Origin of the sequence: Saccharicrinis sp. GN24d3, assembly GCF_052400645.1 — a bacterium.
Taxonomy (GTDB): Bacteria; Bacteroidota; Bacteroidia; order Bacteroidales; family Marinilabiliaceae; genus Saccharicrinis.
Map to the genome: position 1 here is coordinate 115,343 of NZ_JBQTGI010000008.1, position 57,671 is coordinate 173,013.

At 38.8% G+C, this 57,671-nt stretch carries 47 protein-coding genes (2 of these 47 running past the window's edge); 44 read left to right on the plus strand and 3 right to left on the minus strand.

The window, feature by feature from the left end:
* The 31 genes from ACT29I_RS11245 to ACT29I_RS11395 form a co-directional block, all read left to right on the plus strand.
* A protein-coding gene (locus ACT29I_RS11245; RefSeq protein ID WP_444793467.1) for a glycosyltransferase family 2 protein crosses the window boundary here: on the plus strand, positions 1-115 show its final stretch. It extends 914 nt beyond the left edge of the window; the window shows 115 of its 1,029 coding nt (coding positions 915-1,029); its start codon lies beyond the left edge, outside the window; the stop codon is at positions 113-115.
* 37 nt (positions 116-152) lie between these two features.
* Complete coding sequence (locus tag ACT29I_RS11250) at positions 153-1,286, plus strand: ATP-grasp domain-containing protein (RefSeq protein ID WP_444793468.1); 1,134 nt, start codon at positions 153-155, stop codon at positions 1,284-1,286.
* Positions 1,287-1,406: 120 nt separating this feature from the next.
* Entirely contained in the window at positions 1,407-2,132 is a 726-nt protein-coding gene (locus ACT29I_RS11255) for a GNAT family N-acetyltransferase (protein ID WP_444793469.1), read from the plus strand.
* Positions 2,133-2,319: 187 nt separating this feature from the next.
* Entirely contained in the window at positions 2,320-3,438 is a 1,119-nt protein-coding gene (rffA, locus tag ACT29I_RS11260) for a dTDP-4-amino-4,6-dideoxygalactose transaminase (RefSeq protein WP_444793470.1), read from the plus strand.
* Complete coding sequence (locus ACT29I_RS11265) at positions 3,439-4,611, plus strand: TDP-N-acetylfucosamine:lipid II N-acetylfucosaminyltransferase (RefSeq protein ID WP_444793471.1); 1,173 nt, start codon at positions 3,439-3,441, stop codon at positions 4,609-4,611.
* 19 nt (positions 4,612-4,630) lie between these two features.
* Complete coding sequence (locus tag ACT29I_RS11270) at positions 4,631-5,749, plus strand: hypothetical protein (protein ID WP_444793472.1); 1,119 nt, start codon at positions 4,631-4,633, stop codon at positions 5,747-5,749.
* A gap of 11 nt (positions 5,750-5,760) precedes the next feature.
* Positions 5,761-7,032: an EpsG family protein gene (locus ACT29I_RS11275; protein ID WP_444793473.1), complete on the plus strand. Its 1,272-nt coding sequence runs from the start codon at positions 5,761-5,763 to the stop codon at positions 7,030-7,032.
* Between the two features lie 90 nt (positions 7,033-7,122).
* Positions 7,123-8,247 (plus strand): hypothetical protein, encoded by a 1,125-nt coding sequence (locus ACT29I_RS11280; RefSeq protein ID WP_444793474.1) that lies wholly within the window; start codon positions 7,123-7,125, stop codon positions 8,245-8,247.
* A 62-nt stretch (positions 8,248-8,309) separates the two neighbouring features.
* Positions 8,310-8,684, plus strand: coding sequence for a four helix bundle protein (locus tag ACT29I_RS11285; protein ID WP_444793475.1), 375 nt, complete (start codon positions 8,310-8,312; stop codon positions 8,682-8,684).
* An 87-nt stretch (positions 8,685-8,771) separates the two neighbouring features.
* The gene (locus ACT29I_RS11290) at positions 8,772-9,905 is read left to right on the plus strand and encodes a CapA family protein (RefSeq protein WP_444793476.1); all 1,134 of its coding nucleotides are present in this window, start codon (positions 8,772-8,774) and stop codon (positions 9,903-9,905) included.
* Positions 9,906-10,128: 223 nt separating this feature from the next.
* Positions 10,129-12,042 (plus strand): asparagine synthase (glutamine-hydrolyzing), encoded by a 1,914-nt coding sequence (asnB, locus tag ACT29I_RS11295; RefSeq protein ID WP_444793477.1) that lies wholly within the window; start codon positions 10,129-10,131, stop codon positions 12,040-12,042.
* Positions 12,043-12,241: 199 nt separating this feature from the next.
* Positions 12,242-13,261, plus strand: coding sequence for an ATP-grasp domain-containing protein (locus ACT29I_RS11300; RefSeq protein ID WP_444793478.1), 1,020 nt, complete (start codon positions 12,242-12,244; stop codon positions 13,259-13,261).
* Positions 13,261-14,313, plus strand: a complete 1,053-nt coding sequence (locus tag ACT29I_RS11305) for a glycosyltransferase family 4 protein (RefSeq protein ID WP_444793479.1) — start codon at positions 13,261-13,263, stop codon at positions 14,311-14,313. Before ACT29I_RS11300 ends, ACT29I_RS11305 begins: the two co-directional genes overlap by 1 nt.
* A 56-nt stretch (positions 14,314-14,369) precedes the next feature.
* Complete coding sequence (locus tag ACT29I_RS11310) at positions 14,370-15,512, plus strand: glycosyltransferase (protein WP_444793480.1); 1,143 nt, start codon at positions 14,370-14,372, stop codon at positions 15,510-15,512.
* A 43-nt stretch (positions 15,513-15,555) separates the two neighbouring features.
* The gene (locus ACT29I_RS11315) at positions 15,556-16,449 is read left to right on the plus strand and encodes an NAD-dependent epimerase/dehydratase family protein (protein ID WP_444793481.1); all 894 of its coding nucleotides are present in this window, start codon (positions 15,556-15,558) and stop codon (positions 16,447-16,449) included.
* Positions 16,450-16,673: 224 nt separating this feature from the next.
* Entirely contained in the window at positions 16,674-17,831 is a 1,158-nt protein-coding gene (locus ACT29I_RS11320; protein WP_444793482.1) for a glycosyltransferase family 4 protein, read from the plus strand.
* 103 nt (positions 17,832-17,934) lie between these two features.
* On the plus strand, positions 17,935-18,903 hold the full coding sequence (locus tag ACT29I_RS11325) for a hypothetical protein (RefSeq protein WP_444793483.1): 969 nt from the start codon (positions 17,935-17,937) through the stop codon (positions 18,901-18,903).
* Positions 18,860-20,041 (plus strand): glycosyltransferase family 4 protein, encoded by a 1,182-nt coding sequence (locus ACT29I_RS11330; protein ID WP_444793484.1) that lies wholly within the window; start codon positions 18,860-18,862, stop codon positions 20,039-20,041. The genes ACT29I_RS11325 and ACT29I_RS11330 overlap by 44 nt, the downstream gene beginning before the upstream one ends.
* A 13-nt stretch (positions 20,042-20,054) precedes the next feature.
* Positions 20,055-21,167, plus strand: coding sequence for a hypothetical protein (locus ACT29I_RS11335; protein WP_444793485.1), 1,113 nt, complete (start codon positions 20,055-20,057; stop codon positions 21,165-21,167).
* Between the two features lie 210 nt (positions 21,168-21,377).
* Complete coding sequence (locus tag ACT29I_RS11340; RefSeq protein WP_444793486.1) at positions 21,378-22,271, plus strand: sugar-transfer associated ATP-grasp domain-containing protein; 894 nt, start codon at positions 21,378-21,380, stop codon at positions 22,269-22,271.
* A complete protein-coding gene (locus tag ACT29I_RS11345) occupies positions 22,271-22,873 on the plus strand; it encodes a hypothetical protein (RefSeq protein ID WP_444793487.1) in 603 nt (200 codons plus the stop codon). The genes ACT29I_RS11340 and ACT29I_RS11345 overlap by 1 nt, the downstream gene beginning before the upstream one ends.
* A 63-nt stretch (positions 22,874-22,936) precedes the next feature.
* On the plus strand, positions 22,937-24,430 hold the full coding sequence (locus ACT29I_RS11350; protein WP_444793488.1) for an AMP-binding protein: 1,494 nt from the start codon (positions 22,937-22,939) through the stop codon (positions 24,428-24,430).
* A 9-nt stretch (positions 24,431-24,439) separates the two neighbouring features.
* On the plus strand, positions 24,440-24,679 hold the full coding sequence (locus tag ACT29I_RS11355; RefSeq protein WP_444793489.1) for an acyl carrier protein: 240 nt from the start codon (positions 24,440-24,442) through the stop codon (positions 24,677-24,679).
* 203 nt (positions 24,680-24,882) lie between these two features.
* Positions 24,883-26,130, plus strand: a complete 1,248-nt coding sequence (locus ACT29I_RS11360) for an MBOAT family O-acyltransferase (RefSeq protein ID WP_444793490.1) — start codon at positions 24,883-24,885, stop codon at positions 26,128-26,130.
* 5 nt (positions 26,131-26,135) lie between these two features.
* Complete coding sequence (locus tag ACT29I_RS11365; RefSeq protein WP_444793491.1) at positions 26,136-27,026, plus strand: hypothetical protein; 891 nt, start codon at positions 26,136-26,138, stop codon at positions 27,024-27,026.
* 44 nt (positions 27,027-27,070) lie between these two features.
* The gene (locus ACT29I_RS11370; RefSeq protein ID WP_444793492.1) at positions 27,071-27,673 is read left to right on the plus strand and encodes a sugar transferase; all 603 of its coding nucleotides are present in this window, start codon (positions 27,071-27,073) and stop codon (positions 27,671-27,673) included.
* Positions 27,674-27,735: 62 nt separating this feature from the next.
* Positions 27,736-28,878: an aminotransferase class I/II-fold pyridoxal phosphate-dependent enzyme gene (locus ACT29I_RS11375; protein WP_444793493.1), complete on the plus strand. Its 1,143-nt coding sequence runs from the start codon at positions 27,736-27,738 to the stop codon at positions 28,876-28,878.
* Between the two features lie 307 nt (positions 28,879-29,185).
* The gene (locus ACT29I_RS11380; RefSeq protein ID WP_444793494.1) at positions 29,186-30,628 is read left to right on the plus strand and encodes an MBOAT family O-acyltransferase; all 1,443 of its coding nucleotides are present in this window, start codon (positions 29,186-29,188) and stop codon (positions 30,626-30,628) included.
* Between the two features lie 3 nt (positions 30,629-30,631).
* Positions 30,632-31,522 carry a hypothetical protein gene (locus ACT29I_RS11385; RefSeq protein WP_444793495.1) on the plus strand — a complete coding sequence of 297 codons (891 nt, stop codon included), beginning with the start codon at positions 30,632-30,634 and terminating at the stop codon, positions 31,520-31,522.
* A gap of 275 nt (positions 31,523-31,797) precedes the next feature.
* A complete protein-coding gene (locus tag ACT29I_RS11390; RefSeq protein ID WP_444793496.1) occupies positions 31,798-33,153 on the plus strand; it encodes an MBOAT family O-acyltransferase in 1,356 nt (451 codons plus the stop codon).
* A gap of 2 nt (positions 33,154-33,155) precedes the next feature.
* The gene (locus ACT29I_RS11395; RefSeq protein WP_444793497.1) at positions 33,156-34,109 is read left to right on the plus strand and encodes a hypothetical protein; all 954 of its coding nucleotides are present in this window, start codon (positions 33,156-33,158) and stop codon (positions 34,107-34,109) included.
* Positions 34,110-34,114: 5 nt separating this feature from the next.
* Here the strand turns inward: ACT29I_RS11395 and ACT29I_RS11400 are convergent, their stop codons facing one another.
* Together ACT29I_RS11400 and ACT29I_RS11405 are read right to left on the minus strand one after the other, a co-directional pair.
* Complete coding sequence (locus ACT29I_RS11400) at positions 34,115-34,981, minus strand: hypothetical protein (RefSeq protein WP_444793498.1); 867 nt, start codon at positions 34,979-34,981, stop codon at positions 34,115-34,117.
* Between the two features lie 466 nt (positions 34,982-35,447).
* Positions 35,448-37,475 carry a T9SS type A sorting domain-containing protein gene (locus ACT29I_RS11405; RefSeq protein WP_444793499.1) on the minus strand — a complete coding sequence of 676 codons (2,028 nt, stop codon included), beginning with the start codon at positions 37,473-37,475 and terminating at the stop codon, positions 35,448-35,450.
* Positions 37,476-37,801: 326 nt separating this feature from the next.
* Here ACT29I_RS11405 and ACT29I_RS11410 point away from each other — a divergent pair, with 326 nt between their 5' ends.
* From ACT29I_RS11410 to ACT29I_RS11440, 7 genes are all read left to right on the plus strand, one after another.
* Entirely contained in the window at positions 37,802-38,944 is a 1,143-nt protein-coding gene (locus ACT29I_RS11410; protein ID WP_444793500.1) for a T9SS type A sorting domain-containing protein, read from the plus strand.
* A gap of 246 nt (positions 38,945-39,190) precedes the next feature.
* Entirely contained in the window at positions 39,191-39,982 is a 792-nt protein-coding gene (locus ACT29I_RS11415; RefSeq protein WP_444793501.1) for a hypothetical protein, read from the plus strand.
* A 316-nt stretch (positions 39,983-40,298) separates the two neighbouring features.
* Positions 40,299-42,203: a polysaccharide biosynthesis protein gene (locus tag ACT29I_RS11420; protein ID WP_444793502.1), complete on the plus strand. Its 1,905-nt coding sequence runs from the start codon at positions 40,299-40,301 to the stop codon at positions 42,201-42,203.
* A 233-nt stretch (positions 42,204-42,436) separates the two neighbouring features.
* The gene (locus ACT29I_RS11425) at positions 42,437-42,673 is read left to right on the plus strand and encodes an acyl carrier protein (RefSeq protein WP_444793503.1); all 237 of its coding nucleotides are present in this window, start codon (positions 42,437-42,439) and stop codon (positions 42,671-42,673) included.
* Positions 42,674-42,760: 87 nt separating this feature from the next.
* Positions 42,761-44,734, plus strand: a complete 1,974-nt coding sequence (gene asnB, locus ACT29I_RS11430) for an asparagine synthase (glutamine-hydrolyzing) (RefSeq protein WP_444793504.1) — start codon at positions 42,761-42,763, stop codon at positions 44,732-44,734.
* A 10-nt stretch (positions 44,735-44,744) separates the two neighbouring features.
* Complete coding sequence (gene nadE / locus ACT29I_RS11435) at positions 44,745-45,749, plus strand: NAD(+) synthase (protein ID WP_444793505.1); 1,005 nt, start codon at positions 44,745-44,747, stop codon at positions 45,747-45,749.
* 81 nt (positions 45,750-45,830) lie between these two features.
* Complete coding sequence (locus ACT29I_RS11440; protein WP_444793506.1) at positions 45,831-47,291, plus strand: class I adenylate-forming enzyme family protein; 1,461 nt, start codon at positions 45,831-45,833, stop codon at positions 47,289-47,291.
* Between the two features lie 46 nt (positions 47,292-47,337).
* Here the strand turns inward: ACT29I_RS11440 and ACT29I_RS11445 are convergent, their stop codons facing one another.
* Positions 47,338-47,853, minus strand: coding sequence for a nitroreductase family protein (locus ACT29I_RS11445; RefSeq protein ID WP_444793507.1), 516 nt, complete (start codon positions 47,851-47,853; stop codon positions 47,338-47,340).
* Between the two features lie 197 nt (positions 47,854-48,050).
* Between ACT29I_RS11445 and ACT29I_RS11450 the strand changes: the two genes are divergently transcribed.
* The 6 genes from ACT29I_RS11450 to ACT29I_RS11475 all read left to right on the plus strand — a co-directional run.
* The gene (locus tag ACT29I_RS11450) at positions 48,051-48,737 is read left to right on the plus strand and encodes a YdcF family protein (RefSeq protein WP_444793508.1); all 687 of its coding nucleotides are present in this window, start codon (positions 48,051-48,053) and stop codon (positions 48,735-48,737) included.
* Positions 48,738-49,202: 465 nt separating this feature from the next.
* The gene (wecB, locus tag ACT29I_RS11455; RefSeq protein ID WP_444793509.1) at positions 49,203-50,354 is read left to right on the plus strand and encodes a non-hydrolyzing UDP-N-acetylglucosamine 2-epimerase; all 1,152 of its coding nucleotides are present in this window, start codon (positions 49,203-49,205) and stop codon (positions 50,352-50,354) included.
* 373 nt (positions 50,355-50,727) lie between these two features.
* On the plus strand, positions 50,728-52,707 hold the full coding sequence (locus ACT29I_RS11460; protein ID WP_444793510.1) for a peptidase U32 family protein: 1,980 nt from the start codon (positions 50,728-50,730) through the stop codon (positions 52,705-52,707).
* A 1,232-nt stretch (positions 52,708-53,939) separates the two neighbouring features.
* The gene (locus ACT29I_RS11465; protein ID WP_444793511.1) at positions 53,940-56,075 is read left to right on the plus strand and encodes a TonB-dependent receptor; all 2,136 of its coding nucleotides are present in this window, start codon (positions 53,940-53,942) and stop codon (positions 56,073-56,075) included.
* Positions 56,076-56,109: 34 nt separating this feature from the next.
* A complete protein-coding gene (locus tag ACT29I_RS11470; protein ID WP_430934290.1) occupies positions 56,110-56,754 on the plus strand; it encodes a hypothetical protein in 645 nt (214 codons plus the stop codon).
* 85 nt (positions 56,755-56,839) lie between these two features.
* Positions 56,840-57,671: the 5' portion of a sensor histidine kinase gene (locus ACT29I_RS11475; protein WP_430934291.1), read on the plus strand. 227 nt of this gene lie beyond the right edge of the window; only the first 832 of its 1,059 coding nucleotides appear in the window; its start codon is at positions 56,840-56,842; the stop codon falls past the right edge of the window.

A 57,671-nucleotide genomic window follows, 5' to 3' on the forward strand; every position in this document is an offset into this window, starting at 1 on the left:
GCCTTACAGCTACTATGTTGCAATATATAATTTTTCACTACTGATATTTGTTTTTTTATCTAAGCTTAAAAATATTAAGGGAATGTATCGGGTTTTTAGGTGGTTTAAGATATAGTTACTGAAAATCTTGTTTTATTTGATGATTATTTTAAATGAAATTTGAATATTTAAACAAAAAACTAGCCATTATTGGTGCCGGTTATTTGCAAAAGCCACTGGTGCTGAAAGCAAAAGAGCTGGGTCTTGAGGTGCATTGTTTCGCATGGGAGGAAGGAGCCGTGTGTAAACCCCTGGCCGACTGCTTTTATCCTATTTCTACCACCGACAAAAACGCCATTTTAAAAGAATGTTTAAAAATTAATATCGACGGCATCACAACTATTGCTACCGACATTGCGGTACCCAGTGTTAATTTTGTAGCACAACAAATGGGACTGATTGGGAATGGGGATTGTAACTCTTTGGTTTTGACCAATAAATATAGGATGCGCCAAGTTTTTGATCGCAATCAAATTAGGTTGCCAAAGTTTGTGAGGATAAATGAAAGCAGTCCTGTTTTTAAGGAGGATTCCTTTAGATATCCCTTGATAGTAAAACCGGTGGATAGATCGGGTAGCCGAGGGGTAAAAAAGGTGGACGAATCCAGCGGTTTGGAATTGGCCATTAAAACTGCGCAAAAAGAATCGTTTGTTAATGACTGTATTGTTGAAGAATACATCGAAGGGGACGAGGTGAGCGTTGAGGCAATATCGTGGAAAGGCAAACATTATGTACTTGCCATAACAGATAAGGAAACAACCGGAAGTCCTTATTTTGTTGAAGTAGCCCATCATCAACCGTCAAGATTACCACAAAAAATTCAATCAAATATTATTCAGGAAACAGAGAAGTGCTTAACTGCGCTGGGCGTAAAAAATGGGGCCAGCCACAGCGAGTTTAGAATCGATCCCAAGGGCGATGTTTTTGTCATAGAGGTCGGCGCACGGATGGGGGGCGATTTTATCGGATCCGATCTGGTGGAGCTGTCAACCGGTTACGATTTTTTAAAAGGTGTGATCGATGTGTCTCTCGGTTATTTTACTACCCCCAAGAAGACGTATAATAAGTGCTCCGGCGTTTATTTCTTGTCGAAGGAAAGGAGCCATCTACAACCCGAAATTACCAGTGGAACAGAAAAATATATCGTCAAGGCACAGATGACCAATCCTGAAATCCGTTGTTTAACGTGCAGTGATGATAGAAGCGGATATCTTATCTATCAGGATAGCCATAAAGTTATATTGTAAGGAACACTTTGAAATTGCGCACAAGATATTTTCGTTTTATCGTATAAGTATAAAATAAATACTTATATAGCTATTATTTATTGTTCAATAATTCTTACCCAGAATTTAATAACACAAACTATGAATGAAGTTAAGAAGAACAGATTAAAATTAAAGAAATGGGATTCCCAATTTTTCGGTTACAAGGTAGCCCAATTACATTTGACTGGCAACGAAGCAATTAAATTTGACGATTTGATCAATGAAATCGGGGAAGAAAGAATCCGATTGACCTATATATTTGTATCCCCGGAGGAAACAGAATTAAATAGTAAAATATTAAAAGCAGGGGCACATCTAGCTGATATACGCACGGTTTATTCTAAGTGTTCCGAACCACATACTATATTTAGTAATAAAATGAGGGAATTTGCCGGAATATGCGAAAACGACGATCTGATCCGGTTAGGTTTGGAAGCAGGTAAATATTCTCGGTTTCGAATGGACGGCAATTTTCAGAATAACGAGTTCGAGAGATTGTACCGGCAAATGGTGATCAATTCGTTCAACAAAGCCAGCGCAATTAAAAATATAGTAGCTATGCACGGCGATGATATTATTGGATTAATTACTGTTGTTCGAGAGCATAACCAAGCAAATGTTGGATTACTGGCTGTGAAAGAATGCTTTAGAGGTAAAGGGATTGGGATGGATTTAGTTGCATTTGCTGATAACTTGGCTTTCGAATTGAAACTGGATAAGATAAAGATTGTAACCCAACTGCATAATAGCTGCGCTTGCAAGCTTTATGAAAAATGTAATTTCAAGATCGAGGAAATTTTAAATATATATCATTATTGGCACTGAGGATGGTTTAATTGTTCGATAGGAAAATGTTGGTCAACACGATTGAAGTACTGTTAAATTATTTGGGTAAGTACCCCGGTTTCCATGGAGGCAAAATTGTTGTTGGGGTACTTAATTCTTATTTGATATTTATCTAGGCTGATCTTATCATTGTTGTTAATTTTATAACTTGCTAAAATACTAATTTATGATACCTTTTAATAAGCCATATCTAACCGGCAAAGAGATGCACTATATGTATCAGGCAGTTTATTCCGGGAAGATTTCGGGCAATGGTTTGTTTACCCGTAAATGTCAGGATTTTTTTGAGCAACGATACGGATTTAAAAAAGCACTGTTGACCACATCATGCACAGATGCGCTCGAAATGTGTGCCATCCTGGCCGATATAAAACCCGGCGATGAGGTGATTGTGCCTTCCTATACTTTTGTATCAACAGCGCTTGCTTTCGTGCGCCAGGGGGCGAAGGTGGTTTTTGTGGATAGTAGAAAGGATCATCCGGGTATTGATGAGGACATTATAGAGGAATATGTGACCCATAAAACCAAGGCTATCGTGCCTGTTCACTATGCAGGAGTAGCCTGTGATATGGACAAGATAATGAATATTGCTGCCAAATATAATTTGTTGGTCATCGAAGATGCGGCACAGGCCATAGAATCGTATTATAAAGACAGGCCTTTGGGCAGTATCGGTCATATGGCAGCTTTTTCGTTTCACGAAACAAAAAATATCAATGCGGGTGAAGGAGGGTTGCTGGCAATCAATGACGAAAGATTTATAAAACGTTCAGAAATCATTTGGGAAAAAGGAACTAACCGTGCAGAGTTTTTTAGGGGGGAAGTTAATAAATATGGCTGGTGCGATACGGGTTCCTCATTTCTACCTTCCGAAATTATTGCCGCTTATCTTTGGGCGCAGCTAGAAAATCTGGGGGACATTCAGCAAAAGAGAACAAAAATATGGCAACAGTATTATATCGGCCTGAAAGATTGGGCAAAAGCCCATGAGGTCCGGTTGCCAACTACACCTGATTACGCCGTACAAAACGGCCATATGTTCTATCTCGTTTGTAATTCAGTGAAACAACGCGAGCAGATTATCCAGGCTTTAAAGGAAAAAGATATATTGGCCGTGTTCCATTATTTGAGCCTTCATAAAAGTAAGTACTACAATGATATCCATGGTGGCAGAGAATTGCCCAACTCCGATAATTATTCTGATAAGTTGGTGCGTTTACCTTTATTTTACGAGTTGAGTCAACAGGATGTGGAAAATATTATGGATGTAATCAAAAATATTTAAATGAGCCACCAAAAAAAATCCATACTTCATATTGCGTCCGACGAAAAATTTATTAATGCGGCCAATCTAATCTTCGAAAAGGCATTTCCTGGGTCTAACAAGTTTCTCATCCCACTGTCTCGATTTCAGAAAGAAATGAAATATGTGGACCCCAAACCAAATGTGGATCGGATAAATAAAAGTAGCCATACAGTGGGGCACCTTGCCAAACAAACCCTAAACTATGATTGTATCTTTTTGCACGGATTTACCGAACTCAATTGCGAAGTGTACCTGGCATCACCGGTCAAAGATAAAATTATTGGTTTGTTATGGGGCGCTGAACTGTATGTGGATCGGTATTTACCGGGTTATCCCCTCACAGGCGATTTAACCTCAGCCTTAAACCTTAAGGAACCCCGGAAATCATTTAAAGAGCAACTCAAAGATTTAATTCGTAAAGTGGTTTATAAAAAAATAGAAACAGTAGCCGATTCACCTAAGCTGGCCGCTGCCACTATTTCGTATTTGGCTACCTTGTACCGCGAGGAATGTGATTTCTTTAAAGAAAAAAAAATTCTTTCTGAGGAATGTAAGTTTTTCCCGTTTTGTTATTATCCCCTGGAATATATAAATCAAGGCAACGAAAAAGCGACTATAAAAGGAAATGATATTCTTTTGGGTAACTCGGCATCGGATACCAACAACCATCTCGAAGCTTTTGTCATGCTCAAGAATATTGGTATCGGCAACCGGAAACTAGTGGTACCCTTGAGTTACGGCAGCAAGGTTTATGCAGATTATGTTCAGAAGATTGGAGACGAAACATTTAACGGCAACTTTAATCCATTGCGTACTTTTATGCCTTTGGAAGATTACAATAGAATATTGCAGAGTTGCGGTGTAGTAGTCATGAATCATTACCGGCAACAGGCGGTGGGCAATATTGTTATGATGCTATGGCTGGGCAGTAAGGTATATTTAAACGAATCGAGCACATTTTATTGCTATTTAAAACGGATTGGGATAATTGTGTTTTCAATTGATAAGGATTTCAGAATAGAGAATCCCGAAGTACTGGACAATCTACAGTTCGATGATGTGCATCACAACAGGCAGGTTTTAAAAAAAACCATCGGGTTACAGCAGATAGTGGATAATTTGAGGGAAGGGATGTCCGAATATTTTAAATAAAAATACTATATCCTGCAATATGATAACTAGAGCAAAAAAGAAAAAGATATTATTAGTTTCAAACGGGTTTTACCCTGAGATTTCGCCACGAAGTTTTAGGGCGACCGAGTTGGCTAAAGAATTTCATCGGCAAGGCCATCATGTAACGGTAATAAGCAAGTTCAGGGACTTCGACTACAAGGAATTCCTGGAAACATATCCTATAACCTTTAAAATGTGGAAAAAGCCGGTATTCCCCACGGTACCTGAATTTAATACAAAACTACTTTCGAAACTGGCCAAGGGAATAGCAAGGTTGCTATCCGTTTTTTTAGAGTATCCGGGAATTGAAGAAATGTTCCGGGTAAAAAGTATGCTGAAAAATGAAAGCGGATACGACCTGGTGATATCGTTTGCGGTTCCCTATCCGGTGCAATGGGGCGTTGGATTGTCCAGAACAAAGAAACATATGATCGGAAACATATGGGTTGCTGATTGTGGCGACCCTTATATGGGGGACGTTCTGGATTCTTTCCGTAAACCTTTTTATTTCGGATATCTCGAGAAACAATTTTGTAAGAAGGCCGACTTTATTTCAATCCCCGTTGAGAGTGCAAAAGAGGCTTATTATTCAGAATTCCACGATAAAATAAAAATTATCCCTCAAGGGTTCAGTTTCGACCTGAACAAGCTGAACGGAAAAACCGCCCAAAACAAAGTCCCTGAATTTGCATATGCCGGGGGCTTCCTGCAAGGAATCCGCGACCCACGGCCATTATTGGAGTTGTTGTCACAAATAGATCTGCCGTTTAGATTACACATTTTTACCAACCAGGAAGAGTTGTTAGCGGACTACAAGGAAGCGTTGAGCGGTAAGTTGCTCATATCCGATTACATTCCAAGGGACGAGTTGATGGAAAAACTTGGTGGCATGGACTTTTTATTGAACTTTGACAATAACACCCAGTTGAACGTGCCAAGTAAGCTGATTGACTATGCCATAACGGGACGTCCGGTTTTAAACATTACAAAAGGGCTTAAGATGGAAGAAGTGTTGGCTTTTCTTAATAAAGAATATGCAGGTCGTATGCCGTTGCCGCATCCTGAAAAATATCATATAACCAACGTTTCGGGGCAATTCCTGGAACTTATAAAATAAAGTAATCAAGAGTGTATAAAAATTTGTCATATCAGTTTGTGTCCTCCTCGTTTTTGCTGAATACCAGAAACTATTTGATTTTGTTTGTGATTTGGCCTTTTGCAGCATTTGTTTCGGCATTGGTTAATTATAAAGAAAAAGTAGCAAGGAGGGTGGCCTATATTTATCTGATATACTATGGTTTTACATTTGCCATTGGAGAATTGGGCGGTGAAGGGTCAGATTCGGAAAGGTATGCGATGCGGTTCATTGAAAATGCAAGACGGCCGTTTTCCGATTTTTTCAACATAGTGGGAGGCATGTACTCTAGCGATACCTCTGTAGATATTGTGGAACCGTTAATTTCTTTTGTAGTATCCAGGTTTACAAGTTATCACGGCGCACTTTTCGCGGTTTATGCAGCTTTGTTCGGATTTTTTTATTTAAAATCCATTAACTTTCTGCACGATAGTTATCAAAAAAATCCGGGGTGGAATGCCATGATTCATTTGGCTTTTTTCGTTTTTATTTTACCCATAACTTCCATTAATGGGTTCAGGATGTGGACGGCCGCATGGATTTATTTTTATGGAGCCTATCAGGTGGTGGTAAACAGGGATTTAAGGTTTATAGTGGTTGCTGTTTTTGCGTCTTTGGTTCATTTTAGTTTTTTAACGGCCAACCTTGTTTTGATTGTTTATGCACTGGCTGGCAATAAAAATTATATTTACCTGCCCATAACCCTTGCGTCGTTTGTGCTGCCCGATCTGTTGGCGCCTACTATCGAGTCTGTTTCGTATTCAATGGGAGGGTCGTTTGCGGATAGGTACGAAGGTTATTCCAATACAGAATATGGCGAAGCCATACAGGAATCGATGCAACAGGCTACATGGTTTATGAAACTGAACGCTAACTTGCTTTACTATTACCTTTTAACGGCTGTCGCAATTGTTCAACTTAAACACAGAAAAATGATGGAAGGAAGGGATCAAAGAAACCTGTTTAGCTTTTTGCTCCTCTTCTTGTCGTTTGTTAATTTCGGGAGCGTAGTGCCTTCATTGGGAGGTCGTTTCCAGATATTGTTCTATATGTTTGCCACCGCATATCTTTTTATGTACCAAGTTCAGATGCCCGGACGTAAAATTAACCCTCTGACATTGGTTGGGATATTTCCCATGCTGTTGTACGTGGCTGTAAACTTCCGCATGGCATCCGACAGCATCAATGCCTGGATTCTAACACCCGGTTTGGGTATTCCTTTGTTCGTCCCCGCGGTATCTTTGGCCGAGGCGTTGTTTGGCTAACCGGCAAATGTATATTTGATACTTGTACTAATAACAATGCTTTCATTGGTATTTAACCAATAAATATAAATATTAACATTAAATTAAAGAATGTCCCACCTACTGTCAACAATTACAAGAAATTTAATCAACATCCCGGGAGCCAGGTTAAATCGTAAAATCGTAGTTATCGAAAGCGACGATTGGGGAAGCATTCGTATGCCGTCGGCCGAGGTTTACAGTAATTTCATCGATAAGGGATTTAATATCGGCCATTCGGACTATAACCGATTGGATACGCTTGAAAGCAATGAAGACCTAACTTCGCTGTACGAAGTATTGAATTCCTATACCGATTCTGCTGGAAACCCGGCGGTAATGACGGCCAACGTTGTTGTTGGGAATCCTGATTTTAAAAAAATAAAAGCGGCCGATTTTAGGACGTATTTTGTGGAGCCAGTCACCGAAACATTGCTGAAATATCCCAACCGGGATAAGGTCCTTTCTTTATGGCGCGAAGGAAATAAAAAGGGTTTGTTTCATCCTCAGTTTCATGGACGTGAACATGTAAATGTGGTGCGTTGGATGGACGCGCTGAGAAAAAGAACACCAGAAATGGACTTTACCTTTGATCGGGAAACTACCTTTTCGGGTGATGGGGATTATAACTTTATGGAGGTGCTCGATTACAATACCCCCAGTGATCTTGCGATGATGAAAGAAAGCCTGAAGGAAGGGCTTGACCTTTTTGAGGAAATTTTTGGATATAGGTCAAAATCATTTATCCCACCATGTTATACTTGGGACAGTAATATAGAGGAAACCCTTGCCGAAAATGGAGTTAAGTATATCCAAGGACTTCTTATGCAAATGGTGCCAACGGGGTCGTTTGGGAATTACACCAAGAAATATCATTTCACAGGAAATAAAAACAAATTAGGTCAACGCTATTTGGTAAGGAATGCATTTTTTGAGCCGGCTCTTAACGGAACAAACAATTCTGTGGATGAGTGTTTGAGGCGTATTAACATCGCATTTAGATGGAAAAAACCGGCCATCATTAGTTCCCACCGTATAAACTTTATGGGAGCGCTGGATAAAAAAAATAGGGCGGATAATTTAAAATTACTGGATGAGCTCTTAAAAGGTATCACAAAACAATGGCCCGACGTGGAGTTTATGTCAACAGATCAGTTAGGGGATTTGATGAGCGGAGTGTTGAGTAATGAGTGTTGAGTGTTAGGCGGGTAACAAATAGCAAAAAAATTGCGGACATCTAAGTTTTAAATATAATATTTATGAATCACGCAAATAGTTTTAGAGATTTGCTAGTGTACCAGAAAGCTTATTCTTTGGCAATGGAGATTTTTCACTTAACAACAAAGTTTCCTCTTGAAGAAAAGTATTCGCTAACGGATCAGATTAGGCGATCCTCCCGATCTATAACTTCAAATATAGCTGAAGCATGGTCAAGAAGGAAATATTTGAAAGCATTTGTTAACAAATTGACAACTGCGTTGGGAGAAGAATATGAAACGGAAGTGTGGCTTGATTATTCCCGTGATTGTAAATATATTACGGATGAATTGCATTGTCGGTTAATATCAGGTTATGATGAAGTTAGAAAAATACTTATATCCATATCTAACAATCCAGATAAGTGGTGCTTGTAATTGAAAAATCACTCACCACTCATGACTCACCACTCATGACTCACGTCTCCCCACTCCCCACTAATTCAGACTTATTGAAATTTGAACATGCAGCAAACTATAAACATCCTCCTCACCGGCGACTTTGCCCCCATCAACCGGGTGGAAGAATTATGCCTAAAAGGTGATTTTCAGTCGGTATTCAACGACTTTATCGATGTGTTCCAAAATAACGATTTAAACGTAGTGGATTTGGAATGTCCCTTGACCCATGCCACAACAACCCGCCCCAAAACGGGTCCATATCAAAAAGCCCATCCCGATACCATCGGGGCATTGGATTATGCCAAAATATCGCTTGCGGCCATGGCCAATAACCACATTATGGACTATGATAACCAGGGCGTGGAGGATACCTTGGAGCTTTGTAAACAAAATGGGATTGCAACGGTGGGTATAGGCTCGTCCAAGGAGGAAGCGGCACAACCTTTTTCGCTTGAATTAAAGGGTAAAAAAATAGCCATTTTAAATTATGCCGACAACGAATTCCTCACTACACCGGATGGTTCCTATTCGTGTAGCCCGATTAATCCGGTAAATTGCCACTACGATATTGCCCGTGCCAAGAAGAGGCACGATTTTGTACTGGTTATTGTTCATGCCGGAAACGAGTTCTATCACTTACCTTCGCCGCGTACAAAAAAGCTCTATCGGTATCTGGCCGATCAGGGTGCCGATGCAATTATTTCGCACCACACCCACGTGTTTTCAGGGTATGAAGTATATAATGAAAAGCCTATTTTTTATGGATTGGGAAATTTTGTGTACGATTGGCCGGGAAAAACCAACTCCGATTGGAACAGGGGCTATGTCGTTAGGCTCAATATCTCCGATAAAATTGATTTTGAAATAGTACCGTTAAAACAGGGTAACAAGAAACCCGGTGTTTTTAAATTAACCGACAATGAAAAAAGTATCTTTGATGCAGATATTCAGGGGCTAAACAATATTATCGACAACGACGAACAGTTAGAGGGTGAGTTTCAAAAGTATTGCCAATCTGTATATCCCATGTATGATGCTTTTATCGAACCTTATTATGGCAGATATGTGGCGGCGCTGCAAAAGCGAGGGTGGATGCCTAAGTTGCTGTCCCGACAGAAACGACTTTTCCACCTCAACCTCTCGCGCTGCGAATCGCACAGGGACGTTTTGTTGCGATTGCTCAAAAAATATGAGTGATTCATATAATAAAGTAAGGTAGCTTATTGCAAATATTCTTTATGCTAATATCTTTAACCTGAATTATTATTAATTATTTTGAATATGCCAATGACTAACTTGAGTCAAGCGAACCCGAAGTTAGTTAAATTGAAAAAATCGGGATTTTGTTCCATTCAACGTCCCGCCGTTTATCATTTTGAAAGGTGCGAAACTAACGCCTAATAGCTATAATTTCATTACTATGTGCGGAATCACAGGATATATAAACGCTGATTTAAGACCAATAAAGGACACATCCCGAATATTACCGATGCTGAATGTGCAAAAGCACCGAGGACCTGATGATTCGGGTATTAGGGCTTTTAGTTTGGAGACAGGCCTTTCTGCAGAGCTAAATAGTAAGGAGCCAGGTAACATTAAAGGTTCCTTTGAGGGGGTGCTTGGTTTTAACCGCTTGAGCATACTCGATCTTTCCGCCAATGGGCATCAACCCATGGTGAGTCCTGATGGAAGGGTGATACTGGCTTTTAACGGTGAAATATACAATGCCTTTGATTTTAAAAAGGAGCTGGCGGAATGGGGATACCACTTCAAGAGTAGCACCGATACCGAAGTAATACTTGCGTTATATCTTAGGTATGGCCTGGAGGACATGTTAAATAAACTAAATGGCATGTTTGCCATCGTGGTTGCGGACCTGGCTAAGCGTGCGCTGTATGTGGCTCGCGACAGGTTCGGTATAAAACCGATGTACTACGTATCCGCTCACAATGTCTTTGCCTTTTCGTCGGAATTAAAAAGTTTTAAATATATAGACGGCTATAACTTTAAGTTGAACCCCTCTAAGCTCGACGAATATCTGCTTTTCCGAAATAATATTAACGACACCCTGTTTGATGGAGTTAACAGCTTAAAACCAGGTCATTATATCTCTTATAGACCCGGTGAAAGGATCCGAATAAAACAATTTTTCAATGTAAACGATTACAGTCGTACAAAAGCTAAAGCGGATGATTTAACGCAGGTACAGCATAAAATGGAATCGTGGTTAGACAAAAGCGTGCAAAGCCAGCTAATGAGTGATGTAAAACTTGGTTGTCAGTTGTCGGGTGGGGTTGATTCGTCATTGGTCACCTGGCTGGCCAACAAACAAAGCACTAACGGAAACTTTGAGTCTGTGTCCATTGTTTTTAACGACGAGCGGTTCTCGGAAGAAAAATATATCGACCAGGTAAGTCAAAGCTTGGGTATAACAGCCCATAAGTTTTTGTTGGATTCGGATTATTATCTCGACCACTTCGAAGATGCCACCTGGCATTTGGAAGCCCCCCTAAACCACCCCAATACCATAGGTATATATAAGTTGTCGCAACGGGCAAAGGAATATGTGACCGTACTACTCAGTGGCGAAGGGGCCGATGAAGTGTTTGGCGGTTACCAAAGGTTTTATGGAATTAAGTACCCATATGGCGGTAAAAATTTGCTTCGCCAGATAAAAAATAATTTGAAGCAGCCATCGGAGATATTTAATTATTTTAGCGAGGACAACAGGGCGGTGATGGCAACCGCTTTTATGAGTCCCGCGATGGCCCAAATGTTACGCCCCGGATTTAGCAGGGAAAAAGCGGTGTTCGACAGGAAATCGGTCTATGGCAATTTAACAGGTTCGCGTTTCGATCGTCAGGTTAAGTATGAAATACTATCGTACTTGCCTGATCTGTTGATACGTCAGGATAAGATGTCCATGGCCCACTCCATCGAGAACAGGGTGCCCTTTTTAGATAATCAGGTGGTGAGCGATTCGTTTTCTATTCCGGAGAATTGCCTTTTGAGCCGTAACAACGGTGATGGTACCAATACAGAAAAATACCTTCTGAAAAAAATGACCGCTAAGGTGTTTGACCACCATTTTGCTTTCCGCGACAAAATGGGCTTCGGAATACCCTTGCGCGAATTCTTTTTAAAAGATAGGTTTAACCAATACTTGAACGATAAAATATTACCCGCTAATAAGAGCCGGGGGATATTTAATAATAGGATAGTAAATAATTGGGTAAGTAATATTAAAGGCCTAAAATACCGTGAGCTGGAAGCATTGTGGGTTATTATCGCCTTCGAAACCTGGGCATCCATTTACTTAGACGAAAAATATTAATACCCCAAACCCTACGTCACGTCTCTCCCCTTTTGGGGAGTCGCTTGCCAGCCGGTAGGCAGGGTGGGGGCTTTTTATACTTTCATATGAAACGAGCCATAAGAGTTCATACTCACATGAGAGAAACAATACTGGCGAGTTGCCTGCCTACCGGCTGGCAGGCATCGAATGCCTATAAATAACAAATTATTTTAATGAGATGAAAATAGCCATACATAACGCCGAAGGTTCGTTCAGTGAACGATGGATACCCTATTGCGAATCGCATAGTATCGACTACAAGCTGGTCAACTGTTATGGAACCGATATTATGCAGCAACTGTCCGATTGTGATGCGCTAATGTGGCACTTTAACCATAAGGGCCCAAGAGAGAGCAAGTTTGCTAAGCAATTGTTGTTTGCTGTCCAAAAAACCGGGAAAAAGGTGTTTCCGAATTATGATACGGTATGGCACTTCGACGATAAGGTGGCGCAAAAATATTTGTTGGAGGGCGTAAATGCCCCGTTGGCACCTGCTTATGTTTTTTACAGTAAAAAGGACGCCAACCAATGGGCCGCTTCAACCGATTTCCCCAAGGTATTTAAACTGCGCAACGGTGCGGGTTCCGACAATGTAAAGCTGGTAAGGTCGCTGACCGAAGCTAAACACTTAATAAATAAGTCCTTTGGCAAAGGCTTTAAACAATACGATGCCTGGGCTAACCTAAAAGAACGTGTTAGAAAATATAGAAAAGGCAAAACATCATTGTGGAATGTAACCAAAGGTGTAGCTCGTATTTTTCATACCACGGAATACGACAGGGTAACGGGCAAAGAGATGGGTTACGTGTATTTTCAGAAATTTATTCCGCAAAACGATTACGACATCAGGGTGTGCGTGGTGGGCGACAAGGCGTTTGCCATAAAAAGGATGGTGCGCGAAAATGATTTCAGGGCCTCAGGAAGCGGTACCATACTCTACGATAAAAAATATTTTGACGATGAAACCATTAAGATGGCCTTCGATGTTTCGGAAAAGTTAAACGATCAATGTATGGCCTACGACTTTGTTTTTGCGGACGGTAAACCCCTGATTGTTGAGATAAGCTACGGTTTTGCCAAGGAAGGTTATGATGACTGTGTCGGATATTGGGACAGGGACATGACATGGCACGAAGGTAAGTTTAACCCCTATGGGTGGATGGTAAATGATGTTGTAAATAGCATAAATTCAAAATAATGAGTACTAAACAATTTTTATACTTATATAGAGAGGTTAACCCTTACAATATTCCTGTACTTAGGGAAATCGTAAAACAAGGGTATGAGGTAACATGTATACATGAAACAAAAAAAAAATTAGTTCCCTATAATGTGCCAGAGCTGAAAAATGTGACTTTTTACGAAAGAAAGGACTTTGATCAAGTTAGTCTTAATCAGTTGGTTTTGAGCATTGAGCCTAATGTAGCCTACGTAAGCGATATTACGATACCTATGTATAACAAGGCTGCAAAGTTGTTAAGAAAAACAAATGGTACACCCGTTATAATGGGCTTTGATACACAATGGCGAGGAGGGAGACAATGGGCCAATGTGATTACATCTTGGTTTAGACATCGATTGTATTTTTCACATGTACTTATTGCAGGAATGCGCCAATATGAATATGCCAAGAGGCTTGGGTTTAAAAATAACCAAATTTTGTGGCCGCTAAATTCGGCAGATGTGGATACTTTTTTGAAAGTTCCGTTAAGTTTTGAAAAGTTTAAGGGGCATAGGAAATTTCTTTATGTTGGAAGATTTGCGAACGTAAAAGGACTTAAATATTTACTTGAGGCTTGGTCGGGTATCAAAAATAAAAAAGGAGCAACTTTAACTCTCGTAGGAAATGGACCATTAAGAAGCAAACTTGAGTCATACGATGATGTAATAATTCGTGATTTTATGAGTCAGGAGGAGCTTGTAAAGCTGGGTGCCGAGACTAGTTGTTTTGTTTTACCTTCTACTTTTGAACCTTGGGCTTTAGTGATTCATGAATTTGCAGCAGCTGGATTACCGTTATTATTAACAAATGCCTGCGGAGCAGCTTCGCATTTCCTCATTAATAATTACAATGGTTTTCTTGTAAATTCAAATAGTCATGAGCAATTGCGTATTGCCATGGAAAAAGTAATCAATAGTTCGGATAAAAAGCTATTTGAATTTGGTGAAAGAAGCAGGGAGTTTGCTAAAAGCATAACTCCGAAAATGGTTGCGTATGCCATAACTTCGGCAGAAGTAAAAAGTATTTAATTAAATAACAGGCAATTAAATTACATAACCGACTGTTGGATATGAATTATTCTGATATGAAAATATTAATTGTATTACCTAAATTAACCTGTGGAGGTACGGAACGTAGCGCAGCAGAATTAGCCAATTTTATAGCAAGCTCTGGAGGTGATGTGTCAATTGTTTTAATGTACCATAAACCTAAGTTTTACGAGCTTCATCCAAAAGTTAAGTTGATCGAACCGGATGTTAAACAAAGTGAAATGAATAAGTATTTCTATATCTTTTTTGTACTTTACTTTCTTAGGTTACAATTTAAAAACTTAAAGCCGGATATAATTTTTGGACTGGGCTATATTGCACTATCGTTATTTTCGAGCTTGGGAATTAAAAGCAAAGTTGTTATTTCTTTTAGGTCGAGCCCCAGAAGAGTAAGATACCCGAATAACAAAGTGATTAATAAAATGTACGAAATTGCTCATCGTTTGCTGCGTTGTAGAGTAGATGGTGTCATTGCGCAGACTAATTTGGCTGCTGATATTTTTAGACAAAAATATAAATGTCCAATCGTGGTAATACCAAACTTTCTTAGAAAATTAAACGAAGTTGTGATTGAAAAAGAAAACCAAATAGTTAATGTTGGACATTGTGCGTTTGAAAAAGGACAAAAATACTTAATTCAGGCTTTTGCTAAAGTAAATGCACCTAATTGGAAATTAATCATCGTTGGTGACGGTCCGTTACGCCAAGACTTGCAGAAATTGGCAAGTGAGTTAGGAGTGGGGGAAAGAGTTGTATTTGCTGGTTATCAAAAAGACGTAGATTTATTCTTATCGAAGAGTAAGATATTTGCATTTTCTTCCATTATTGAAGGGTATCCTAATGCTTTAATAGAAGCGATGGCAACACCACTACCTTCGGTTAGTTTTGATTGTGAGGCTGGTCCTTCCGATATTATTAAAAATGGGAAAAATGGATATTTAGTTGAAGTAGGAGATGTTGATATGTTTGCGTCTAGATTACAATTGCTTATAGATGATGAAGAATTGAGAAGTTCTATTCAAAAACAAGCTATGTTAATAAAAACAGAAAATGAACTTTCAAAAGTTGCGTATAAGTATTTAGATTTCTTCAATGATATTTGTAATGATGTATTCCATAAGCAAACAACAGGGGACAAAAATAGTAAATCTAAAAATTTAATTAGACACAAAATATAAAGATAATATCGCTAGATAAATTGATTAAACTTTAATTTTAAACATGAAGATAGTTATAATTGGTTCCAAAGGGTTCATAGGACGAAATGTAGAAAAGTATTTTGATGAAAAGGGTTATGAAGTTTGGAAGGCCGATGTTGTGGTTGATTATGCCGATACCGACCGATATTTTCTGATTGATGCTTCCAACTCCGATTATAATACGGTGTTCCATTATCAACAGTACGACCTTTGCATCAACTGTTCGGGTGCTGCCAGTGTACCTGATTCCCTGAAAAATCCGATGCGCGATTACTATTTGAATTCGGTTAATGTATTTAAAATCTTGTCTGCCATCAACCAATTTCAACCCAATTGTAAGTTTATTAACCTGGGCAGTGCCGCTGTGTATGGTAACCCGAAGCAACTACCGGTTGAAGAAATCGCCCAACCCAAACCGCTTTCACCTTATGGTTTTCATAAACTACAGGCCGAACAAATTTGTCAGGAGTTTTATAGTTTCTTTAAACTCAAGACATGTTCTTTACGTATATTTTCGGTATACGGGGTCGGGTTGCAAAAACAATTGTTTTGGGATTTGAACCAGAAAGCAAAATCAGGTGACCCCTTTACATTGTACGGAACCGGAAACGAGTCCAGAGATTTTATCCATGTTTATGATTTGGCCAGGGCAATTGAACTGGTAGCGCAATCATCATCTTTTAATGCAGACATTATTAATGTAGGAAATGGGGAAGAAGTAAGCATTAAAGATGCGGTTTCTATATTCTTTGAATTCTTTGCCGGGGATATTGAATATAATTTTTCAGGCGAATCAAGAGAGGGAGATCCGCTAAACTGGAAGGCCGACATAAGTAAATTAAAATCCTTTGGTTACAGTTCAACGGTAAATATGAAACAAGGTTTACAGGAATATTACAAATGGCTGTATGAATAAAGAAGATGTCACTCTTAATAGTAGCTATCAGAAAAGGCAACAATTCTCTTTTAAAAACCCTCTAACTCTCCCGAATACGAGTTCGGGACAGGCTTTAAAGGGAGAACCAGAACCTCTAGGAGAGAGCGAATTCCCCTTTATGGGTAAGGGGTAATAACGAAGGGTATTAATAAAACAGAGAGTTTTCTTAGATGTACGAAATACTTTAAAATAACAAGAATTGGATGAATATGTCCCCTAACAAAAAACGACTTCGCATAGGTGTGTTATTCGACTTTCAACATACCTGGATGGGAGGGATAACTTATATCATCAATGTGATAAGGACTTTTGGGTTTTTACCCGACAAAGAAAAACCGGAGATCGTTCTCTTTTACAGTACAGCATTGGAAAAACATATCCATGAATTCAAGTACCCATATATTGAACTTGTCGAACGAAATCCACCACCCCTGGTAAAGGGGTTCTTTCAATCCTGGGTAAAGAGAAAGAATATATTTATTGATGATATTGTGAGCGATTATAGCCTGGATGCTGTTTATCCTAACAGAAACTACCCGGTAAAAAGTAAATCCGGAGCCAAAGTTGTTGCCTGGTACGCGGATCTTCAACATAAATATTATCCCGAGTTTTTCACAAGGGAAACCTTGGTCCACCGTGCTATTAGGTTGCATTTTATGTTGAGGAACACAGATGATTTGGTTGTCTCGAGTCAGGCAGTGCTTGATGATTTTAAGAAATTTTTTAGAATCAGGCCAAAACTAAAGTTGCATGTGTTTCACTTTACTTCGATTAACGATATTTTTCAGGATGTGAGCATCGAAAGTCTGAGGGAGAAATACAACTTACCGGAGAAGTATTTTATGGTTTCAAACCAGTTCCATAAGCATAAAAACCATAAGGTTTTGCTGCTGGCATTGACAAAACTGAACGGAATGGGCGTAAAAAAATATATGGCCATGACGGGAAGCTTTCCCGTAGCTAGTAATTCTCCCTATATTGCGGAACTTCACCAAATTATTGAGGAACATAAGCTGTCCGGTCAAATTAATTTCTTGGGTCTCATCCCGCGCAAGGATCAACTTCAACTGATGAAACATTCGCAGGCGGTGATACAACCTAGTTTATTTGAAGGATGGAGCACGGTTATTGAAGACGCGATATCCATTCAGGTACCGGTTATTGCGTCCGATTTGGCAGTAAACAAAGAGCAGTTGAAAGAAACCGGAATTTATTTTGATCCAAACAACGTAGATCAACTAACATCGATATTGAGTTCCTATCCCGACAGGGATTTTAATATACAGCCGTATGGCAATTATAACGAACGCATTGTAGAATCCGCAAAGGCACTGATTGGTGTTTTTAATAAAAAGGAATAATGTAATGTTAGTATGTGTGTAAAAGAATTTGAGCAAATTGAGGTGTTAAGATATGAGTAATTAGGAGTTTAAAAAAATACTTATTTATAAAAACAATAGGCATATGAAACAGAAATTAGCTGCTACGATTAAGGAAATGAGCAACAATGATGAGTATGATTGCTTGTTAATGTTTAGCGGGGGTAAGGACAGTTCGTATCTCCTTTATTATCTATCCGAAGTATTAAAGCTTAATGTTGCAACATTTACGCTATCTCATAAATTCCTGTGCGAAGAAACTCAACAAAATATTACCAATTTTGCTAAGAAGTACAGCAAGAAACACATTACTGTAGAAAACGAATACCTTAATTCTGCGGGAACCCATTTTCTCGAAAACTGGATAAATAAACCGGATGAGGGAAGTCTTATAACCCTTTGTACGGGATGTAGGCTGGGATTAATTAAACTGGTAATAGAAACAGCAAAGAAAGAAAATATCAACGTAATCGTTACCGGGCTAACCCCCTTTGAAGCGACAGATTACAGGATGAAGTTGGTTAACTATCCGAAAGGAAAAGAAGGTAAGCTGTTCTTTTTCTTAGGGTATCTGAGATTGGTTTTAAGGAATCCCTCACTGGTTAAGAACTTAAAAGTGTTAAAAGACCAGGTGAAAGAGTTTTATTATTTTAGTAATCAAAAGAAGTTGTATTTGAAGAATAATCTTCACTATGTAAAACCTTTCTACGATTTCCTAAAATATGATGAAGAACTTATCGTAGAAACACTTAAAAGGTTAAATTGGCAAAAAGCGCCTATTAGTGGAAATTCGTTTTGGCGCGCAGATTGCGATATGAATGCTGTAAGACAATATTTTCATAACAAAATTTCCGGATATAACGAACAAGAATATTATTACGGTCAGATGCTTGAAAATAAATTGATTAGTCAGGAATACTTCGATAAAACAGTTCAGGGCTTTAATCAAACCGAAGGAATACGCAAAATTTTAAAGATATCGGGAATATCTCCTAAAGCAATAAAAAAGTATGAAAAGTTTTTGGAAGAAGAAGTTCAAGAGGAAAAAGCCTAGAATTTCAAAAGACATAGTATTCATTAATCAGGCTACGGGCTATTTGACCATAGATATTGTTAATTCTTTCACTATGCAATTTGACCGCGTGGCTTTGATTACCGGAAGCGTCAGGATTCAGGATGTGGAACTGAACCGGAAAGTAGAGGTGTCGAAAATAATAAGGTACGACCGGGGCAATAATTTTAAAAAAGTAATTTCGTGGATGATAGGAACATTTCAGACCTATCTGTTATTGCGCACTAAATATAGGAAGTTCGAAGTGTTTTATTATACGATTCCCCCTACTGCCTATTTGCTGGCACCTTTGTTTCAAGCTCCTTTCTCCATTTTAATATATGACCTTTATCCCGATGCCTTGCAGGTAATAGGTTTTTCGGAGAATAATTTTATTTATAAGTGGTGGTCGAGAAGAAATTTGCGTATTTTTTCGAAAGCGAAAAAAGTGATTACTATAAGTGATAACTTGAGGTCGAAGGTGATTAAATATGCACCGGACGCCGATGTTGAGGTAATTCCTAATTGGTCCGCATTCTCGGGTAAACAACCCATTAGTAAGGAGCAAAACGAAATTGTGAAAAGAGAAGGGCTGGGAAATAAGTTTATTGTTCAATATTCGGGTAATATTGGCGTTACCCATAATGTAGAAACAATTGTTGAATTGGCAGTTGACTTAAAGGACGAAGCAGATATCGAATTTCTTATTATTGGTCGGGGGGAAAGGCAAAATGTTATTAAGGAATTAATTGAAAGTAAAAACCTAAGCAATTGTAAGCTTTTACCGTTCAGAAGGGATGAAGAGCTGTACGAATCTCTTTGCGTCGCTGATCTTGCCGTTGTAACATTGGACGATAAAGTCCCCGACATAAGTGTTCCGAGCAAAGTGTATAATATCCTAACTGCGGGAGTGCCCGTTATGGCTATAGCCGCCCATGATTCTTCCATAGCCACACTGGTTCATGATCATAAGGTAGGTAAGACCTTTGCAAAAGAAGATATCGACTTGATGAAAGATTACATACTGGAACTTAAAAATGATTTTGATCTGAGAAGTTACTTGGCATCCAATGCACTTGCTGCTTCGCAGCAATATACAAACCGAAACGCGGTGAAAGTCTTGGAATGTTGTGCTATCTAATCTTAATAAAAATATGAGCATCAAGGATATCGTTAAAACCAACCTGAAGAATGTGCCCGGCAGAAAAATCAAGAATAAGTACTTAATTTTTGAATGTGACGATTGGGGGGGTATCCGGATGCCCTCAAAAGAAGTGTACAAAAAACTTACTTCCGCCGGCCTGCAATTGAACGATGGCAGATATAACTTCGATACGCTGGCTACTTCAAAAGATTTGACGGCATTGTTTGATAGTCTGGAGACTGTAAGGGATGTAAACGGTAACGGTGCCGTTATAACGGCCTTTACCAATGTGACCAATCCCGATTTCGAGAAAATAAAGGCATCCCGTTTCAAGGTGTACCATCATGAGCCTTTTGTGGATACCTTAAATAAATATTACAACACCACCAATGTATTCAGGCTTTGGCAGCAAGGGATGAAACAGGGTATTTTTGTTCCCGAACTCCATGGGCGAGAGCATATCTCTACTCAGCTGTGGCTCCAGGAATTAAGAAAGGGTGATAAAGATTTGTTGATCGCTTTCGACAATGGTTTTGTTTCTTATTCCTTACCTCATATGCATCCTGAGGCCCAAGGTTTCCGTCCCGAATTTTTTTATGATTCAAAAGCGCAAATCCCGTTTCTAAAAAGATCCATTAAGGAAGGGGTACAAATTTTCCGCGATATTTTTGGAAAAGATCCTGGCGTTTTTGCGCCATCGAATTTAATTTTTCATCCCGATCTTGAGCAAGACCTGGCTCAAACGGGAATCAAGTATATGTACATAAATCGAATGATGACGGTTCCCAACGGTATTGGGGGGGTCACGAAAGTAAGGTGTAAGCCCGGTGATCGACGGGATTCGGGACTAAGCTATTATACGCGTAACTGTAAGTTTGAACCCACCGAAACAGGTTACAAAGGGATTGAATATACTTTGATGCAAATAGGGGCTTCATTTAGATGGGGTAAACCAGCGATAATAAGTACACATAGGGCTAACTTTGTAAGTGCGATTAGCCCGTTGAATGGTGCCACGGGACTGGAGGAGCTACGTAAGCTACTGAAAGCCATTGTGAAAAAATGGCCCGATGTCGAATTCGTTTCCTCCCGTAAAGCGTTGGATAGCTACTTTGCCGATTAATTTAGCAATCAGAAAACAGGAGTTATCTACTCTTGATATAAAAGTTAAAGTATAAGTGACAGTTAAAGTCAAAATAGAAACAAATCTTAAACATATATGAATATCATCAAGCGCTTTCTATATTTATTATACTATTTTAAGCAATCTGAGTTTAAAAAAGTAAAACCATTCATTAGGTACGCATCAAATTTGAGCGGGAAAAGTAAGTTTATGCTAACAATGGAGTCTATTTGCGATGTGTTTATTTTTAATATCTCAATCAAGGACTATTATCAATTTAGGTTTTTCGAACTTAGTAAAGCTGAAAAATCGCTATGGGCTGGATCCGGTTACATGTACGAATATCAGTTAAGAATGAATCCTAAGGGTAGCAGGCATCTGCTTGAGGATAAAATAGAATTTTTAAAATGCTACAAGCCTTTTATTAAACGAAGCTATGCTACTTTAAGTAACCTGAGAAAAAATCACGAAACCGCACAAGTTTTATTGAACAATAAATCGGAAAAACTGGTTGTTAAAGGTTCTATGGGTCAGGTGGGAGGTGAAGTGGAAGTGTTGTCTTGTAAAGGGTTATCGACAAAATTCTTAATAGATTACATGGAAAAAAAAAAATACGATTTAGTTGAAGAATACGTGATACAGCATAAGAGGTTGATGGATTTGTCGCCATCGGGACTAAATACGGTCAGGATTTTCACCCAATTAAATAATGGTGATGTGGATATTATCGGGGCGCGTTTAAGAATTACCGTTAACTCACCCGTGGACAATATGGCTGCAGGCAACCTGGCCGCACCTATTGATGTAATTACGGGTAAAGTAAATGGTAGTGCTGTCTATAGTGATATTGTAAAAGATCAGGTTGAGGTACACCCCGTAACTAAACGCGCTATCGTTGGATTTCAAGTTCCGTATTGGGATGAGGTTGTGGACATGGCAAAAAAAGCGGCGCTGCACAACGTAAGCAATAAGTCTATTGGTTGGGATGTTGCCATTGGTGATGCCGGACCCGAGATCATAGAAGGGAACCATAACTGGTGTAAACTATTGTGGCAATTACCCGTTAAAAAAGGGTTGAAAGATGTTTTAATACGTTACGCTTAATGGAAAAGTTGCTGATTTTTATAAAACACCGTTTAAATTTTGTGTGGGGTATTATTGAGAAGATAAACACAGCTTTTTTTACTTTTCTGTATTCAAACAAACTTAACGGAATACTACTTGGGATTTTTAAAGAATATGGCTTCGGAAAATATACCTATAAAAGGCTTGTTCCCAATGATGCAAAAGCCTTGGAATTTCTTGTTAATAAGCAGATTGTATCAGATTTGAAATACTTTAAACCCCACGGTTTCGATTTGATTTCCATAGAAAAACAGTTCGGTAAAAAGTCATTTCTAATGATGGGCACATTTGATGGGGAAAGATTGATTGGTTATTTTTTTCTTCGTTTCTTTGCTAATAAAAAATGTTTCGTTGGCCGATTGATAGATGCTGATTACAGGGGCAAAGGAATAGGACTCGTTATGAACAAAATTATGTACAATATATCTTGGAAGATGGGTTTTCGTTGTTTGTCAACTATATCAAAAAATAATAAGGCTGTTATTGGGGCACACAAAAAGAATGCTGCCATGGTGGTCTTAAAGGAACTTCAGAATGACTATTTACTTGTAGAGTTTATAAGTGAACAAAAAGACAATTAATATCTTTAACATATCAAAAGTGTGATTTTTAAATAGATTTTAAAGATCGAAATTTGTGAGGCAATGTTCGAAAAATATATACTTAAACCTATTCTAAATTCATTTGAAAAATACCCGGATTGCAACTCATTTTGTATAGGGGATGTTTTATTCTCGTATTCATGTTTGGCAAAAACAATATCAAAAATCCGCACAGAACTTCAATGCCAGTCTACTGAAAGCGGCCATATTGGGATAGTGGCTAACGACGACATTGAAACATATGCCGGTATTTTAGCCATTTGGTTGGAGGGTTATGCTTATGTTCCGATTCATCCAAATCACCCGGTAAAAAGGGGGCGTAAAATAATGGAGCAGGCCGAAATAAACTTGATAGTCGATTCTTCCGAAGAAACCTTTATTCCGGGAGTCAAGTGTATTAAAAGCAAGGAGCTTGAATTTACAGGAATGAACCTTGACCCTGTGAGGAAAAATGACGACGACCTGGCTTACATATTATTTACCTCAGGCAGTACGGGCAAACCTAAAGGGGTACCAATTACAAGAGGCAATCTAGGCGCCTTTATGAAAGCGTTTTGGGATATTGGAATCCAATTAGACAATAATGATAGGTGCCTACAGTGTTTCGATCTTACCTTTGATGTTTCCGTTCAATCTTTTGTGGCCCCTTTGATCAAAGGGGCTTGTATTTATACCATACCGCATGATCGAATAAAACCAATTTACGCCGCAAATCTTGTTGAGGAGCAGAAGTTAACTTTCGGTGCAATGGCCCCTTCGATGATAAGATCCCTACGTCCCTATTTCGATGAATTTGATTTCACGGATTTGCGGTATAATATATTAACGGCAGAAGCGTCCCCCTTGGACCTCATCGAGGAGTGGGCGCAATGTATTCCAAATGCTGAAATTATTGATTTGTACGGACCAACGGAGGCAACTATTTACTGCACATATTATAAGTTTGACAGGAATGGGGGCAATAAAGATTTAAATGGCATGTTATGTATAGGGAAACCACTACAAGGTATAACTGCTATTATTGCTGACGAAGATAGGAATATTCTGCCTGCTAATCAAAAGGGGGAGCTGTGTATCGCCGGGGACCAATTAACCAAAGGGTATTGGAATACCCAAAAAAAGAATCAGCAAGCATTTTTTATGAAGGAGATAAACGGAGTATCACTCAGGTTTTACAGAACTGGTGACTCCTGTTACATGGACAATGATGGTGATTTGATGTTAGCCGGTCGCTTGGATTATCAAGTGAAAATACAGGGATATAGAATCGAATTGGGCGAGATCGAATATCACGCCAGAGAATTTGTAAAAGGTCAAAATGCTGTGGCCATTGCATTTAATAATTCCAATGGTATTGTGGAACTTGCTCTTTTTATAGAGGGTCGCTTAGATGATTATGATGAATTGAATAATTATCTTATGGGCAAGATGCCTTACTATATGGTGCCCTCAGTTTATTATACCCAGGATGAATTTCCGTTGAATACGAACGGAAAAGTGGATCGGAAAAAATTGAAACACTTAGTAATACATTAAAATTTCAGTATGGATAAAAAAGAACTGGTAAGTAAATTGACGACGGTTTTCAGAAGGGTTTTTAATAATGAATTATTAGAACTTACCGATCACTTGAGTGCGAGCGATGTAGAGAACTGGGATTCTTTGACACATATGGCCCTTATTGCTGAAGTTGAAAATGATTTTTCTATAAAATTTAAGTTTAAGGACTTAAATAAGATGCGTAACGTAGGGGATATGATTCGTATTATTGGATCTAAGATTTAATCCATTGTAATCTTATCATGGTATTTACATCCCTTAACTTTTTAATTTTCTTGCCGGTAGTTGTGGTTTTATTCTACCTCACAACTGCAAGGTATAGATGGTTAACCTTGCTAATAGCGAGTTATTTTTTTTATGTTAATATTGAGCCCGTTTATGCCTTGTTAACGATCGGAGTAACATTATCGACTTATTTTTTTACCAGGATGATGGACAAAACCGAAGATGATGAAAAGAAAAAGAAGTTGATGATAATAAATATCATACTTATTTTGATGCCCTTGCTGTTTTATAAGTATTTTATGGTTATTAATAATGATATGATAGCTTGGTTGGATGGCCAAAATATACGATGGCCCCTGCCGGAGATGAAGTTTTTACTGCCTATCGGGATCTCCTATTATACTTTTATGTGTATCGGTTATACCATCGATATTTATAATGAAGAAATAGAAGCGGAAAAAAACATTGGTATCGTAGCCCTTTTCGTATCTTTTTTCCCCTTGATTCTTTCCGGGCCCATTGAAAGAGCCGGAAATCTTTTCCCTCAATTCCGCAACTTTAAGGCAATAGATTTTGAAGATCTGAAAGGTGGAATGAAAATGATGCTTTGGGGGTATTTTATGAAATTAGTGGTGGCGGATCGTATAGGTATCTATGTGGATGTTGTTTATGGCAATATAGCGGGAAGCAACGGAGGTTCTTTACTGGTCGCATCTATACTTTACCCTTTTCAGGTATATGCCGATCTTGGAGGTTACACCTTGCTGGCCATGGGGGTGGCCAAGATATTGGGTATAAAAGTGGTGCCCAACTTCAAACGTCCGTTCTTTGCCACCTCTATGGCCGAGTTCTGGAGAAGATGGCACATGTCGCTGATTACATGGTTGACCGATTATCTTTACACACCGTTATCCTTTTCTTATAGAAAATATGGGATTTGGGGCACCGTGCTGGCTCTTGAAATTACTTTCCTGATCAGCGGTATCTGGCATGTGGCATCATGGACGATGGTCGTTTGGGGGCTTATGCAAGGCACTTTTTTAAGTATCGAAGCTTTGCATAAAGTGAAAAGGGGGGCGTTCGAAAAAAAATATAATCTGAATTCAAAATCCTTGTATTTGCTTTTTTGTATGGTCGTAACTTTTTTCCTTTTTGCGGTATCCGAGGTCTTTGGACGGGCAGAAACGGTGAGTGATTCCTGGACGGTATTAAAAAAAATTGTGGTGGATCAAGGGACCCCATATCTCGACCTTACTACCTTAACCTATTCTGTAATTGGGATTGTTATCTTGTTACTAAAGGATTTTAAAGATGAATTTATCGAAATTAAGATCTCTATATTCAATAACAACAGTTTGCTGTTAAGATACGCTGCATATCTTGGGGTAATTTTTACCATTATCTTATTTGGGGTGTTTGATGGAAATAGTTTTATATATTTTCAATTCTAGGGTACATGAATTTCAAGATATTTATTTTTAGGGTTACGGTTTTAATGGTCGTTTTTTTTCTATTTGATTTTCTCCTTTCATTGTTCTTGGTAAAAGGTTTGGACAAATATTATGGTTTCGGTTCTACTCCGGAAATAATGATCAATGGCTCTTCGATGGCACAAACAGGTTTTAATAGAAAGGATATGGAAGATCTTACCCATACAAATGTTTCAAAGTACACCTACGAGGGGGTATCAATTGTTGAGCGTAAGGCCATGATTGAACATTTCTTCAATAAATATCCCAAAGGCGTCAAGACTGTTATTTATGAACTCAGCCCCGTAATGTTTTCAACCATAAAAGAGGCGGAGAATGTTTATACCTTGTTTTATCCCTATATGGATGATAAGAATATTGACAGTTACATTAGGGATAATGCAGAACCCAGAGAATATTATGTCCATAAGTTGATTAGGACCAAAAGGTTTGAGTCGCGCCTTGTAGTTTCAATTGTAAATGCATATGTTGGCAATTATGAGAATTTCAAAACCAATCAAATTGATAGTTCATCTGTTGCTCATCTATTAGATGAAAAAGGGACAAAAGAGGTCGCTATGGACGAATCGATGATCGCTATCTTTGAAAGCACAATGGAGTTGGTCAGGGCGCATAGTTCAAATGTGATTCTGGTGATGATGCCTATTTATAAAGCGAAACTGGAAACCTTTAAAAAAGAGGGATACGATAACATGTGCGATTATTTTATAAATTATTCAAGTAAATATGATAAGGTGAGATTTCTGGATTTGAATAAGGAGCGTATTATTCAGGAACCGGGTTATTTTTCGGATCCTCTGCATTTTAATCTTTATGGTCAGAAATATATTTCCGATACGGTAAGTTGGTATTTATAATTAATCAAGTATAACAAGGTATAACGGTAAAATATGGTTGTGTTGTGTCTAAATCTGAAAAGGAGATTCTCTCGATGAAAAGAATGTTCGATATTGTAGCATCGTTGGTTGGATTGGTGTTTTTGTGGCCACTTCTTGCGGTTATTGTAGTATTGATTAAAATTGAAATGCCCGGCCCAATATTTTTTGTTCAAAAAAGAGTCGGACGAAAGGGAAAGCTTTTTACGATATATAAATTCAGGACTATGACGCTAGGTCATGGAGGAAGCACTGTTTCGGTAAAAGGAGAAAGTAGGATTACCCCGTTAGGAGCAAAGTTGCGAAAGTATAAGCTCGACGAGTTGCCCGAACTTTGGAACGTACTAATCGGGGATATGAGTTTTGTGGGGCCCAGACCTGACATGCCCGAGTATTACGATCTATTGAAGGGTGAAGAGCAAAAGATATTGGAATTGCGTCCCGGGATTACCGGTACCGCATCTTTAAAATATGCCAACGAAGAAGAGTTGTTGTCTACGGTGCCGGATCCGGTAAAGTATAATAAGGAGATTATCTGGCCAGATAAAGTTAAAATTAACCTCGATTACTATTACAACAATACGTTTTTGGGGGATATACGTATCATTTTCCAAACTGTTTTTAGGTAAGTTTATCCATATAGGCCAAAGCCTTTGTTTTGTGCAGTATTAACAATATCAATATTTATTCGATGACTACAAATAAAAGAATATATCTATCATCGCCTCATATGTCGGGTCATGAGCAAAAATTTGTCAAGGAAGCTTTCGATCAGAATTGGGTAGCCCCTTTGGGTCCTAATGTAAATGCCTTTGAGGAAACATTGGCTGCATACTGCGGAGCGAATCATGCAGCAGCTTTAAGCGCCGGTACAGCAGCCCTTCATTTAGCATTGATAATGCTCGGCATTCAAGCTGGCGACGAGGTATTGGTATCTACCTTTACGTTCTCCGCCTCGGTTAATCCTATCGTTTACCAAGGCGCCACCCCGGTATTTGTCGATAGTGAAAATCAAACATGGAACATGGATCCGGTGCTTTTGGAGAAAGCACTGAAAGAACGGAAAGAAAACGGTGGGACAATGCCAAAAGCTATTATTGTGGTTCATTTATATGGTATGCCAGCTAATATGGACCGCATTATGGAAATAGCCGACCGTTACCATGTCCCGGTTGTAGAGGATGCTGCGGAAGCACTGGGAAGTTCTTTTAACGGTAAAAAGCTTGGTTCGTTCGGTGCCATGTCCATACTCTCGTTCAACGGCAACAAAATAATCACCACCTCGGGTGGGGGAGCATTGCTTTCCAACAGACAAGAGTGGATCGACAAAGCCCGTTTCCTCGCTACCCAGGCTAGAGACCCCGCCCCGCATTATCAGCATAGCCAAATAGGCTATAACTACAGAATGAGCAACGTGCTTGCCGGGATCGGCAGGGGGCAAATGGAAGTGATAGAACAAAGGGTGGCAAAAAGGCGGGAGATTTTCCAATATTACAAACAGAACCTGAAAGATGTATCTGGGATTAGTTTCCTGGAGGAACCGGACGAAAGATATTTTTCGAACAGATGGCTCACGACAGTCTTAATAGATGAGAGTAAGTTGGGTATATCGCCGCAAAAGTTGCAGGAAGAACTCGAAAAGGTGAACATTGAAACCAGACCGCTTTGGAAACCGATGCATCTGCAACCTGTATTTGAACATTATCCCAAATATTTAAATGGCGTGTCAGAAAAACTTTTTGAATGCGGTCTGTGTCTGCCATCGGGATCAAACATGTCGGATAGCCAACTGGCAAAGGTTTTGCTGGCGCTGACCGCTTGTTTTGGTATGTAGGGCTTGCCGAAAGCAAAAAATGTTACCCGTAGGGCTTTATACAACAGAAAAGCCAAGGCTCTTATCCGTTGTATTTCCCGCAATAAAAAGCCTGATTGCCGGAAGAGGTGGGTTGGGACTTGACTATTTTAGCCTTGTCAAGGTTAGGTCCATTATCTTTTATTGTGATATGTTTTTATATATTACGATTCAACTGCTTATTACGGTTACTTAATAAGCAATATTCCACCGCTTGTCAAAATCAGCCATATCATGCTACGAAATAATCGTTCAATTGATTAGTTTCGATATGTAAAAAATAGCACCAATGGACATTGTTTCTCTTGAGTTCGTAGTCCTGATTATTTCTACGGCTTTGATATTATACATGCTTACCCCTAAATACAAGATGCCCTATCTTGCATTGTTAAGTGCCGGGTTTGTTGCGTGGTTAAGCGTACATTTGCTAACATATGTATTGATTTATACACTGATAAATTATTACATAGGGATTAAGATGCCTGATTCCGGCAATAAAAAATTATTGTTTCGGATAGGTTTGGTAATAAATGTATCGCAATTGATAGTGATGCGATATTCATCTTTTGCCATAGATCCGATTTTACATCTGTTCAACAGTAGTTTTTATCTCAACACCCTGGCAGAGTATATCGTACCCATAGGTATTTCTTATTTTACCATTCAAGGAGTAGGATATTTATTTAATGTAAAGATGGGATGGGAGAAACCCGAGAAAAATTTTCTTCATTTCTGGGTGTACCTCAGCTTTTTCCCAAAATTCATTTCCGGACCAATAGAGCGGTCAAACCATTTTTTGCCTCAGCTAAAGCAAACAGTGCCGTTTAATATGGATAAGGTTACTGAGGGAATGATTGTGATGCTGATAGGTTTTTTTAAAAAAGTAGCCATAGCGAACCAATTGGCTCCATATGTACAAAGCACCTTTGCCAACCTAGATGGAGCAAATGGATACTCGCTTTGTATCCTTTTGTTATTGCTGCCCCTTTACTTGTATTTCGATTTTTCGGGGTATACCGACATCGCCATTGGAGGTGCCAAAATGTTCGGAATAGATCTTTTGCCAAATTTCAATAGACCTTTTTTTGCGGAAAACATGACCTCTTTTTGGAAGAGGTTCCATATTTCCCTGTCGTCGTGGTTTAACGATTATGTTTTTAAGCAAACAAGTTTCCGGCGTCGCAAATGGGGGATATATGGTGCCATTTACGCCGTTGTGCTAACATGGGTGCTGTTTGGTGTATGGCATGGTGCCGGCTGGAATTTTATGTTGCTGGGAGTATTACAAGCCATTGCGATTGTTTACGAATACTTGAGCAGACGATGGAGGATGCTTGTTTTTTCGAAAATGCCCGGGTATCTGCGTAAAGGCATCGGGCGTGTAGTCGTATATGTGTTTTATGGTACCTCCCTGGTGTTTTTCTTCTCCCCAAATCTGGAATCCACCATTTTGTTGTTCTCAAAATTGTTTACGTTCAACGGGTCTTTGTATTTTGTGTTCCTCGAGCTCATTCAACAAATATCTTTGTCCGTACTGGTTTTTATTTTTGTGATGCTATTAATAGAATGGATAAATGAAGATTTTAAACCCTTGTCGAACAGGATAGCGAGAAGCTGGCAAAGTGATAGATTAGGGAACACCCTTTTTAGGTGGACTGTATTTTCACTTATGCTAACTATTTTGTTTGTTTTAGGAAACAATGTACAACAATTTATCTATTCACAATTTTAATTTATGCGTAAACTTACCTTGAAATCCATCCTGTTTGTCGGTTATTTTATCGTTTTTTTCGCAGTGATAAACGTGGTTTATACTATGGTTATAATCAATACCGATTATAATTTTATTAAAAGGCTGGAGACACTTAATTTTCGGGAACCTGATTTTAAATTGTTGGTGCTGGGGGCAAGTACCTCATTCGACGGTATTGATACCGGGTTTTTGACCGAGAATGGGATTACATCCTACAATACAGCCATTGGAGGAGCCAATGTTAGAACAAACTACGTACAGTTGAAGGAGTACCTGGACACATACGCTGCTTTCCCCGAATATGTTATTCTTGGATTGAATTCCAATATGGTGAAATCGTTCGACGACGAAGGTATTCATCCTATTGTAGAATGTACCATGAAGGATCATGAGTACAGAATAGAGGATGTTCCCATTTTAAAGTATAGATGGCTCGGATTTGAGTTAATCAAGAAAATAGTAAGCAAAACGCACCGCGAGGCTACAATGATTCTTGGGCAGCTTAAGTTTCGAAAAACTATTCCTGATCGGAGTAAATATCGGGATATCAAGCTGGACCTACAGATGTTTCGTTCGTCGTATTGGATATCCGAGATATCCAATCTCTGTGACGCGAATGGTATCAAACTGATTGTTGTTGAGATGCCCGGATATAAAAAGACGCAAAACAATGAAGCACGGGGGCCTTATTTGCTTAATTTCCCTAATGGGCACTCTGCTGAATTGTTTAATTTAAATTCAAGGGCTTTTAGTGTTTTGTTTGATGCGGAAAAGGATTGGATAGGGAATTCCCATTTAAACGAATACGGAGCCATTAAGCTAACACGTAAGATTCTTGAAATTGTCAATATGTACGAAGATAAAAAAATATAAATAATATGAAATTGACCTATGAGATTCTGATTTCAAATGGTATTAAGAATGAACGCTTAGCAATAAAGTTCGTGTTGTTTAAGGTAAATTATCTTTTCAACTGTTGTGAATCATGATACTTTTCCGGTTCGTCCTGTTTAGGTATTTATTAACATTGAATTACAAAAACTGACTATAGCATAATGCTTTTTAATTCTATTGACTTCGCCATATTTTTACCGATAGTGTTTCTGCTTTATTGGTTCGTTTTTAACAAAAGCATCCAATTTCAGAATATGTTGATCGTTGTAGCCAGCTATCTTTTTTACGGGTGGTGGGATTGGCGGTTTTTATCGTTGATTTTCTTCAGTACTATGGTTGACTATTGGGTTGGGCGAAGATTGACTAACGAAGAAAAACCGGTCAAAAGGAAACTATTGCTATGGTCGAGTATAGTGGTCAACCTTGGTTTTTTGGGATTTTTTAAATATTATAACTTCTTTCTGGATAATTTTGTAGATGCTTTTTCTTTGTTTGGAAGTGAGTTAAAAGCGACATCCCTAAACATTATTTTACCTGTTGGAATTAGTTTTTATACTTTTCAAACCTTAAGTTATACCATAGATGTCTATAAACGAAAGCTAACTCCAACCAAAGATTTTATTGCTTTCTCGGCATTTGTGAGTTTTTTTCCACAGTTGGTTGCCGGACCAATAGAAAGAGCCACTCACTTACTACCTCAGTTCTATCGCAGTCGTTCTTTTGTGTATTCAAAAGCCGTAGATGGATTGCGACAGATATTATGGGGCTTGTTCAAGAAAATTGTGGTTGCAGATAATTGTGCTGAGCTGGCAAACCTGATTTTTAACAATTCAGCAGATTACGCGGGAAGTACCTTAGTGTTGGGGGCTTTGTTTTTCACATTTCAGATATATGGCGATTTTTCGGGTTATTCAGATATCGCTATTGGTACAGCCCGCTTGTTTGGTTTCGACTTAATGCAAAACTTTAATTTTCCTTATTTTTCGCGCGATATAGCTGAGTTTTGGCGACGCTGGCATATTTCGCTATCTACCTGGTTTAGGGATTATTTGTACATACCTTTGGGGGGCAGTCGGGGTGGGATCTGGATGAAGATTAGAAATACCTTTGTGATATTTGTGGTCAGCGGTTTTTGGCACGGGGCCAACTGGACATTTATTATTTGGGGAGCTTTAAATGCACTGTATTTTTTGCCTTTATTGTTGGCTAAAAAAAATCGCAGTAATCTTGAAATTGTGGCAAAGGGCGAATACTTCCCCAGCTTCAGGGATCTATCCTCCATGCTCTTGACTTTTTTACTGACCGTATTTGCATGGATATTTTTCAGGGCAGAAAATGTGGGTCATGCCATCAGTTACATTTCTGAAATTTTATCTCCGTCTCTATTCTCGATTCCGTATTTTCCCGGATTCAATAGAGCCTTAATAGTAGGTTTTATGGTTTTGGTTTTGGTTGTTACCGAGTGGTTGGGCAGGGAAGGAATGTATGGCATTGCTAATCTTGGGTCAAGTTGGAAGCGCCCGTATAGGTGGGCTACTTATTTTATAATTGTATCGGTAATATTTGTTTTTAGCGGCAAGGAACAGCAATTTATTTATTTTCAATTTTAGTCATGCAACGATTCCTAAAAAACATATTGCTTTTCGCAGTTATATTTTTTGTGTTAGATAAGATATTTATTTTATTCCTGTTGATCTCGCCATCCTTAGAGAAGGATAGGCGCATTGAAAAATTGGTTGAAGGGGAAATTAATAAGGATATTATTATATTGGGGTCATCGCGTGGGGCAAGGAATGTTATTGCAAGTCAAATAGAAGATTCTATCGGAATGCCAACCTATAATTTGTCGTACCCGGGGAGCGATGTAACGTTTCATGAATTTTTGTTGAAAACACTGATAAAGTATAATAGCCGGCCAAAGATTGTTTTCCTAGTTCTGGACGACCCCGAAGAACTTTTACCTAGCGTAGCCATTAAATTTAGGTTCGACAGGTTATACCCTTTGGTTAAATACAACTATATCAATGACGAAATGATACATCAGGGTGAAAAAACTATCTTGTCCAGGTTTTTTGCCTTGGCACGCGCCAATAAAAGAAATTTCGATCTAAGGGCAAGAAAATTCTCGGCATTGGATAGCTTAAAGGATTGTGGGTCGATGCCCGTTTCATTCCAAAGAACAGACAGGAGTTTTTATTATAATCCGATAAATGAGCCTTACATTGTTAGAGACGAAGTGGCCGAAAAAGTGATGGCATTTCAAAAGATACAAGATATTTGTGCCGGCCATGGCATTGAACTGGTTTTAGTGTTTTCCCCAAATTTTAAGGCCTATAATGTTGAATTCGAAGATCGATTGAAAAAAATATCTCATCCAGGAATTCAATTTTTCGTTTACGATACATTAAATCCAGTTTATAAGGATAAGTCGTATTACTACGACGAATCGCACCTGCAAACCAACGGAGCAATTGTGTTTACAAACGAATTAATAAAAGTATTGAAAGAAAAGGGGGTTGGCTTTTCTTCCGAGGAAACGTTACATGGATTATTGAGGAACAATTAATGTGATTATTGTTTTTTGCCATTAGAAGCCGTCTTTGTACCTTCGTTTTCAATAACATCAATAATTCTGTTAAACAATAATTTACCGGCTTTTTCGGCAAAAGCATTGTTGGGGTGCGAGTCTGTTGGCGAAGACGCATATTCATCTTTAAAATACAGGCCGCCTTCTGTTTGCAAGCCATACAAATCCCACAGGTAAATGTTGTCTCCGGGCAAATCCCATTCATTTCGTACCCAATTAAAAAAGTCTTGTGCAAGCCTTGCCGCATCTTCCGAGATATTGCCCTCCACTTGCGCCGCACCCGTAAATAATATAAACTTAGTATCCGTAAATTTATGTAGTTTATCTTTCAGCGCGGCGTATTGCAGTTTGTAATTTGCCATTGTTTTAACATCAGAATCAACATCAGCGATATCCACTTCGTCGTTAATGTAGCACACCGGGAAACAGTGCTTGAAAATAACTACCTGATACTTTTTAGTGAGGAGCTCTAAGGTAGGTTCTTCCATATAGGGTTCTACTCCGGCATTTTTCACCCAAATATTATAATAGTCATAAGGGAAATTGTTCCAACCATATGGCGATGACTTCGGAAATATCATTTCCTGGATATTGTAATTAGTATTGAACGCTTTGTTGTGTTCTTTTACCATTGTTGGGATTAAGCCATTTTTGTTGATTTTTTTTGCAAGTTTTGGACTTATTTTTCTAAATGCTTTGTTTAATAGTGAAGGCTGTCTTCCATTCCATAAGATATCACCTGTACTGTGATGTAAAAAAATAATATTCATGTCTGAAGGTATTTCTTTGTGACTACATGAAACCAGAATGATATTTAATGAAACTATGAGAAAAAGATATTTTAATTTCATAACGGTATAATTAAATGTATTTCCAGATAAATGTTATTCGTTGAATATTGTTATACATCCAATACAAATATAATCAAATATTGTTTAGTGTATTACACGTTGTGTTATCAACCGTATGGTTCAGTGGACAGTAACCTAAACTAAATAGATAGGGCCTAAAGTAAGATATGTTTCAGTCAGGGAGGCAAATCCCCGGGAATAGTGTTATGTGACTTATGGGTGATACCTCTCAGGCTCGCCGGGGAGCGATGCGTGTATTGTGATTATGGTTAGCGAGCATTTCAAGTTATTGAAATAAAGCCGTATATCCATTACAGAATGACCCTATATTAATTTGGGGTCAAAGGTAAGCGTAAATACGTATTAAAAAATGGAGGGTTTTCTCGCAAATACAAAAAAAGAGCTGGCAGCAAAAGTTCCCAGCTCTTATAATTTTTACCTTCTAAATTTTAAATAAATATCTGAACTATTGTTTAGTGACAGAAGTGCTAATTTTGTTTTCGCCATCATTTAAGGTCACCGTATAATTCCCGGTTTCCAGCGGTGATAGGTTAAGCACTATTTTATTCAGATCCTGTTTGGCAGAAAAAGAATCATACAAAACCGTTTCTCCTGTCTCGTCTGATACAATGACCGAGAGAATAGCCGCTTGCGGACATAAAAACTGAATAGCAAAAAGATCCTTCGTCGGATTTGGGAATTTTTTAACTATTTTATAATCAACCACTATATCGTCAGCTAGTTTTGTTACCGAACAAGAGGCCGAAGAGGTTCCATTGTTCAGCCGGACGATATAGTTGCCGGAGGATAAACCTGATAAATCAACATTTACCTGGTTGTTTTCGCCAATCGAGGCAACGTCGGTAATTGATACAAACTGCGTGCCTGCACCATTTACAACAGTAACACTTACCTCTGAGGCTTGCGGCGAATAATAAGAAATGGTTACATTCCCAACTGTTTTATCAGGGGAATAATCCGTTATCTCTAAAGGCCTGTAATTATTGGGCATATATTCCGAGTATCCGATGTCTGGTTTACCGCCATAATAAGGTAGTCCCACATCGGTTCCCGCGTCAACTAAATCGCTACTTACTGCCAATTTTATTGGACTTGGAGGAAGCGATCCATCAGAGTTACGTGGAGCTGTGAAAAGTGCATAGATCTCATTCAAATCTGTTGTCACAAAGTCGGCATCAGTAACCGTATAATCGGGATTTACCTCGAAATATGGATATCCTGCAATCCATCGCCACGTATTATTACTTTCGGTATATTGGTCGCCATGTAAATAAACATAATAAGGTTGACCATTACCTGGCTCGTTCGACTGTGGGTCAAATGAAATATTATTTCGATATTCCGATAAACGTGGATAGTTGTCGGCTGATGAGGGTGAGCTTGCAAACCCAATATTACACTTAAAAGCGGTATTGTTATAATACCTAGAGTTGTTTCGACGGTACGAATCTTCATCCACTCCGATAGCTTCTCCATTGCTGTTCGCATCCAGCTCCCCAAAACCATGTGTGGCCCCGATAGCAAGTGAATTGGTAACCCTAACATATACGGAATCTACACTATATTGAAACGGGCGAAGTGGTGACGCAAATTTAAAGCCATTTCTTTCATACCCCCAATCCCCAAGATTATCAAATTTTGTCCCGGGCATAGCCCAACAATTATCAACAATACGATAACTGCCTAGTCCGGTAGGGTCTAAACCATCATCTGTATAATTCCATAACCTACATCCCTGCCATATAGCTACATTCCCAAAATAGTTAACGGTCTTGAAGCAGTCTGCCCCGTTACCAATTGTACTAGATAGTGTATCACACAAATTAAATACATCACAATTAATGTACCGCATAGTGTCAGGATGGTTAAACCCCCATGGCGGTGGGGGTGCCACATCTCCGTAAACGAGCGCATCGCCTTCATTCCAAGACCCGCTTTGTACCCAAAACCCTCTCTGTCCAACATCATGTACAACAATATGGTCGAAAGTCAAGTTGCATACTTCATTTGCAGATATAGCCCCGTTCAATACGCTATCACATTGATAAACATTTTTGACCTCAAAATCTTTGAAAGTAATGTATTGAACTCTGTTAAGATATATACCTGAATTATAATAATTGCCATAAGGGTAATCCGCATATATCTCGCAATGGTTCTGGCAGTTTAGCACCGCCCATTCGCCGGGATAACTCATGATGGTTATCGGGTTTTCCTGCGTGCCACTTGATCCTTCCGGTTCAGGAAAAGCGACCGGGTCTATTGCTACCGGACCTATGGACATATATTCACCTCCCCTAAGATAAACGATGTCCCCCGGCCTTGCTGATGCAAACCCCTTGTTCCATGTGGCCCACGGCCTGTCAATTGTCCCCGGATTGTTGTCATTTCCGTCTACGGCAACATAATACGTACTTTGCGCAAAAACGAGCAGAGGTACAAATAATAGTAGCGTAAAAACTAACTTCTTCATAATTGTTGTATTGATTTTTGTGTTGTGTTGAATTGTATGTATTATCTTTGTGTCTTATTACTTTAACATTGAATATTTTTTTTCAAACGTAATGTTTTGAAGTTTATTTTTGATACGATTAAAAACTTTCCAAATGTACGAGCTTTAATTAAAAATGTTTCATTGTTGTATTCATTCATTCAATTTCGATTCTTAAATTAAACTTTTTGACTGTAAAGTTTTATTAAAGTTTTATTGAAGTAATTCTTTACGAGATTGTAAAAAAAAGTGTATTTTTGCCTCAAAATTAGTTTGTAAGTTCCTCATTGTTAGAAATATTATAGATTATGAAAAATATTTTATTCCTATTGGTATTAAGCCAAATTTCATTTGGCGTGTATGGTCAAATTATAGCCGACCATTCGGTAGTTGATGAATATGAGAATATACCTCAGGAGTATATTGATGCCGTGAAAAAAATGTGGGTGGTGGTAGCTGGAGAATCTCACAGTGCAGCATACAGGGATGGACTTGCAGAATTGGAAAGCCAAAATTTTAAGTATTCGGTAAGTGTTACTGAGTCGGATGAGCCCGAATCCTTTACCGAAGCAAATTTAAGAATAAGTAGGGGAACTTGGGGCGACCTTGATAACGCATCGGGATGGATATATAATTATGGAGAAGAGGATTGGTGTTGTTATGTTAACCCTCCAGTATATACCTACAATCCGGATGCGGTTGCTAGAACAAAAGCAGGCATAGCTTTTTGTAACAGTAACGAAGGTATTAAGCTTAGTGCTATTGGATTTGGCCATTGTTACGATGATGGAAAAGGATTGGCCGACAGTTATTTAAGGGCTACTCAAGAATATGTGGATTTCTGCAAAGACAATAACTATGCAACCAAAGTTTTCTTTAGTACAGGCCCAATCGATGGTTATATGGCAGAAGGGGCAAATGGCTATGAGCAATACGAAAAATGGGAAATAATCCGGGACTACATTAAAACCCACCCCAATAGTATATTTTTCGATTATGCGGATATTTTATCATACAATAACAAGGGCGAAAGAGCTACCGCATCCTGGAACGGGCATACTTTCCCGGTGTTGCACCCTGATAATGAGGATGGCGGATATACTGGACACATTGGTATGGTTGGAGCTGTTAGGATTGCAAAGGCCATGTGGTGGATGCTTGCCAAAATAGAAGGCTGGGAAGGAGTTTCTACCGATGTTGATAAGTTAAACCATAATCAAGCAGCACGATTGGTGCGAGCAGATAAAGGGTCGATTATCGTAGAACTTGGAGACAAGACTGAATTTCAAGAAGCGGTTCTTTATGATCTGCGGGGTAAAAAAATGTCGGAACAGCCAATTAAAAGCAATCGGTGTAAGTTTTACACTTCGGATCTTGTTTCTGGTGTATATCTGATTTCCCTTGTCAGTTCTGCAGATATGGAAACAATCAAGGTTGTAATTAAAAATTAAACAACAGGTAGAGAATACCATTAGGCCAGATTTCTTTCTATTTATACTGGCAGAACTATTTCACTGCGGTAATACCATAGATGAAAATTAGTGTAAACTTTTCTCAATTTACTTTCATCCAGTAATATTTTACGAACAGAGGTAGTTAATCAATAAACAATTATTATTGGTCAATTTTTTTGTGTTCTAGAGCATACAAGTTGTATATTACATTGTATATTACATTCAGAACTAATTAAAGCTTATATGATGAATAAATTATTACTTGTATTTATAACTATTTTTGCTTTGGGATTGGGGTCATGTGAAAAAGATTCCATAACGCAAGAGGTTCCTGGAGAAATTCCAGGATTGGGAGACACTTCTGGGCAATTGGAGATTACAGAAAATTTTGAATTGCCGGATGATATTCTATTAGAAGGAGTAATAACCGGATTGGACGAACAGGAAACCGCAACAAGTTTAAAATCGCTTGGAGACTTGGCTTGTTATGGAAGTGGGAGTGAAGTAAAGCTTAAAATTACCTTACAAAACAAAGGTATCCGAAGTAGAACAGTCTTTTTTCCCAAAGGGCTAATTTGGGAATGTACAGGCGGAAATTTCCAACATGGAATCCAAATTCAAACGACATGGCTTCGCTTAAATCCAGGACAAACGCGAACTGTAACGATATACCTTTATTGTGCTAATCTGGGATTGCCAAGACCTGACAATAGTGCTATATACCGTATACTTGGGGTGACTAGTTCAAAAGTATTGATGAGGTTGTTAGATCTTATTGGGTGGAGAATGGTTAATTACGAAATGGTTGTTGGTAATTCTTTGAAATCGGCTTCTATGGACATGAGTTATGAGGAAATAGTGGAAAAACTACAAACTATTGTGCATAATTTAACTGATCGAGGTATTGATTTAAGGGAGGAAGATATTGAATTTATTGAAAGTATCCCGGAACTTCCATTGGATAAAAGACCTGAAGTAGATGAAAATGGAAACTATCCTGACGATTTTGAAGAGTTTTTAGTATCAGGTGAGTAGGGAGTTAATTTTAACTATCTGTTTAAATTAAAAAATAAAAAGGTAAGTCCAACTTGGGATTTACCTTTTTTGTACTGCTTTTCTAATGATTTAACAAATCAATGTAGCCATTCATCATAAAACATCCCCATATTGTAAATTAATCCTACAATCAACGTAAAAAAATCATAAATTGAATGTCGTAGTAATGTTTTAATTGCTTTATTAATGAAGTTAGGGTTTAATACATTATCATGAGAAGTTTGAGTTGTTCGTCTTTATTGATAGTTGGGTTTGTAATATCAATTTTCTGTTTTAGTCATTAAAGTTCAAATATATGAAATCTTTATTGTTAAATATTTTTAATGGTAGGACTGTTTCACCTTGGTGGATTCTTTTAATTGATATGGGAATAGTTGTGAACGCATTTTTTCTAGCCTTTATTCTTAGAATAAATGTCCAACTTTCTTCGTATTCGGTATCAGAATTGGCAATAGGAGCTTTGTGGGTATTTGTAACTTACTTAGGATCATATTTGTTTTATGGATCTTATAGGGGTGTTATTCGTCATAGTAACTACAATGAGCTTAAATTACTGATAATAGCATGTGTGACAGCATTTGGTTTCTTATTAATTTCTAGTATATTTTTTAATCTTATTGGTTTTGAAGTATTCCATATTCCAAGATTAGCCCTTGTATTTCATTTTTTAATGACCGTAATGCTAAGTTTTGCATTCCGGATGTTTGTAAGAGAGGTTTATGCCTCTTTAACCAGGAAAAGTACCACAACCAATGTGTTTATTTATGGAGCAGGTGATATGGGTCAGATTACGCTGGAAGCTATCAGGGGTGATAAAATAAACAAGTATAATGTGGTAGGCATTATTGACGACAACGTAAACAAATGGAATATGATATTACACTCTATTCCGGTCATGAGCTGGGAAAAAGCTTTGAAAATTGGCCAGTCAAAGCAAGTAGGTGTTATAATATTAGCAATAAACGGCATTTCTGTTCAACGTAAACATCAAATTGCTGATGCTTGTTTGGATAAGGGTTGGAAACTGAAGGTGATGCCATCGGTAGGAAATTGGATTGACGGTATTTCTAACCAAAAACAAATCAGGGATATTCGAATAGAGGATATCCTTGGCCGCGACGAGATTAAATTGAACCAACTTCAAATAATGGAAGGCCTGGAAGGCAAAGTTATTGCGGTTACCGGTGCGGCAGGTTCAATAGGTTCGGAAATAGTGCGTCAACTTTTACGTTTCCCGGTTCAAAAAATTGTGATGATTGATATCGCCGAATCTGCATTGTATGATTTACAACAAGAATTGATATTGAGTCATAGTGATGCCCCGTTCGATGTTGTTTTGGCGGATGTCACAAATGAACAGCGAATGCACGAAGTATTCGGAAAATACAGGCCGCATATAGTTTTCAATGCTGCTGCATATAAGCACGTACCGTTAATGGAAGAGTTCCCTTATGAAGCCATTAGAGTTAATATTGGGGGGGTGAAAGTGCTTGCGGATTTAGCGGTTGATTATAAAGTTGAAAAGTTTGTGATGATTTCTACGGATAAAGCAGTTAATCCAACCAACGTAATGGGAGCTTCCAAGCGAATTTGTGAGATCTATATACAAGCTTTATCCCAGTCTGGAGGAATACGAACAGAATTTGTTACAACTCGCTTTGGTAATGTTTTAGGTTCTAATGGTTCTGTAGTGCCATTGTTCAAAAAACAAATAAAAAGAGGAGGCCCCATAACTGTTACCCACAAGGATATTACCCGGTTTTTTATGACTATCCCGGAAGCTTGTCAATTGGTGCTGGAAGCTGGTTTTATGGGGAATGGCGGTGAGATTTTCGTGTTCGATATGGGAGAGCCTGTTAAAATTGATGATCTGGCTAAAGAGATGATCCAACTATCGGGATTGAAGTTAGGAGAAGACATCGATATCGCTTATACCGGTTTAAGACCAGGTGAAAAGCTTTATGAGGAACTTTTGGCATCCAAAGAAAATACTTTGCCAACACATCATGATAAAATAATGATTGCGAAGGTTAGACAATATGAATATCAACAAATTAAGGATAAACTGGATGATTTGTTGTTGGCGCTAAAAATCGAGGGAAGTCATTTGCTGGTAAGTAGGATGAAAGATTTGGTGCCTGAATATAAATCTCAGAACAGCCGCTATAGTGAGTTGGATAGTCAATTGTTGCTGAAATAAGGATGTGACCGTAAACTTAAGGGTGTGTTAATATACTAATTCGATTGAAGTGCAGTATTGGGTAGGTTTGTAAAGGGTGATTCTTCAAGCTTTCATTATGGTAATAGAAAGCTTAAGATTTAGAAAACAATTACGTTTATCTAAAAAAATATGGTATTCGGCAAACTATACCATATTCTAAATTAAAAAGCTTTATATTTAATATATATATGGTAATTGTAATAGACAAAAATATGAAAGAAGAAATTAGGAATTTCATTGCAGAAACTACATTTAGTGAGCCATCGGTTATTAAAGATGAAACTTTGATATTTGATGAGGGTATTTTTGATTCAATGGGGTTGTTAGGACTCATTAATTTTTTGGAGAGCGAATTTGATATTGTAACTGAAGATACGGAGTTACAGGAAGAGAATTTTGGTAGTGTTGAAAGAATAGCTGCCTTTGTGGAGAAAAAAAAAGCGGCTTAGTTTAGTCATTAGTAAATTGGTCATTGGTTATTAGTTATGGTTTATTTTCCCATTGACTGTTGACTGTTGACTGTTGACTTAAAATAGATGTGTGGGATTGCAGGATTTGTAACGAATGACATATTAAATGACCCCAGGCAAGTCTTAAATGCCATGTTAACTCGCATTCGGCATAGGGGACCGGATGAATGCGGGGTATATTTGTCTGATGACGCATATATAGGCAGCGTTAGATTGAGCATTGTTGATTTGGCCTCAGGTCAACAACCCATGTGCACGCAGGATGGAAGGTATTGGATAGCCTATAATGGTGAGGTGTTCAATCATCCCGAACTAAAATCCTTACTAGAAAAGAAAGGTCACCAATTTCGAACAAATTGTGATACAGAGGTTGTTTTGCATATGTATCTGGAGTTTGGCGTTGAGTGTCTTAACCAATTAAACGGACAGTTTGCATTTTCCATCTGGGATTCATTTGAAAAAGAACTTTTTCTGGCACGTGACAGAATGGGTATTCGTCCCCTATTTTATTCCGAAGTGCATAATGATTTTGTGTTTGCCTCTGAAATAAAGGCTTTATTCGAATATCCGGGAATAAGGCGTCAAATGAATATTATAGGGTTAAACCAGATATTCACTTTTTGGACTACCCAAACGCCAAATACAGCATTTAAAAATGTATATGAATTGCCCCCAGGTCATTATGCTAAGATAAAGAACGGAAAACTTAGCGTAAAGCGTTACTGGTCGTTGTCATTTGATAATTGCCGTCATATATCTGTGTCTGATGCAGTTGATGATTTTCGTTATTTGTTCAAGGATGCCTTGAAATTGAGGATGAGGGCGGATGTTCCGGTTGCGGCTTATTTGAGTGGTGGTCTGGATTCCACCAGCACCACAGCTTTTATCAAGAAGATTTTTCCTGAAGCCTTGAATACGTTTTCTATTGGTTTCGAGGAAAAGGATTTTGACGAATCTGTTTTTCAAAAGGAGGTAGCCCATCATTTTGATACCAGACATCATTCTGTTTCTTTTAAAAACGAAGATGTAATTGACCTTTTTGAAAAGGTGATTTGGCATACCGAGATACCTGTTTTACGAACCGCTCCATTCCCAATGTTTAAACTTTCTAAACTTGTACGGGATAATGGCATTAAGGTGGTCATTACCGGAGAAGGAGCTGATGAGATGCTGGGTGGTTACAATATTTTTAAGGAAGCGATAATAAGACATTTTTGGGCTAAATACCCTGATTCGCATTTGCGTCCATTGTTACTTAAAAAGCTGTACCCGTATCTGCCGCAAATAAAAGATGCAGGAACAAGTGCGCTTAAACTGTTTTTTGGTTATAAGCTCTCCGAAATTGACTCTCCGGCTTATTCGCATTTGTTGAGATGGAATAATACCAGCCGAATTCGGAATTTCTTAACAAGTGACAGCCTTGAAAATTTAAATGGGACTGACCTGGTTAATGAGTACGAACGAGGGATATCGTCTAAAGTAAGTAATTATTCACCCTTGGCTAAGGCCCAGTTTATTGAATCCAATGTATTTATGTCGGGATATCTATTGTCGTCACAAGGAGACCGTGTGGCTATGGGTAATTCCGTTGAAGGTCGTTATCCTTTCTTAGACCACAGAATAATAGAGTTTTGCGCAAGTTTGCCGGATGACTTAAAAATCTCAGGATTGGATGAAAAGTATCTTTTAAAGCAGGTAGTTAAAGATGTGATTCCTAAATCTGTGTTAAAGAGACCAAAGCAAGCTTATCGGGCTCCAATTGCTCAAGCTTTGCTTAATGATAAAACAGGTTTTGTGGATGAATATTTGTCTGCAACGAAACTAAAAGAGGCAGGTGTTTTTGATGCAGCAAGAGCCGGAAAACTAATGACAAAGCTGCGAAAAAACACTACAATAAACGAAGTAGATAATATGGCGCTTATGGGAATGCTTTCTACCCAGGTGTTATATGAATTGTACATAAGAAATTATCGTCACCTGTCAACCGATGAGATCGAACCAGGAAGGGTGATGAACCCAACTTATCAAGAAAAGTTATAGCAATATGTTAATGGACCGTAAACCTTTTTCGAAAGACATTCTTCATCTTGAAAATATTGATGAAGTAATTGAAGGCATCTGCGAGCAAATGCGCGAAGATGTTTATAAAAGATTTCGCCGATATGGCGGAGTTATTGGAATAAGCGGAGGAATTGATTCTTCAGCAACACTAGCTATCGCGACCAAGGCATTCGGAGCTGATAAGCTATTGGGCATTATGCTTCCTGAAACAGATTCGAGCCCGGATAGCGAAAACCTGGCCAGAGAATTAGCTGATAAGTTTGGCGTAAAAAGCATTGTTGAGAATATTAGCGGTGCTTTGGATGGATTTGGCTGTTATACCAGAAGAGATGAAGCTGTGAAAAGTGTAATTCCTGAATATGATCCTTCGGTTGATAAGATGAAGGTGATTATCCCCAAGGAATTTGTGAATAAAAACCTGCCACCCGTACACTACGTGTCGGTTACCTTTGAAGATGGTTCCGAAAAAAGAGCTCGCCTTCCCATGAAGGAGTATTTGCAGATTGTGGCTGCCTCAAATTTTAAACAGAGGTGTAGGGCTAATATGTTGTATTACCATGCGGAAGCTTTAAATTACGCAGTGCTGGGAACGCCAAATAAACACGAAGTTCAGCAGGGGTTCTTCGTAAAGTATGGGGATGGAGCTGCGGATGTAATGCCAATCGGTAATTTATACAAAACACAGGTGTATCAAATTGCGAGACATCTCGGGGTTCCTCAAGGTATTATTGATCGGACACCTACCACGGACACCTACTCTGCAGAACAAACGCAGGAAGAATTTTTCTACCAAATGCCGTTCGAATCAATGGACTTGTTGTGGTATGGATGGGAAAATAATTATACGCCGGAAGAAGTGGCCCCTGTTATGGAAATGACTCCTGAAGAAGTTAATAAAATTTACAAAAACTTTGCACGGAAAAAGAAGACAACAGAATATTTAAGAACAGCACCTTTGCATCATTATTACATTAATCAGAATGTTATAGTGTAATAAAAAATGTCAATACAATAATGAGCACTCTATGATGAAACTGCATGGAGTGTTTTTGTTTGTTATCTAAACTAGCCAATTATGAATTGTATAGATTATTTATTGCCAGCTGATGTTAACGATAATGACTTGTTTGTCCTGGGTCAACGAGAGCCTTTGTCCTTTGTTGATTTGCGTGGGCAGGTGGCTAAAGTGGCGGCTCAACTAAAGGAAAATTACGGGTCAGGGAATAAAATGATATTATTGTCACCAAATAATAACTTTTTTATAGTTTCTTATTTGGCTATTATGAAATCAGGAAATGTTGTTATTCCTTTAAATCCTGCAACAGAGAAAGAGTCCTTAAAGTTTGTGAAGAATCAAGCAAGCGTTGAGTTGGCATTTGTGCCTAAATTATTAAGAAAACGAATAGCCGTTGATTTTAATGAAATATGGGATGAGGATATATTAAAAGGACTATGTGAACAGTCAGAAATTGGTTATAAAATTGAACAGGATTTTGCTGAAGATACCCTGGCACAGATTATTTATACATCAGGATCTACAGCTATGCCTAAAGGGGTGATGATCTCGCATAAAAATATTATCGCCAATACTTCCTCGATAATAGAATATTTAAAATTAACGTCGGACGATATCATGGAATGTGTTTTACCATTCTTTTATTGTTACGGACTATCCCTTTTGCATACGCACCTAAAAGTCAAAGGAAAAATTGTTTTGAACAACAACTTTATATTCCTAGGTTCAGTATTTAAGGATCTGGAAAAATATAAATGTACGGGTTTTGCAGGAGTCCCAAGTCATTTTCAGATTCTTTTGCGCAAGTCTGATACTTTTAAAACAGCAGTTTTTCCACATCTAAGATATGTGACACAGGCGGGGGGGAAGCTACATACAGTCTTTATCGAAGAGTTTCAAAAGGCCCAGCCCAGCACTAAATTTATTGTGATGTATGGGCAAACGGAAGCCACTGCAAGGTTGTCGTACTTGCCAACTGAGAGGTTACAGGATAAGCTTGGGTCCATTGGTAAAGGTATTCCGGGAGTGGAGTTAAAGGTGGTAGATGAAAATGGCGTTCCTACCGAACCAGGTGTTGTAGGCGAGATTGTAGCAAAAGGTGACAATGTAATGCTGGGCTATTATAAAGATAAAAAGTCAACAGAAGAGGCGCTAAAGGATGGTTGGCTATATACCGGTGATTTGGCCAAAATAGACGAGGATGGTTTTATTTATCACGCAGCACGTAAAAAAGAAATTATTAAGGCGGGAGGTAAAAGAATAAGTCCAAAAGAAATTGAAGAGGTGATTGTTTCGATGCCAGGCGTGGTAGACTGTTCTATTAATGGGGTACACGATGAAGTGCTTGGTGAAGCGATAAAAGCAACAGTCGTGAAAAATGATGCCGATAATGAATTGAATGAAAAATTTGTCAAGGAATATTGTAGTAATAATTTAGCCGCCTATAAAATTCCCCATATTATTGAGTTTACTTCAAAGATGGATGTAAATGCGGCTGGCAAGAAAGTGAAAAAATCCTAAAATAAAAGCTTGCAACTTTAAAGCTGTTGTTTTAGGATCTGTGGTTTTACCATTTGTTAAAACTTAACACCTCATCAATACCCTTGCGTTTTTTCTCGGGTGCTTTAATTTCAACCGGATATCCAATCGCTACGATGGCAATGGGTTCCCAACCTTTTTCTGGTTGCAGGGCGCCGTTGACAATTTCAGGATTGAAATGACAAACCCAACAGGTTCCCAACCCAAGTTCTGTTGCCGCCAGGGTCATATGGTCTATGGCTAGGGCTACATCTATATCGCAATGGTCTTTGCCGTCGAAAGATCTTTTCCAAGATTCTGCATGATTGCCGTAAACAACGATCAGGTTCGCAACTTTTTGAAACCATTCCCGGGGGTAAGCTCCTCGTATTTTATTGAGTAAGTCTTCATTGTCAATGGCAATAAATTTCCATGGTTGATGGTTAGCAGCCGAAGGGGCAAGTCTGCCTGCGTTGGCAACCTGCTTTATTAAAGTTTGATCTACCTTGTTTTCGTGATATGCCCTGACAGCATACCGCGACCTCATTAACTCTTTAAAATGCATACTATACTATTAAAAAATTCAATGATTTTCACATACCATAATTTACAGTACAATATATCAAATGTTCTTTGTATTTTTCAACTGTTAAAATGTTTTTAGAAGGTTTCTAAATAAATTACATGTTTTTTTTACTATCAAAATTATTGCTTTTTTTCCTTTCCCCTATTTGGTGGGTCTTAATGTTATTATTGTCCTTTATGGTTTTTAATAATTTAAAAAAACGACGTCTCTTACTGGTATTGGCTATTGGCATACTGATTGTTTTTTCGAACCAACTTATCTATTATCAGGTAAGCGGTTGGTGGGAAGGTGAGTTGGAAAAGTCAGAAAGTTTGCAACAGTACGAAGGAATAATATTGTTGGGGGGATTTTCAAATTACCGTTCAAAGTCCCGGCGAATTCAATTTACAAGAAGCAGTGACCGCTTATTGCAAGCTGTTCGATTATACAAAGAAGGAAAAGCCAACCGTTTTATATTTACGGGAGGTTCAAGCAGGATTATTATACGGGAAAAAAGCAGTGGTGAATTTTTAAAGGAATACCTGGTGTTATTAGGAATACCCGAGGACAGTATTTTAACCGAATGGCAGGCCAGAAATACCTACGAAAATGCGGTAGAAACATGGAAGTTGCTGAAAGCCGAAGGGATATCAGACAAAAAGTTTTTGTTGGTTACATCGGGCTTTCATATGAAACGGGCATTAGGTTGCTTTAAGAAAGTGGGAATAGATGTTACCCCTTTTAAAACAGATGCATTGCAAGGCAATGTGCCGCCAGAAATTTGGGAATGTTTTATGCCATCAGCATCCGTTTTGGCCACCTGGGAACTGTTGTTTAAAGAATGGGTTGGATATGCCGTGTATAGCGTAAAAGGGTATGTGTAGTTGATTTAAGTTTTTTAATGGCTATAAGAAAAGGTAACAATTCTCTTTTAAAAACCCTCTAACTCTCCCGATTACGAGTTTGGGACAGGCTCTAAAGGGAGAACTCTCCGTAGAGAGCTAATTCCCCTTTAGGGGTTAAGGGTAATCACCAAGGAGAATTTATCAAATAGAGAGTTTTCTTAGATGCACTATTTAATCAAGCAAGATAGACGGTTGGTTTGTATGCTAATTGCTTGCAATGCAGATATTTTATTGCACTTAGTGACTGGTTTGCTTTGCTCCTGCGTCTTTATTTAAGATAATTAGAAAATAGGTATTCTACGCATCTAAAGAGAAGCGTGATATTCGTCCTAAGATTGTGTATAATAATCATAAGATCTCCATCATTCACAAGTAATTTAGTTGCCCAATCAGAAAAAAGTGTATTTTTAAATGATTATTTAATGCTTCAAAATAAAAGCCAATATGAAAATTATATCAGTTGTAGGAGCTCGTCCTAATTTTATGAAAATTGCTCCATTCATAAAAGCCATTAATGATTATAACCGAACTGATCATGGAGAAATTCACCATATTTTAGTTCACACTGGTCAGCATTACGACGATAGAATGAGTAAGTCATTTTTTGAGAGCCTTGAGATTCCTGAAGCTGATATCAATCTGGGTATTGGAAGTGGTTCTCATGCTGAGCAAGTGGGGAAAACCATGATTGCCTTTGAGCAAGTTTTAATAAAAGAAAAGCCGGATTGGGTTGTGGTAGTAGGAGATGTAAATGCCACCTTAGCATGTTCTGTAACGGCGAAAAAAGAACATATAAAAGTGGCTCATATTGAAGCAGGTTTGCGTTCTGGTGATATTTCAATGCCTGAAGAAATTAATCGTTTGGTTACGGATCGGTTATCGGATTTATTACTTACGCCTGATCTGATTTCAAATCAGAATTTATTAGCAGAAGGGGTGGATAGTGGGAAAGTTGAGTTTGTAGGGAACATTATGATTGATACGCTTGAGTCTAATCGAAACAAAGCTACGGAACTAAATATACGTGATATTATAGCCAATAACCTTGTTAAAGCAAACCACGTTCCCCAAATGGATATTCAAGATTATGCCGTGATAACAATGCATAGGCCCTCGAATGTAGATCAAAGAAAAATTCTCGAACCAATCATTCGGTTTCTTGTGAGTACCGTAGCCTCTGAACGATTATTACTTTGGCCTATACACCCAAGAACCTATAAACAACTCGTGGCATTCGACCTATTAGATATGATCGAAGAACATCCTAATATTGTTTTATTGCAACCACTGGGTTATCATGATATGCTTCGTATCAACATGGATGCGAAAATAATGCTAACTGATAGTGGAGGACTTCAAGAAGAGTGCTGTGTATTGGGTACGCCATGTTTAACATTAAGGTGGAATACAGAGCGCCCTGTTACTTTGCAGGAGCATGGAGGAGCTTCAGTGTTGGTAGGTAATGATATTGATAAAATAAAGCATGCCTATCAACAGTTGCTGTCGGTTGACAGAGTACCTTCTAGACCTCAATTATGGGATGGAAAGACAGCAGAAAGAATTGTGGATGCCATTGTCAAAAGGTGTAATCTTTAACCTTTTTAATACTGGCATTATATCGTTCTTCTACCAATCCAATTTATTTTATATTTCCTTTTAGCTTGAGACAAGAGAGCTTTAGGTTTTGAGGAACGTGTTTTTGTCGGACACTAGTGATAATTTATTGTATTTATTGATGTTATAGATTTACGCTGAAAATATTTTTATAAGTGAAATTGATGGGGCGCAACGATAGGCGTAAGTGAAATGACTATGCCAGTTTAAAGAATTAGGGGGTATGCGTTGCCCCCAATGGCAGTTGTTAGTCAATAGATTTTATTATGGGAAAATGACTACCAACTGCCTAATGTGGACTGAAAACTATTTTTACTACTTTTGCAAAATCATTTACCACACAGAAAAATTTTAGATGGATTTTAAACCGGAGTTGTTGATCCCGGCAGGGAATATTGAGTCGTTTCATGCGGCATTAGAGGGAGGGGCAGATGCCATTTTTTTGGGATTGAAACAGTTTAATGCGCGGGGACGTGCGGTTAATTTCTCCAATCCGCAATTGATTACCATGCTGGATATGGCGGGGAAGAAAAACGTTAAAATCTACGTTACGCTAAATACCGTAATCAAGAACCACGAGATCCCGGAATTATTGGATGTGTTGAATTTTCTGTCGCAAACATCTGTTAGTGCTGTAATTATTCAGGATTGGGGCGTTTGGTATCTGGCAAAGAAGTTTTTCCCGAAATTAGTAATTCATGCCAGCACACAAATGGCCAATCATAATTCCATTGGTGCCAACTTCTCCAAAAAAACAGGCATTGATCGGGTGATATTAGCCCGTGAATTAACCCATCGGGAACTGGAATTGATCATGCATAAAGCACAATGCGAGATTGAGATATTTGTTCATGGTGCTTTGTGTTATTCGTTTTCTGGATTGTGTCTGTTTAGTAGTTATCTGGGAGGAAAAGGGGCTAATCGTGGTCAGTGCACCCAACCTTGCCGAAGGGTTTTTAAGGACAATGGAAAAGACCATGCCATATTCTCGCTAAAAGACAATCAGCAGATTAAATTGATTCCTGACTTCGCGAAGATGAAAGTGGCTTCTTTAAAGATTGAAGGACGGATGAAGTCGGCAGCTTATGTGTATCGGGTTGCACAGGCGTATCGCATGGTCATCGATCATCCCGGAAAATTGCCTGAGGCAGAGGAAATGCTGAAGTGGGATTTTGGACGCGAAAAGACCGATTATTTTATGGGCGGTAATGTGCGGGGCGCTATCTCTGATAATACCAATAACGGAATATTTCTGGGAACGGTGAAAAAGTTAAGTGACGATGGCTTTTTCGTTCAATCGGAACTAAATATTGAGAGAGGGCAACAGTTACGCGTGGTGAACAAGCTAGGGGAGTCAGTATCTGTAAAGGTAAAAGAGGTGACTGCGGAGTCCGGGAACTATCAGGTTTTTACTGAGAAAGCAATCAGGAGAGGGGACGATGTGTATCTAATAGGATTGCCATCCAAAAATTTCTCCAATAAGTTTGAGGAGTTAAAACACAAAAATATAAAACCTGTAAGTGGGGCCTACAAAAGAAAAATAAGGCAGGATATCCAGATTAAAAACCAACAAAGCAGTAAACCGGAATTTTTTGTGCGCATCGACAATGTGGAGTGGTTACGTAAATTGCGTGTTGATGATTTTAAAGGAATATTCCTGGATCTTTCAAAAAAAGATTGGCGTAAGATACCATTTGACAGTCCTTTCTTTAAAAAGAATTTGTTCCGTTTTTATATGGAGCTGCCGGGTTTTGTGGCGGAAACGCATTTGCAGGAATGGCTGCAAGACATCAAGTGGCTTACCCGCAAAGGGATGAAAAACTTTGTGGTCAGCCATCTTTCGCAATTGGACATGCTGCCCAAAGGTTGTAAGGTAATTACCAACGAAAGAGTATATGTGTACAATGATGCTGCCATAAGGGGAATAAAGACCTTTGGCGTGCAGCATGTGACTTATCCCGTTGAAAACGACTTCGAAAACCTGCAGAAAGGAACTTCAAGGGATGGAATCGTACCTGTTTATGCCAACCCGGAGTTGTTTTTTGCCCGTATGCCAGTGGAGGTATACCATCCGGAAAACGAATTTATGGACAATACCGATAAGGAATTTAAACGTTATGTGCACAACGGAATGACATCGGTTTATTCTAATACACCGGTGGCGTTAATGCAATATGCCCATACATTAAAGAAAGAAGGTTTCTTTAGGTTTATGTTCGATTTGCGCACCGAGGCCCCATCGAAGCACTTACCGGTTAAGTTGTTTAAAAAGTTCAATGCCTCGGAACAGCTGCAGCCTTCTACAACCTTTAATTTTAAAAGAGGGCTGAGTTAGCTGAGCGCAGGATTGCAAGCGTTGCCCTGAGGTGGTTAAGCAAGCCTATGGCAGTGGTTTATCCGGGATCTGTGATTGATGGGTAATGTGAAGAATCCGTTTTATATGGGCTGGCAGTCGTTTTAGATATAGCCTAAGGGCAGTTTTGGGATTGGTATATTGTAGTAAACCAACTTGAGGATTTCAGTTTTTAATTTTGCATGGTGGGTGCGCCCTTGGTTAATTACCCATGGCTTCCTTTTTTGCCTGGGAGCCAATGGTTGTTTACCCATGGCCTCCTTTTTAGCCCGGGAGCCAATGGTTGTTTACCCATGGCTTCCTTTTTAGCCCGGGAGCCAATGGTTGTTTACCCATGGCTTCCTTTTTTGCCCGGGAGCCAATGGTTGTTTAACCATGGCCTCCTTTTTTGCCCGGGAGCCAATGGTTGTTTACCCATGGCCTCCTTTTTTGCCCGGGAGCCTATGGTTGTTTAACCATGGCTTCCTTTTTAGCCCGGGAGCCAATGGTTGTTTACCCATGGCCTCCTTTTTTGCCCGGGAGCCAATGGTTGTTTACCCATGGCCTCCTTTTTAGCCCGGGAGCCAATGGTTGTTTACCCATGGCCTCCTTTTTTGCCCGGGAGCCTATGGTTGTTTACCCATGGCTTCCTTTTTAGCCCGGGAGCCAATGGTTGTTTAACCATGGCCTCCTTTTTTGCCCGGGAGCCAATGGTTATTTACCCATGGCCTCCTTTTTTGCCCGGGAGCCAATGGTTATTTACCCATGGCCTCCTTTTTTGCCTGGGAGCCTATGGTTGTTTAACCATGGCCTTCTTTTAGCACCGGGAGCTAATGGTTGTTTAACCATGGCTTCCTTTTTTGCTTAGGCAAGCTTTGGATGTTTCCCGGGTGATGCTTTAGAGGTGTGTAATGCGCCTTTGAAATACCATAAAACAAGGCGTTGCTGAAACGAGGTGTAGCACCGCTCTGTTGAGTTGAAGCACTGAGTAAAACGTTTTGTTTTGAAATAGCTTAATCGCGTAACAGGATTTCTAATGCATGTTGTGGATTTAATAACCACGGCTTTTTACAGCCTTAATTTTTAAATGGGAATTGAGCAAACCATGGCCAATGACTAATCAGACAATGACCAAATACGACTTATCCTAAAAAAACAACCGTTCGGTCATCTCTTTTTCGTCTTTCGGGTGTTTGTTGGCAATTTTGAACTGTCATTAAAAATAACACTGAATCATGAAGGCAGTCCTTTTTGCAATCCTATTCGTTATTTCCGTCCATTTGGTTGCGCAAACTCGTGTTATAGGCCATGTAACCAATAAAAAAGGGGAGCCTATTGTAGGCGTTAATATCTTTTTTAAAGATACTTATGATGGAGGTATCAGTGATATAAACGGGTATTTTGAAGTGCTAACACCAACGCTGGGAGAATTAATATTGGTTGCGAGTTTTATCGGATATAAACCATTTGAACAAGAAATTTCGACAGGAGATCATCATATTGACATCCTTTTGAAAGAAAGCACGCAGAGTATTGAGGCGGTTACAGTAACTGCAGGAAATTTTGCGGCAGGAGACAAACATAAGGCTTCCGTCATGAAGTCGCGCGATATCTACACAACCGCGGGATCGTTGGGAAGTATAACAGGCGCTTTAAATACCTTGCCCGGCACACAGCAGGCCAATGACGACGGTAGATTGTTGGTAAGAGGTGGTGAGGCATATGAAACAAAAACAGTGATTGATGGCGTTCTTGCCGGAAAACCTTATTACTCCAAAGTTCCGGATGTGCCAACCCGCGGACGGTTTTCTCCGTCATTGTTTTCAGGTGTGATGTTTAATACGGGGGGATACTCAGCGGAATATGGCCAGGCTTTGTCATCGGTATTGGTATTGGAAAGTAACGATTTGTTTACCGAAGATGTTTTGTCGCTGTCGTTGATGAGTCTAGGAGCGGAAGCCAATATAACCGAAACGTGGAAGAATAATTCCATTTCGATATTAGGAAGTTATATCAATATGGCTGCTTATTACGGAATGGTAAAAACCAAATTTGATTGGGAAAAGCCTACGGAAGCGGGGAGCGCAAGTATTATCTATCGGCATAAAACCAAAACGAATGGAATGCTGAAAGCTTATTTTACGGCAGATGTTGGGGAAACCCGTTTTAAAACAAATGGTGGAGTTGATGATATTTGGTATACCACCGAATCGAAAAACAACAATTATTACGGGAATATTACCTATCGTCAGCCCTTGAACGATAATACATCCATTAAGGCAGGCGTTTCGATAACTATCGACAATCCCGATATAACATACGCATCGCAGCATATCCGAAACAGGGAAACAAATTCGGAGTCACGAGCGATGTTGATTCATGAATTGGGCGATGGAATCAAGCTGAGGTACGGCGTGAGCAATACATTAACCGATTATTCTCAGACGTACAGAGCGCATCCCGATTCATCCGATTTTAATCCTCAGTTTCAGGATTTTTTATCGGGCGCTTTTGCAGAATCACAGTTGCAGCTCTCTGGAAATATGGCCTTGTCAACTGGTGTCAGGTACGAATATTCGTCTTTGTTAAAACGCAGCAGTCTGGCACCGCGACTTGGAATGGCCGTCGCAACAGGAAAACGGAGTCAGATATCAGCATCCTACGGGCATTTTTATCAGAACCCGCATCCCGATGAATTAAAATTTTCATCCGACCTGAATTTTGAAAGAGCGACACACTATATTTTGGGATATCAAACAGGAAGCATGGACGAGCGTTTTTTTAGGATAGAGTCCTATTACAAAAAATATTCACAACTGGTGAAATATGATGGGCAGGAACTCTATGATGCGGAATATTATAACAATACAGGGAGCGGAGAGGCGATTGGACTGGATTTGTTTTGGCGGGATAACGAATCCATCAAATTCCTGGAATATTGGCTTTCGTACTCCTATATCGATACACACAGAAAATATAAGAGTTTTGACTTTAGGGCGCAGCCAGGTTTTGTATCTAACCATAACTTCTCGGCGGTGGGGAAATATTGGATCTCGGCTGTTCGGTGTCTGTTGGGAGGGACATATTGGATAGCGAGTGGAAGAAACTGGTACGAGAATACGTCCAACGGAAAAATCACCCACCCAGGTGATGTAACGCACGAACTTAATTTGAATCTGAGTCATATTACGCAAGTTTTCGGCAATCAAACCATTATTCACTTGTCTTTATCCAATGCGTTGGGATCAAAAAATGTATACGGATATCAACAAAGTCCCGTCCGCAAATCAGATGGAGCTTCTGTTTACCTACCTATAACAAATGACATTCAGCAGTTTGCTTTTATAGGAATATTTATAACTTTAAAATAACAGCCAGGTACGATTGGCATAAATTATTATCATCATGAAAAAGCTAACAGTTATATTAACAGTGTTCATTCTTGTTTTTGTATTTAAGATGGATATTAATGCGGAAAATTATGAAGAAGTAATGCAGCAAAACATTGAAAAAATGTATCAATCAAAAACGGCCCAAGAATTAACGGCTGTTTCAGCCGCTTTTTACCGGGTGGCTGAAAAAGAAAAGGAGGATTGGTTGCCATTATATTACGCTACGTATTCGTTGGTGCGAATCGCCTTTTTTATAAAAGACGAAGACGAAATTGACAAACATTTAGATTTGGCTCAAAGCTATATGGACAGGCTTTTGGAATCGAAACCTAAGGAATCGGAAATACACGTCTTACAGGCTTTGCTCTATTCCATGCGGATTACAGGTCCGGCCAGGGGAATGAAATATTCCATGCTTTCGAATGGTGAATTGGATAAAGCAGAGGCCCTGGACAATAAAAATCCCAGACTGTATTATTGCAGGGGTAACAATATATATCATACGCCGGCGATGTTTGGTGGAGGAAAGAAAAAAGCGAAAGTGCTGTTTGAAAAGGCCGATACGCTTTTTAATAACAATAGCGCAAGGGGGGATTTGTGGCCTTCGTGGGGACAATGGCACAATCATAAAATGTTGGAACAGTGCAAAGAGGAGTAGGGTATTCGAAAACTTGCCTTTCCCAAAGTTTTAAACTTTGGAAAAGTTTTTAAAATATGGATGGAATAAGCAAAAGTAAAAAGGAATGGGAAAGTTGAATAAAAAACAGAATAGATGGAACCTCAAAAAGTTCTTAATCATTGGTGGAATCTGTATCCTGATCGGAACAGTGTCGGCACTTGTGTTGGGCGGACGTCTGCCTTCCAGTTTTAAAAATTTCCTTTATAATGCGGGTTATTCCTTGATGATCGGATATGGTCTTTTTGCCAACGGTTTTGTTTTTTGTTTGGTAGATAAGCGATGGCTTTCCTGGATCAAACGCCCTGTCAGCAGTTTTTTTATCGCATTTTTGGTAACCACGGCGTATTCATCCATAGTAATACTTTTTACCAATTGGTTTTGGTATGGATTTTTAATGGATTTAAGCTGGGATGAGTTTTGGCCATTTGGGAAAAAAATATTGCTTTTGGAGTATGCGGTTCTGTATTTTATCACTCAGTTTTTTTATGCCAGGGCATTCTTTTTTGAATGGCAGGAATCGCTGTTGGCGAAAGAAAAACTTAAACAAGAAGCTATATCGTTGCAATATAAGGTGCTGAGAAATCAGGTTAATCCGCATTTCTTGTTCAACAGCTTAAATGTATTAAGTTCCTTGATTAAGTTAGATGCAGAAAGGGCAGGGGTGTTTGTGGACAAACTATCCGGTTTTTATAGGGATCTCCTGGGATTTAGAGGTAAGGAAATAGTTTCGGTGAAAGAAGAAATGCAATTTGTAAACCAATATATTAACCTACAAAAGGAACGTTTTGGCGATAATATTATTGTCGAAACACAAATAGATAATTTAGATGATTTTCAACTTATCCCGATGACTTTGCAAATGTTGGTAGAAAACGCCATCAAGCATAATCAGGTCA

Coding starts and splice junctions, on each gene's coding strand:
- ACT29I_RS11360 (WP_444793490.1), top strand. CDS start 24,883: ATGATGGACAAAACCGAAGATGATGAAAAGAAAAAGAAGTTGATGATA.
- ACT29I_RS11405 (WP_444793499.1), bottom strand. CDS start 37,475: ATGAAGAAGTTAGTTTTTACGCTACTATTATTTGTACCTCTGCTCGTT.
- ACT29I_RS11400 (WP_444793498.1), bottom strand. CDS start 34,981: ATGAAATTAAAATATCTTTTTCTCATAGTTTCATTAAATATCATTCTG.
- ACT29I_RS11385 (WP_444793495.1), top strand. CDS start 30,632: ATGCGTAAACTTACCTTGAAATCCATCCTGTTTGTCGGTTATTTTATC.
- ACT29I_RS11290 (WP_444793476.1), top strand. CDS start 8,772: ATGCAGCAAACTATAAACATCCTCCTCACCGGCGACTTTGCCCCCATC.
- ACT29I_RS11365 (WP_444793491.1), top strand. CDS start 26,136: ATGAATTTCAAGATATTTATTTTTAGGGTTACGGTTTTAATGGTCGTT.
- ACT29I_RS11315 (WP_444793481.1), top strand. CDS start 15,556: ATGAAGATAGTTATAATTGGTTCCAAAGGGTTCATAGGACGAAATGTA.
- ACT29I_RS11265 (WP_444793471.1), top strand. CDS start 3,439: ATGAGCCACCAAAAAAAATCCATACTTCATATTGCGTCCGACGAAAAA.
- ACT29I_RS11440 (WP_444793506.1), top strand. CDS start 45,831: ATGAATTGTATAGATTATTTATTGCCAGCTGATGTTAACGATAATGAC.
- asnB (WP_444793504.1), top strand. CDS start 42,761: ATGTGTGGGATTGCAGGATTTGTAACGAATGACATATTAAATGACCCC.
- ACT29I_RS11280 (WP_444793474.1), top strand. CDS start 7,123: ATGTCCCACCTACTGTCAACAATTACAAGAAATTTAATCAACATCCCG.
- ACT29I_RS11270 (WP_444793472.1), top strand. CDS start 4,631: ATGATAACTAGAGCAAAAAAGAAAAAGATATTATTAGTTTCAAACGGG.
- wecB (WP_444793509.1), top strand. CDS start 49,203: ATGAAAATTATATCAGTTGTAGGAGCTCGTCCTAATTTTATGAAAATT.
- ACT29I_RS11395 (WP_444793497.1), top strand. CDS start 33,156: ATGCAACGATTCCTAAAAAACATATTGCTTTTCGCAGTTATATTTTTT.
- ACT29I_RS11410 (WP_444793500.1), top strand. CDS start 37,802: ATGAAAAATATTTTATTCCTATTGGTATTAAGCCAAATTTCATTTGGC.
- ACT29I_RS11335 (WP_444793485.1), top strand. CDS start 20,055: ATGAGCATCAAGGATATCGTTAAAACCAACCTGAAGAATGTGCCCGGC.
- ACT29I_RS11465 (WP_444793511.1), top strand. CDS start 53,940: ATGAAGGCAGTCCTTTTTGCAATCCTATTCGTTATTTCCGTCCATTTG.
- ACT29I_RS11425 (WP_444793503.1), top strand. CDS start 42,437: ATGAAAGAAGAAATTAGGAATTTCATTGCAGAAACTACATTTAGTGAG.
- ACT29I_RS11320 (WP_444793482.1), top strand. CDS start 16,674: ATGAATATGTCCCCTAACAAAAAACGACTTCGCATAGGTGTGTTATTC.
- ACT29I_RS11355 (WP_444793489.1), top strand. CDS start 24,440: ATGGATAAAAAAGAACTGGTAAGTAAATTGACGACGGTTTTCAGAAGG.
- ACT29I_RS11445 (WP_444793507.1), bottom strand. CDS start 47,853: ATGCATTTTAAAGAGTTAATGAGGTCGCGGTATGCTGTCAGGGCATAT.
- ACT29I_RS11450 (WP_444793508.1), top strand. CDS start 48,051: ATGGTTTTTAATAATTTAAAAAAACGACGTCTCTTACTGGTATTGGCT.
- rffA (WP_444793470.1), top strand. CDS start 2,320: ATGATACCTTTTAATAAGCCATATCTAACCGGCAAAGAGATGCACTAT.
- ACT29I_RS11305 (WP_444793479.1), top strand. CDS start 13,261: ATGAGTACTAAACAATTTTTATACTTATATAGAGAGGTTAACCCTTAC.
- ACT29I_RS11415 (WP_444793501.1), top strand. CDS start 39,191: ATGATGAATAAATTATTACTTGTATTTATAACTATTTTTGCTTTGGGA.
- ACT29I_RS11460 (WP_444793510.1), top strand. CDS start 50,728: ATGGATTTTAAACCGGAGTTGTTGATCCCGGCAGGGAATATTGAGTCG.
- asnB (WP_444793477.1), top strand. CDS start 10,129: ATGTGCGGAATCACAGGATATATAAACGCTGATTTAAGACCAATAAAG.
- ACT29I_RS11325 (WP_444793483.1), top strand. CDS start 17,935: ATGAAACAGAAATTAGCTGCTACGATTAAGGAAATGAGCAACAATGAT.
- ACT29I_RS11420 (WP_444793502.1), top strand. CDS start 40,299: ATGAAATCTTTATTGTTAAATATTTTTAATGGTAGGACTGTTTCACCT.
- ACT29I_RS11340 (WP_444793486.1), top strand. CDS start 21,378: ATGCTAACAATGGAGTCTATTTGCGATGTGTTTATTTTTAATATCTCA.
- ACT29I_RS11390 (WP_444793496.1), top strand. CDS start 31,798: ATGTTGATCGTTGTAGCCAGCTATCTTTTTTACGGGTGGTGGGATTGG.
- ACT29I_RS11330 (WP_444793484.1), top strand. CDS start 18,860: ATGAAAAGTTTTTGGAAGAAGAAGTTCAAGAGGAAAAAGCCTAGAATT.
- ACT29I_RS11380 (WP_444793494.1), top strand. CDS start 29,186: ATGGACATTGTTTCTCTTGAGTTCGTAGTCCTGATTATTTCTACGGCT.
- ACT29I_RS11250 (WP_444793468.1), top strand. CDS start 153: ATGAAATTTGAATATTTAAACAAAAAACTAGCCATTATTGGTGCCGGT.
- ACT29I_RS11310 (WP_444793480.1), top strand. CDS start 14,370: ATGAAAATATTAATTGTATTACCTAAATTAACCTGTGGAGGTACGGAA.
- nadE (WP_444793505.1), top strand. CDS start 44,745: ATGGACCGTAAACCTTTTTCGAAAGACATTCTTCATCTTGAAAATATT.
- ACT29I_RS11350 (WP_444793488.1), top strand. CDS start 22,937: ATGTTCGAAAAATATATACTTAAACCTATTCTAAATTCATTTGAAAAA.
- ACT29I_RS11285 (WP_444793475.1), top strand. CDS start 8,310: ATGAATCACGCAAATAGTTTTAGAGATTTGCTAGTGTACCAGAAAGCT.
- ACT29I_RS11255 (WP_444793469.1), top strand. CDS start 1,407: ATGAATGAAGTTAAGAAGAACAGATTAAAATTAAAGAAATGGGATTCC.
- ACT29I_RS11470 (WP_430934290.1), top strand. CDS start 56,110: ATGAAAAAGCTAACAGTTATATTAACAGTGTTCATTCTTGTTTTTGTA.
- ACT29I_RS11300 (WP_444793478.1), top strand. CDS start 12,242: ATGAAAATAGCCATACATAACGCCGAAGGTTCGTTCAGTGAACGATGG.
- ACT29I_RS11375 (WP_444793493.1), top strand. CDS start 27,736: ATGACTACAAATAAAAGAATATATCTATCATCGCCTCATATGTCGGGT.
- ACT29I_RS11345 (WP_444793487.1), top strand. CDS start 22,271: ATGGAAAAGTTGCTGATTTTTATAAAACACCGTTTAAATTTTGTGTGG.